Genomic DNA, 57,671 nt, shown 5'->3' on the forward strand with positions numbered 1-57,671 from the left:
AAAGTATCTTTGGTCCAAAGAATCTTGATCTGGACGTAAAATCGGAACATGGACGAGGTTGATCGGATTGTCGCGGCATGGCGCCACGAGCGCCCGGATCTCGACGTGTCACCGATGGAGATACTCTCCCGCGTCTCACGGCTGGCCCGCCAACTGGATTTGGCACGGAAGTCCAGCTTCAGCGACTACGGCATCGAGGGGTGGGCCTTCGACGTGCTCTCCGCCCTGCGCCGTTCCGGTGAGCCCTATCAGCTCTCCCCCTCAACTCTGCTGCAGGAGACATTGGTCACCAGCGGCACCATGACCAACCGCATCGATCGACTCGTCACCGCCGGCTGGGTCGAACGACTGCCAGACCCCGGAGATCGCCGAGGTGTGCTCGTGCGGCTGACGGCCGCTGGCCGCGCCACGGTCGACTCCGCTCTTGCCGACCTGCTGGTCAAGGAGCGCGAGATCCTCAGCGACCTGACTCCGGCAGGACGTCGCAAGCTCGCCTCACTGCTGCGGCAGCTCTCGACCGGATTCGACGCCGACGAGAGCTGAGCACCTGTCACAGGGTGCACTCGGGCAGACCCAGTCCGACGGAAGGAAGAGTTCAATGACGAACGAGAAGGAGATGTCATGACCGACGCGAACCTCACCGACTGGACCGGGGTCAAGCCACCTCGGCGGGAGACGATCCACGGTCGCTATGTCGACCTCGAGCCCCTCGACCCCCAGCTCCATGCGGATTCACTCTTCGCAGCAGCCTCGGCGGACGGATCGGATGAGCGTTTCCGGTACCTGCCGCAGATGCCGCAGACCGCACGCTCGGACTTCGACGAGTGGATTCGCACAGCGTCCGAATCGACCGATCCGCTGTTCTTCGCCGTGGTCGACCGCAGCTCCGGGCGGGCCGAGGGTCGACAGGCGCTGATGCGCATCGATGCGAACAACGGCGTCATCGAGATCGGCAACATCCTGTGGGGACCGGCCCTGTCACAGACTCGAGGAGCCACCGAGGCATTCTTCCTCTTCGCCGACCTTGCCTTCGCCAGCGGGTACAGGCGCTTCGAATGGAAGTGCGACAACGACAATGCGCCGTCGAGGAAGGCAGCGACGCGTTTCGGCTTCACCTTCGAAGGTCTGTTCCGACAGCACCTCGTCATCAAGGGCCGCAACCGCGACACCGCATGGTTCTCCATCATCGACACCGAATGGCCCAGTCTGCGCGCGGCCTATGTGCGGTGGCTCGATGAGGACAACTTCGACGAGGCCGGAGCGCAGAAGGTCAGCCTGAGCGATCTCATGCCGAACCGAGCACAGTAGACAGCAGACAACGCACGAGCTCGATGCAAGCCGAGCAGTCGGACCCCAGCAATCGGGCCCAGGCCAGCGCGTCCACCGGTGCGAGCGCGACCTCTCGGATTAGGCTGGAAGGCGAGACCGGGCCCTGGGTCCGGCACCGCCACGACGACCACCTCACGAGGAACCATGCGAATTCGCTCTCTTGCCCTCCTGACCACCGCCGCAGTGCTGGCCACGATGACAGCCTGCGTTCCCACCTCGGAGGAGACCCGCCCCGAACCGCGTCCCTCCGTCAGCGAGGAGGAGGTCATTCCGGTCGAGACCCCCGATGACGCTCCGAAGGTCTCCATCGTCGACTCCTCTCCCGGAGGTGCGAAGGACGCTGATCCCCTGTGGCAGGGCCTCGCCGAGGCGGCCGCGAACAAGTCCGAGGCCTACCTCAAGGTCTATGTCCACACCGGCAACCCCGACGTTCCCGATTCGGGTGAGGCCACCGTCACCGCCGACACTCCGGACAGTGTCAGTGTCACCGTCGATGCCGAGAACGTCGATACGAAGAAGTCACCGTTCCTGCTCGTTCAGGGGACCTTCACCGTTGAGGAGATCGGCGGGTCCGCGTACACCCTGAAGGCGAAGAACTCCGATGACATACCGGAGCTCGACCCGAAGGGCCCCGATGATGAGGCTCGGTGCACGGCCGAGGACGCTCAGGACCGAATCTCGCTGGCCGCTCAAGATCTGGCCGATGACCCCGATAAGCGTGAGGACTTCCGTCAGCAGTGGGGCGCCTCTCCCCAGGTCTGGTGGGGCATTCAGAAGACCGCAGCCAGCCTCAACCAAGAGGGTGGAGTCGCCGGTGACTTCCTCACCGAGGCCTGCGGGGAGTACCTTCAGCAGTAAGGCAGACACCTCAGAACTCGCACGAGAGAACCACACCCCATGAAGATCGCGATCGTTGGAGCCGGCATCGGCGGACTCTCAGCCGCCGTCGGCCTGCAGAAGGCCGGCGCACAGGTCACCGTGTTCGAAAGGGCCGCCGAGGTGCGCGCCGGGGGTTCAGGTCTGTCCGTCTTCGCCAATGGGCTCAGGGCCCTCCAATCCCTGGGCCTCGGCCCTCAGTTCGCAGCGATCACTGACAAGAAGGCAGAGTCCTTCGCTGCGGGCCAACGACGCCCCGACGGACGCTGGATCGCACGCCTTCCCACCGACAGCGTCGGAGAGCTGCGGATCGTCGACCGAGCCGACCTGCATCGGATACTGCTCGATGCCCTCGATGAGGGAACCGTGCGCACCAACGCCTTCGTCACCTCGGCGAGCATCGCTGGAACGGTGACGGTCGGACCCGGTCCCCAGGAAAACTTCGATCTCGTCATCGGTGCCGATGGTCTCAACAGCCAGGTGAGAGAGACCATCAAGTCCGGAATCGGACCTCGCTATTCGGGATATTCGAGTTGGCGTGGAATCACCGAACGCCCGGTCGACCTCGATGGAGCCGCTGGCGAGACCGTGGGTCGGGGCCTGCGCTTCGGCATCGCTCCACTCAAGGACGAGCGCGTGTACTGGTTCGCGGTGGCGAACATGCCCCAGCACGCGAGTTTCGCCGATGAGAAGGCGGCTGTGCGGGACCTGTTCTCCTCCTGGCACGCACCGATCGCTGAGCTCATAGCCACGACACCGAGTGACCGAATCCGGCGGACCGCGATTTCAGACCTCGCCGCTCCCCTGCCGACCTACCACCGGGGACGCGTCGTCCTCCTCGGCGATGCGGCCCATGCGATGACCCCGAATCTGGGTCAGGGCGGCGGTCAGGCCCTCGAGGATGCAGCGACACTGACCGCGTTGCTGGCACCGGTCATCGCGGACTCGTCGGGCCCAGTGTCCCCAGCGGACTCGGTGAGCTCAGCGGGTACGTCGACGTCAGCAGGAGGAGTCGACGTTCAGCTGCGGCGTTACGACCGGCTGCGCAAGAGGCGCAGTCAGTCGATTGCAGCGAAGTCTCGAATTCTCGGTGCCGTCTTCCAGATGCAGTCACCGTTCCTGTCCGGAATCCGAGATGCGATCTTCTCTGCTGCGCCTGCCAAGGTCACGGCGGCCCAAGCCGCCAGCGTACAGAAGTGGCACCCGCCGAGCGCCTGAGCTGGCGGCTGGCGGCTGGCGGCAGGCGGCTGGCGGCAGGCGGCTGGCGGCTGGCGGCTGGCAGAGCTTGTTCGCCCGATGTGTCACATCACGGGCGAGGCACGTCAGGGAATCCCGTCCATTGCAGCGGGGGCGGCAGATGCCCTCGTCGCCCGGATGCTCAACGCAACCATCGACTGGCAGATCAGGCCCACGGCCGATGAAGCCTTCGCGACCAACGATCATTCCGACGCCGGCTGGGACGCACAAGTCCTCGATGAGTTCGAGGCGCTAGTTGTCGAACTCGCGCCGCTGGCTCAGCGGCTGACGAACGTCCTGACACGATTCGAGGGAATGCGGCACCGAGGTCCGAGGCCTCAGCCTTCGAGTGCCCGGTTGTAGGCGTCGACGACCGAGGGCAGGAAATACCCCAGAAGCACAGCAAGCGCCGTGACCAGACAGGCCAGCCCGAGCCACAGGGTTCCGGCGATGACGCTGAAGGCGAAGACGATGACGAGCAGTTCGAAGGCGATCGCCGCCGGCCGGGCCCAACGATGCAGTTTCCATGATCCGCGCGCCGCAGCGGCCACGCCGGCAGCGAAGATGAGGAACATGACGGCCAGCCCCAGCAGCGAACCTGCAAGAGCACCTGCACTGAGAGCGGTGAGGATGAATGACAGGGCGGACCCCAGCAGGGCCAGCACCTGAATCCCGAGAACCACAACGACCAGCAGCATCGCTCGTGGGGTGGGAACACCGTGACCGTCAGGCTCGGCCGAACCACCCGACGGCGAGGAGCCGTCGGGTATGTTCGAACGCTTGTCCCGTGAACTCAAATATTCACCCGGGCGAACCCTGGAATGAGGATCTCGTCGAGCATGCGCTCGCGCACATCGAGTGGCAGGAACGCCGCGGTGACAGCGTTGACGGTCGCCCACTCGAGGTCGGTCTGAGTCCAGCCGGCCTCATCGACGAGCAGACGCATCTCACGCGTGACCGACGTCGCTGACATCAGGCGGTTGTCCGGGTTGATGGTGACGGCGAAGCCCAAGTCTTTGAGTCCGGTGATCGGATGGGAGGCGATGGAGCCGCCGATGTCGGTCTGCAGATTCGAACTGGGGCACAGCTCGAGCGGAATCTGCTGATCGAGAACCCAAGCAGCCAGGCTGCCCAGCTGACCTTCGCCCTCGACGATGTCCATGTCCTCGACGATGCGGGCACCGTGGCCGATGCGCTGGGCATGGCAGATGGTGAGAGCTTCGTGGATCGAGTCCTTGCCGGCAGCCTCACCGGCGTGGATCGTCACGGGCACATATGCCTGGTGGAGTGCGTTGAACGCGGACAGGTGCGCCGAGGGCGGGAAGCCGTTCTCAGGACCGGCGATGTCGAAGCCGACGACTCCGGATTCGGATCCCTTCTCGCGGTGCCTGATGGCCAGTTCTGCGATGGCCATGGAATTGTCCGCCTGGCGCATGGCTGTGATGATCTGACCGACGCGGATGAACTTGCCGTCCGAGGAGGCTTCGATGACTCCGGCTTCGAGTCCTTCCTGAACGGCTTCGACGACCTCGTCGAGTTCGAGTCCGCCTTCCAGGTGCTGCTCCGGAGCCCAGCGGGCCTCAGCGTAGAACACACCGTCGGCGACCTGGTCGAGGACCCATTCCTTGGCCACTCGCATCAGGCCCTCACGACTCTGCATCACGGCTGCCGTGTGAGAGAAGGTCTCGAGGTAGCGGACCAGATCACCGGAGCTCGCGGAATCGTGGTACCACTGGGCCAGCGCATCGGGTTCGGTGGCGGGCAGTTCGTGGCCGACAGAGGCAGCCAGTTCGATCAGCGTGGCGGGGCGCAGGCCACCGTCGAGGTGATCATGGAGGGAGACTTTGGGCAACTGCAGGATCGGGTCGTCTGCTGCGACACCAGCGGGATTATTCAACACCCGCACAGCTTATCGGATCAGCGTGGAAGAACTCTGAATGAATCGGTCGGCACCAGCGGTGTCACAATCGAGCAGTTCAGGACTTCCTTGGGTCGATGTCCCCGCTCTTGATCCGTTCCCGCAGATCGGCGATGCTGCGCCCTGCGTCGGACGTCTGGCTGAGGAAACCGTCCTCGGCGGCGATCCTCACGCCGCCGTTGTCGATCGTGCCCTTGTAGCGGCGGTCGGCAACAAGGAATCCACCCATCTCGGTGGGGTCCTCCTTCGAGGCTTCGGCCACCTCGTCGGGATTCTTGCTCTGCGGCCATTCGGCAAACATGCTCCGCAGTCCACGGCGGATGTTCGGCTCGATCGTCGCGATGATCGTGTCGCTGAAGGCCCCGGACGCTCCATACCAGATGACCTTCGGCAGAATCGGGTCTTCGCCCTTGTCTTCCGGCTTGGGCTCTTCGGTGGTCAGAGCCTGCTGCTTCTCGGTGGCCGCGGTGACCACTCCCATCGCTGCCGACGACCCGAAGGGGACGACGACGTCGACGTCCGAATCATGGGCTGCGTCGAAGAAGTCCTTCCCCGCATCGCTGGTGTCGGCCACGGTCCGATCATCGACCGCTTCCTCCCGGAAGGACTTCACGTGCTCGACGTCCTCATCGGCTTCGTCGTTGTAGAGGTCGACGCCGGCGTCGAAGGCGTCGAGTATCTTCTTCGCCTGCGGGAACCCTCGTGACACGACCGTGCCGACCTCACCCGATTCACTCGCCGTGGCCGCAATGTACCCGGCGATGAAGGCCGGCGGCACGAGGTCGAAGTCAATGCTGAGCACATTGTCCGGGAAGTCATCGTGACCACTGGCCACACCCAGGTAGAGGCCCTTGGAGTGGGCTCTGGCCTGGTCTGCCAGTTCGTCGGCGCCCCCGGGCCCGAGCACTGTCGTCAGCGCGCAGTCCTTATCGTTCATCCTCTTCAGAGCCGCCGAGGTGGCCGATGAGTTGGTCACCCGCTGGCTCGATGTCGCGGAGAACAGTCCCTGAGACCGTGCCAGCTCCGTCTCCGCCAGAGTGAGAGCCCCAGCAGAGTGGTCGTCGAATCCTGCCGGAGCCGAGATCATGCACCCGAGTGTGGCATCTTCGACTGGCTCGGGAGCCGTCATCGAGCATGCGCTCAGTGCCACCAGGCTCAATGCGCTGAAGCCGGCGCCCAGCGCCGTGCTCATGACCTTCACTCTCATGTCTCCAAGATTATCGGTTCCACCTGAGTCCCCGGTGGAGCCGGGGCACCTAACCACTTCGACGTTCACGTTTACGAGGAGCCGAAGACGCGGAAAATGCCAGCTGTCGAACGATGAATGATATTGGATTTTCAACAAGACCGCTTGTTAATGAAACCTCGCGGCGAGTAACGTGATTACTATCTGCCCAATGGAGCGAGAAAGGCACTAGCCAATGCTTCAGAAGCACGTACACGGCCTCGCAATCAAGCTGCTTATGGCGTTCATGGTCGCTATTGGTCTGCTTGCATCAATCGCCGCCGCACGGGAGACCGAAGCCGTAAGTCCAATGTGTGGTGGCCAGTGAGCGCTGAATCAACGAGCGAAGTCGTTCGACGACTTCAGAAGGATGCTGATCAACGGCGCGCGTGGGTCGCAGAGTGGGCGCGCGGGGTGGAAGCCGGAGTTGAGCAGGCAGACTTCGATCGACTGTGGAGAAGCGTCCTCTCGCTCTGTGATCCACGTAATATCGTGGCGTGCAACCGGGTGCGCGTGGATCCCAGGCGTTCGGTAGTGCTTGCGTTGGTGTTCGATCCGCACCGGACGCGCAGCGAGATCCAAGAGCTCGATCTGGCGCACCACGTCTGTGTCCGGCGGTCGAAGTGGAACCGAGCGACACTGGACGATGCACACAGCCTTATCGAAGACCTCGGGGATCATAATGTGAAGGAGATACGTGAGTCGATCACCCCTACCGGGGATCTCCGATTCGACATAAAACTGACCTCGCCGCCGATAAGACAGACGATGACGCGAATAGCAGAATATCCTGATGGCTTGTTCGTCATTGAACAGCCTCATGATTTCGCGGATTAGGGCGTGACTCCCTTGTTGGCGAAGCCATGTCAAGGAGCTATGCTCTAGTCCTTTTCCAGGACCTTCAGCGCGGTCGCAGTGAAGATGCGGGCGGCGATCTCGACGCTGTCCTCGTCGATGAGCAAGTCACCCTGGTGAATGTCGTATGTCGTTCCCCCAGGGGTGCGGGTGCCCATACGGACGAGCGCCCCGGGGCAATGCGTGAGATACCAAGCGAAGTCTTCACCGCCCATGGACTGCGGGGTCAGCTGGACGGAGTTCTCGCCGAGTTCACCGCGAACGGCGGACTCGATGAGCGCGACCTGGTCTTCGGTGTTGACCACCGGCGGGACACCTCGGCGGTGATCGAGGTCGACGGTGACCCCGTACGGGCCGGCGATGCGCTCGACCAGCTCAGGGAGCACCTCGGCGACCTGGTTCCAGCCGTCGACGTCGAGGCAACGCAGAGTTCCGCGCAGAATCCCCTCGCTGGGCACCACATTGGCCGCGTGACCGGCGCTGATCTCGCCCCATACGAGGGAGATCGCGTGGCGCGGATCGATGAGACGGCCCAGCGTCGAAGGCAGGTCAGTGGCGAGTTTGCCCAACGCGTAGACAAGGTCTTCGGTCAGATGGGGCCGTGAGGTGTGCCCGCCGTGGCCTGAGAGACGGATGATGACGGTATCGCCGGCCGCGGTGATGGCTCCGATGCGCGAACCGATCCGACCGACGTCGACATTGGGGTCGCAGTGGACGGCGTAGACCTCGGGCACATCGTCGAGGACACCCTGGGAGATGACGCGCAGCGCCCCGCCGGGGGTGACTTCCTCGCCGGGCTGGAAGATGAGTCGCACCCGTCCGCCGAGCCCGCCGGGTCTGGATTCGTGGAGTCGCTGCAGGGCGATGGCTGCGCCGACGAGTCCGGTCAGGTGCACGTCGTGACCGCAGGCGTGTGCCACACCGGTCACCGTCGAGGCGAAGTCCTCGTCGATGAGGTCATCGATGGGCAACGCGTCGATGTCAGCTCGAAGCCCTAGGGCGATCGGACCCTCGCCGACTTCGCAGACGACGCCTGTGCCCTCGAGTCGCCGAGGTGACAGACCGGCCGCTTCAAGACGTCGGATGATCTTGTCCGTGGTGTCGAACTCCTGGAAGGACAGTTCCGGGTGCGCATGGATGTCGCGGCGGAAATCGATGAGCTCTGCACCGATCTCAGCAATTGTCGAGCTGATCACGTCTGGTCCTTCTGGGAGCGCGACGCCGCCTGGGCGCGGTTCGGATATCTGAGACATTGACTGCAATGCTAAGCATTCAGCGTCACATTTGGGCGCACTGCGACCAATTTCGACATACTCCGCCTGCGACTCCGGCCTGGGAGACCGGATACAGCACTTGCCTACAGCAGATCGTCGAGACCGCGCTCACCGGCGGCCGAGACTGCCTTCTTCACATCCTGGGCGTGGGAGCGGGAGGTGATCAGCAGGACGTCCTCGGTGTCGACGACGACGAGATCGTCGAGGCCGACGATCGCGACCGTGCGCGGCTTCTTGGACTCGGAGAAGACGACCCCTGAGGCGTCGATCTCGAGGAGGTCGCAGTTCTGACCGATCGAGATGACTCCCGCGGGCTCACCGGGCACCGGCTGGCGCAGGCGTGCCACGGAGTCGAAGTCGCCGACGTCGTCCCAGCCGAAGTCGCCGGGGATGACGATGACACGGCCGGCCGCGGCAGCGGGCTCGGCGACGACGTAATCGATGGCGCGCTTCTCCAGCCCGGGCCACACCTCGGCGAGCACCTCGGCCTGAGCATCGGAGCCCCACGCTTGCGCAATCCGAGACAGCCCCGCAAACAGAGTCGGATCCTCAGTTTCGAGGACCTCGAGGAGGGCGGAGGCCTTGGCAATGAACATGCCGGCGTTCCAGCGGTAGCGGCCGGAGTTGACGTAGGCGCGGGCCGTGCTCGCAGCCGGCTTCTCGGCGAAGGCCATGGCTCGCCGCGCAGTCGGTGCGCCGTCGAGGCCAAGCAGGTCACCGGTCTCGATGTAGCCATAGGCGGTGGCGGGGTTGCGGGGCATGATGCCGACGGTGACGATGTCACCGGTCTCGGCGGCAGCGCAGGCCTGGTCGATGACCAGCCGGAACTCGTCGACGTTGGTGATTGAATGGTCTGCGGAGAACGAGCCGACGATCGCGTCCGGGTCCTCCTGTGCGATGAGCATGGTCGCGAGACCGATCGCGGCTGCCGAATCCTTCGGCGACGGCTCGGCGAGGATCTTGTGCACCGCGATCTCGGGAAGCTGCTCGGCGACCTGATCACGGTGGCTCTCCCCCGTCACGACCCACACGTTCTCGGGTCCGACGAGGGGTGCGACACGATCCCAAGTTGACTGGATCAGGCTCCGGCCCGTACCCAACACGTCATGGAGGAACTTCGGCGATGCCTTGCGGGAGAGCGGCCAGAGCCGGGTTCCGGATCCGCCGGCGGGGATGATGGCGTGGAAGTGTGTGTTCACACCATCAGTGTCTCAAAGTTCGGGCACTCTCTGACCGATGTTGTCCGCCGTGTCGGGGTGAGGAGAACCGTAACCGGACTGGCTCAAACCCGGAAAGGATTCCGACTCACCAGGTCAGCCCGGCGGCCAGAATCATTAGCACATACAGCCGTGATGTAATTGAATTTCAACGCATCCGAGAATGACCGCTGTGAGGGAACTGCCAGGAACTTAATGTGATCCACCACGCTCAGGCGCAGCTCGACTGGCAACCAGGCGGCGTTCGGCGTAGTTTCTTGATGTACACAGTCGATTAATCCAAGATGGAGGATGCTCCGTGGCCAAAGCGTCTACGGGCACTCTGTACCGAGGAAATGAAGGAATGTGGTCCTGGGTCGCGCATCGCGTCACAGGCGTCGGAATCTTCTTCTTTCTGTTGGTCCACGTGCTCGATACTGCACTCGTTCGCGTCTCACCCGAGGCATATAACGCCGTGATCGGAACCTACAAGACTCCGGTCATGGCATTCGGTGAGATCGCACTCGTCGCCGCGATCGCATTCCATGCGTTCAACGGTCTTCGCGTCATTCTCGTCGACTTCTCGAAGAGCGGACCGAAAAATCAGAAGAAACTGTTCTGGGGAGTCATCATCGTATGGCTCATCATTATGATCGCCTTCATCCCCCGCCAGCTGATGCACACGTTCGGAGGATGACATGAGCACAACATCGATCCCGGCTCCGCGCACCGGCTACTCGCGCCACAAATCAACACGTTCGAAGTTCGAGATGTTCGCATGGCTGTTCATGCGCATCTCCGGCGTCGTCCTCATCATCCTCATCTTCGGTCACCTCTTCGTGAACCTGTGGGCCGGAGAAGGCGTCCAGGCCATCGACTTCGGGTTCGTGGCCGGCAAATGGGCCAGCCCGTTCTGGCAGATCTGGGATCTGCTGATGCTGTGGCTGGCAATGCTGCACGGCACCAACGGCCTGCGCACCATCATCATGGACTATGCCGAGAAGCCCGGCACCCGCATGGCTCTGCAGATGATCCTCTACATCGCTTCGGTCATCGTCATCGTGCTCGGCACGCTCGTCATCTTCACATTCGATCCCTGCCCGGCCGGAGCCGACCCAGCATTGCTGGCGTCGTTCTGCTCGGCCGCATAGAAGGAGAAACATGCAGGTACATCAATACGACGTCATCATCGTCGGTGCCGGTGGCGCCGGGATGCGTGCAGCGATCGAATCGGGCCAGCGTGCCCGGACCGCAGTCCTGACCAAGCTCTACCCCACGCGTTCGCACACCGGTGCGGCCCAGGGCGGCATGTGCGCCGCATTGGCGAATGTGGAAGAGGACAACTGGGAGTGGCACACCTTCGACACGGTCAAGGGCGGTGACTACCTCGTCGACCAGGATGCCGCCGAGGTCATGGCCAAGGAAGCCATCGATGCCGTCCTCGATCTCGAGAAGATGGGGCTGCCCTTCAACAGGACCCCCGAAGGCAAGATCGATCAGCGTCGCTTCGGTGGTCACACCCGTGACCACGGCAAGTCCCCGGTCCGTCGCTCCTGCTACGCAGCCGACCGCACCGGTCACATGATCCTCCAGACTCTGTACCAGAACTGCGTCAAGCACGGCGTCGAGTTCTACAACGAGTTCTACGTCCTCGACCTGGCCATGACCGAGGTCGACGGAGTCCGCCGTCCGGCGGGCGTCGTCGCCTACGAACTGGCCACCGGCGAGATCCACCTGTTCCAGGCCAAGTCGGTCGTCTTCGCAACCGGCGGCGTGGGCAAGGTCTTCAAGACCACCTCAAATGCACACACTCTGACCGGTGACGGCATGGCCGTGGCCTACAACCGGGGCATCCCGCTCGAGGACATGGAGTTCTTCCAGTTCCACCCGACCGGTCTGGCCGGTCTGGGCATCCTGCTCTCCGAGGCGGCTCGCGGTGAGGGTGCGATCCTGCGCAACTCCGACGGTGAGCGCTTCATGGAACGCTACGCCCCGACGATCAAGGACCTCGCTCCTCGTGACATCGTGGCCCGTTCCATGGCCAATGAGGTGCGCGAAGGCCGCGGCTGCGGTCCGAACAAGGACTACGTCCTGCTCGACCTCACCCACCTCGAGCCCGCGCACATCGATGCGAAGCTGCCCGACATCACCGAGTTCGCCCGCACCTACCTCGGTGTGGAGCCCTACACGGAGCCGGTGCCGGTCTTCCCGACCGCGCACTACGCCATGGGCGGCATTCCGACCAATGTCGGCGCCGAGGTGCTCGCGGACAATGACAACGTCATCCCCGGCCTCTACGCCGCTGGTGAGGTTGCCTGCGTGTCCGTGCACGGTTCGAACCGCCTGGGCACGAACTCGCTGCTCGACATCAACGTCTTCGGCAAGCGCGCCGGCATCGCCGCCGCGGAATATGCGAAGACTGCTGACTTCGTCGAGCTGCCGGAAGGCGCTGAGGGCGATACCGTCGCACTTCTCGAGAAGATGCGGACCTCCGACGGCACCGAACGCATCGGCGCCATTCGCAAGGATCTGCAGGAGCTCATGGACGCCAACGTCCAGGTCTTCCGCACTGACGAGACTCTGCGCGAAGCGCTTGATGAGATCGCGAAACTGCGTGAACGTTATAACAACGTCGGCATTCAGGACCGCGGCAAGCGCTTCAACCTCGACCTCCTCGAGGCCGTCGAGCTGAACTTCCTGCTCGAACTCGCCGAGGTCATCTCCGTCGCCGCCATCCACCGTAAGGAATCACGCGGTGGGCACTTCCGAGAGGACTTCCCGGATCGTGACGACGAAGGATTCATGCATCACACGATGACGTACCTCGATCCTGATTCCGAGACCGACGGCATCAAGGGCATGCGTCTGGAGACGAAGCCCGTCATCGTCACCCGTTACCAGCCGATGGAGCGTAAGTACTGATGAGCACCGATACCTCAACTGAAACCCCGGAGCCGGCCTCGAAGATCGACCTGCCCGACCATGTGGCAGGCGACAGCGGTTCGATCCCGTCGTTCGACTGCACCTTCCAGATCGCACGCTTCGATCCCGAACAGGACGAAGAGGCGCACTGGGAGGAGTACAAGGTCACCATGTACGGCACCGACCGTGTCCTGGACGCCCTGCACAAGATCAAGTGGGAGGAGGACGGCTCGCTGTCCTTCCGCCGTTCCTGTGCCCACGGCGTGTGCGGCTCCGATGCCATGCGCATCAACGGCCGTAACCGTCTGGCCTGCAAGACCCTGCTGAAGGATCTTGACACGTCCAAGACGATCACCGTCGAGGCGATCAAGGGTCTGCCTCTGGAGAAGGACCTCATCGTCGACATGGAGCCCTTCTTCCAGTCCTACCGTGAGGTCATGCCGTTCCTCATCACGTCCGGTCACGAGCCGACGCGTGAGCGTCTGCAGTCGGCCGAGCAGCGTGAGGCATTCGATGACACCACCAAGTGCATTCTCTGCGCCGCATGCACCTCGTCGTGCCCCGTGTTCTGGACCGATGGCCAGTACTTCGGCCCAGCTGCCATCGTCAACGCGCACCGTTTCATCTTCGATTCGCGTGACGAAGGCGGAGACATGCGCCTGGAGATCCTCAACGACAAGGAAGGCGTGTGGCGCTGCCGCACCACCTTCAACTGCACCGAGGCCTGCCCTCGTGGCATCGAAATAACCAAGGCCATCGCCGAGGTGAAGCAGGCAGTCCTGCAGCGCGCATTCTGATCTGAACATCTGAATCGCCGAGGCGGTCGTGCACTTTTCGTGCACGGCCGCCTTTCGCGTCCACGCGGTTGCATCACCTGTGCTGTATCGCACCGGGTTTCCTGACAGCTCTCAATTCTCCACGGTCGTAGACTGGTGCGCATGCGTTCTCACCATCCTTCTTCTCTGACGCGTGCTGCGGCCCTCCCCCGTTCACTTCCCTCAGGACTTCGTCTCATCGTCAGCGCCGTACTCGCATTGCTGCTGATCGGGGCGCAGTTGGTCCTCTCCCCCGGCGCCTCGCACGGTTTGGGCCAACCGGGTGAGAAGCAGGAGAAGGTCTACGAATCGCCGGCCGACCTCGGCGATGGAGCGAAGCCGCCGCAGCCGGTGGGCACGTCGTGGCTGGTGGGAGACCTCGACACGGGAGAAGTTCAGGCGGCGCACGATATCGACAAGAAGCACGCACCTGCCTCGACGATCAAGCTCCTGACCGCTCTGGCTCTTGTCGACGTGCTCGACGATCCCAAACAGAAGGTCGAGGCAGAGTTCGAGGACATGGAGATCGACGGCACCAAGGTCGGTCTCATGCAGAAGAACGAATACACCGTCGATCTGCTCTTCCACGCGATGCTGATGTCGAGTGCCAATGATGCCGCGAACGCCCTCGGTCGGGCCGCCGGCGGCCAGGAAAAGGCCGTGGCACTCATGAACAAGAAGGCCGAAGAGCTGGGGATGACGAACACTCACGCAGCCAACACCTCAGGCCTCGACGACCCGAAACAGCACATGACGGCCTCAGACATGATGAAGCTGGCGTGGGCGGTGTGTGAGAACGACTACCTGATGGACGTCATCAGCACCGAGACGTACAAATTCCCGGGTGGCAAGAACCCGGATACCAAGGAGAAGTTCAAGGGCTACGAAATTCAGAACCACACGAAGATCGTCGGCCAGGTCGACGGCGGGTTGGGCCTGAAGAACGGATTCACCCGCCAAGCCAAGGGTGCCTATATCGCCGTTGCCGAACGCGACGGCCACCGTGTGGTTTCGACGATGCTCGGCATCGACAACAACTCCCGCCAAGCCGCGGTCGACCTGCTCGAATGGGACTTCGCCCAGAATGACCCGAAGTCTCTTCAGACAGTCCCTGTCGGCGAGTCGATGACGCCGAGTGCCGATGCGACTGCTTCGGAGAGCGGCAGTGATGCCGGCGGCGCCGACGCCGCTTCGGTCGGGACCGAGATGGACTCAGGCGATGGTGCAGAGGCGACTGAGTCCAAGGCCTCGGCGAAGATCCTCGGCGTCTCGGATGAAACGCTGCTCCCCGTCGGAATGCTGGTCGTCGCGGCTGCGCTTCTGATCACCGCGCTCATCATCTTGCTGAGTCTGCGTCGGGGCAAGACCTTCCGCTGATCAACCGCTGTTTTGACTTATCGTTTCCTATGCGGTTAAACTGATGTCTTGCGTTCGGAGTCGTCCGGCTTCATTGAACCATCTGATCCGCTGAGCACGATGACACGTCGCTCATGAGCGAGTAATCAGATCCAGGTTCGACATTGCAAATGATTCGCCACGGACACTGTCTCACTTCGAATCGCAGATCCCCCACCGTGAAGGATCAACCCACACCACGGTGACATTTCAGCAGGCCAGCATCCGATTCGCTCCGGTACTCGGCCAGCACCTCGGCGACTGCCCCGTCGCCACCACGAAAACAATGAGAACGATATGCGTTGATGCATGCCGTTCGACGAAGTAGCTAAGAAAGGAGGGAACGATGACTCAGTTCCCACAGTGGGTCCAGCGTGCCATTGAGCATGCAGGACTGATTGATCCTAAGATCAGCACCCGCAACGGCAAAGTCACGATCAGTGACATGACCGGCCGCGTCGTGCTGTTCACCGGTTCATCGCTGCGTGAGATCACGCCGCTGGCGGCCTGAACACCGCCGTCTGTCAGGTTTTCCTTCGCACTGCTGGGTTTTAAGCAGAGCGAGAACCACGACAGTCTGAGCTCTGCCCGACATTTCGCAGGTTTCATCTGCAGGAATGTCGGGCATTTTCATTCCCCGCCGACTGCTCCTCACCCATGCCGGTCACGTACCATATATGCCTTGTAGGGTGATAACTCCATGCACTCTGTCCGAAAGGACGCCCATTGCAGCAGAACTCGCGACACCAGCTATCGCTTCTGGCCAGACGCCCCGACGTCGTCACCGACATTCTGCAGGTCGTCAAGACTGTGATCGCGGCCACCGGCGCTTGGTGGCTGTCTGATAATGTCCTGAACTCCCAGATGCCGTTCCTGGCTCCGTGGGCGGCGCTGCTGACAGTCCATGCCACAGTCCACCGCTCGCTGTCTCGCGGAGCGCAGTCGACGATCGCCTCAACCCTCGGTGTTGCCTTGTCCTTCGTCATCGGCAACTACCTGGGGGTGAGCGTCTGGACTTTTGCTCTCGCGCTCCTGGTCGGCCTCGCTGCTGCGCGGCTGCCGTGGATCCGCGATGAAGGTATTGCGATTGCAACAACTGGAATCTTCGTCCTCGGCAGCGGCTTCGACAGTCAGCAACCCTTTCTCGGCGAGCGGATCTTGGAGCTCTGCATAGGCGTCGCCGTCGGCATCGTCGTCAACCTTCTGGTGATTCCGCCTCTGCGGGATCAGCAGGCAGCACGGTACGTCGACAGCATCAACCGGCGCATGGGTGACATGTTGGTCGACATGGCAGATGAACTGGATGACGGCTGGGAGACCGCCGAAGCCGATGGTTGGTTCAAGGAGACCGAATCGATGAGCCACGAGTTGAACTCGGCATGGCAGTCGGTCAGATTCGCGCGTGAGAGCCAAAAGGCGAATCCACGTGATCGCCTTCGCCGCAAGCGCATTCCATCGGGCGAAGCTCAGGACTCCCAAACGTCTTCTGAAGATGCCAGCTACGAGAACATCCTGCAGCGCGTGGATGAAGGCATCTCCCATTTGCGCCATCTGACGCGAACTCTGCGCGAAGGGTCTTATGAGAACGGCCAATGGGACACGCGGTTCCGTGAGCAATGGACCTCCGTCGTCCGGGATGCGGGACGGGCGATCGCCGACCCCGACGCGGAGGTCGAACCGATCTACCAGCGGCTCGAAGAGCTGTCTGTGAGAATGGCTGAGGACAAAGGGCTCCCGGAGCGTTCTTGGCCCCTCTATGGGTCGCTGATCGCAAGCATGCAGCATATCGCTGTCATCGTCGACGACGTCGCCTCGGCACGATCGGCTCGCGAATCTGGCTGACGCCCTTGAGCTGACCGCTTCGAGGAGCCACACATGTCGGGCGAGCATGCCGACAAGAGGATCGATAGTTTCACCTGGATCGCACGGGGAAGCTCGCGTGGCGAAAACTGGATCTACCTTCTGGCTACTCGTTGCTCTAGTCTCTCACCCCATCAGTGTGATCCTCATTGCGACTGACCGACGCACTGTTGCCGTAACAGCGGATGTCCTGCCGTCGACTCGGTGAAAGTCGTCCAGAACATGCTCGGACACAATCAAGAGGACGTCTCCTTGAATCTGCACGCCGACTTGTTGGACACATAGGTCGACGATGTAGGTTGGCGAGTCGACGAAGCCCGAAGTTGGCTGTGCCTAGAATCGGAGACAGAAACATCCGGTAAGTGAATACACGAAAGCGGCCTACCCAAGGATATTGACTCGGGTAGGCCGTTGACCTTGTGTTTCAGAAGTCCCAGTCGTCGTCTTCCGTGTTCTCGGCCTTGCCGATGACATAGGAGGAGCCGGACCCGGAGAAGAAGTCGTGGTTCGTTCTTGCTTCCTGGTCAGGGGGCCGACCGTTGAATTCTAGGCGGAGTTTGCGGGTTTCCACCTGGGTCTACTGGGGATGATCGTGGGCAAGATTTGGGCAAATTCTGGGCACTCGCTTCCCTTCCCACCGCACATCGTCCGGATGCAACCACATCGCGACAGTCTTCTGTTGCTCGCCAAGGGAGTACTCACGGCCACAGCCGCATGGTTCACCGCCAACGACCCCCTGGGAGAACCCTCGCCAACTGTACTTCCCCGCAACGACGCTTGAGAGTAGTGTGAATTCATGTTGAACGACTCCCACGACTCCATGGAGAGAAATCGGGACGACCCTATTCCCGAAGGATTGAAGCTCGGAGCTCGTTTCACCGGCTACCTACTGGTCATCGTCGCGGGGATCACCGTTGCGGGATTCCTGGCATTGCAAATGGCAGAAATCGTCATCCCCTTTCTGGCGGGACTGATACTTTCGGCCCTCCTGGTCCCATTGTCGTCGTTCCTGCAGCGGCATCGGTGGCCAAAATGGCTGGCCGTGGTCACCGTCTGGGTCGTCGTCCTCGGCCTGCTGGCCGGACTCGTCCTCCTCATCACCTTCCAGATCAGAAGCGAGATCCCTGCGATCCAGAAACAGGTGGCGACGTCTCTGGACGCGACGAAGCAGTTCCTGGCGACGCAGCCGCTCGGGCTGACCGAAGCCAAGCTCAACGACCTCGTCACCTCCTCGGGGCAGTGGTTGCAAGACAATGCTGCCGGACTCGGCTCAGGTGCCGCCGAAGTCGGCACTACAGCGGCTCACATCGTCGAAGGCGTCATCATCGTCTTGTTCGTGACGCTATTCGCATTGATCGACGGGAAAGGAATCTGGACCTGGGCAGTACAGATATGGCCCCGGAAGTCCCATCAGCGAATCATTGCAGCTGGAGACGCCGGCTGGAAGACCCTGTCGAGCTTCATTCGAATCCAACTCGTCGTCGCCGCCACCGATGCGGTCGGAATCGGCCTCGGTGCGCTGATTCTAGGAGTGCCGCTGGCCGTACCGATCGCGACCGTTGTGTTTTTAGGAGCGTTCGTCCCGTTTGTCGGAGCGATCATCGGCGGAGCGTTCGCGGTAGGTCTCTCACTCCTGTTTAACGGATGGATCCACGCCGTCATCATGCTTGGCATCGTGATCCTCGTTCAACAAATCGAAAGCCACGTTCTTCAGCCCTGGTTGACCGGCTCACGAGTCAAAATTCACCCCTTAGCAGTGATCCTGGGCGTCACCGCGGGGGCTGCCCTTGCGGGCATTGCTGGGGCATTCTTCGCTGTTCCTGTCATCGCTACTCTCAATTCAATGTTCAGAGCCGCGAAGAATCCGCTTACCGATCAGTCAGCGGCGAGTGCCCATCACACGGTCAGCGATGCTGAAATGACCAACGACAGCGCAGGGAACGATCTCGAGCCGAACGAAGACCGGTGAAGTCTGAGCCGATAACTCCGGGTTCACTTCCCTTCCACCACACGTCATCCGGGTGCAACCACACCCCGAGCGTCGAGCATCAGCGGTCCTTGAGCTCAACGAAGATCGCACCGTCGAAGCCCTGTCGGGTCGCCACGCCGTCGACGCCCTCCACGCCGTCACGCTCCCACTCGATGCGGGCACGCACTGGCATGGGTGGTCGGTCCTGGTACGAGCCGCGGGCGCCGGCAGTGTTGCGGATCTGCTGCCAGTAACGCCAGGTGGCTGTGCCGTAGTCCTCGGTCATGGGTCGATCATGCACTTAGGTGCGGACATTAGAATCCAATGTCTCCCAATGTCATCCATATGGGGGCGCTGGCCGTGTGCTTCTGCTCGTAGTGAGGCGGCATATCGGTGCCAGAAGACGTGTTCCATGTCCTCCACCTATGCACCTCCATCCAGCCTCCGTTATGGAACGGGCTGGCGTAGAAGAACATGATCTGTGCATCATCCACATTCCAGTCTTCCAGCCTACCGAGCGGAACGGAGACGGAAGACTTCGCCCCACATTGCCGCCTCGGTGGGTGTCAACGAATCGACGTTGGGCAAGTGGTTCAGGGAATGGGGTGTGCGGCCGGCGGCCGGTAAGCACGGTCGGTCGTTGGCGCCGAACCGTTGGAAGCGGTGGACGCGGGAAGATGCTGTGGTCGCGTAGACGCGCACGGACCTGCCAATCGCTGAGCTTGCTGCGATGCTCGGACGCTCATACACTGCCGTGGCCGGGTTCGTCCGCAGCTACCGGCAACGATCGAGCGACCCATACGGAATCAAGTAGGAACGACTCCAGGCGACAGCTTCCACTTTGGCGGTACACTCCAATCCCGACGCCGATCAGCATTGAAGGCTAAGTCTCATGGCTATTCCACGTGATCTGGTCAAACTAACTATTGCTCTCACTGTCGCAGTGGCGGTGGCGGCTGGAATCACCACCATTGTCACTTGGTTCCGATCGCATAGGATCGAGGAATCGAACGGGCACCACCTTGGGACCACACGGTTGGCCCCTCCAACGTCGCCGAGTAGTCCTCACGACGTGCTGAAAAGCACAGGGGCACCCGGTATAGTTGGTAACCTATTTAACTGCAGGGGCGAATCATGGAACTGATTCAGAACAACCGAGAAGAATGCACTCTCCGCAACGATGACGGCGCTGTCGCATATCACGTTGAAATCAGCGGAGACGTGAACAGAGACATCAACGTGCCCGAGGTTGAACCAAGCCAAGAGGTACAGTTCGAGCTCGCCCCACCCTCCCGACGGCGCACGGGACAGTTGCGAGTTACCTGGGAGACTCACCTGGGTGAGAAGCAAGTGCTCACTCAGCATCTTCACTGAGCACACAGCACGGCCTCGACACCACTGTGATGGTGGGTCAGAAAATAGTGCAAGGCACTACAAGCAACGATCCAGGTAGAGCTCAAATCTCGTACTTACGTGCGATGTGAGTCTGTAAAACAAGATCTATTGTTGTTTTCGCCACGTAACCTCACGAAAGGTATCAGCGATGAACAGCAAATGATTCAAGCTCAACGGCACTACCCGAAAAATGACCGCCATCGCACTTTCAGCAGCACTCCTCGCAGGATCCACTGCCGTCGTGACAACGGCAGACCCTGCTACCGCGGCCTGCAAAGGCAGCAACGCTCGCAAGGCAGTGGGGGCCGGCGGGGGTGGAATGAACCCCGTTGACAAATACGAGGTCAAAATGGACTCATGCGCGGCCAGCAAGCTTGTCGACGGATTCGACGATGCTACTAGCGCCTCGGGTCTCATCGACGTCTTGGGAGCGAAGTGGTGGCCGGTGTCATTTTCCACGGCGCCTATCATCGCCTGGGCATGGAAGAACAAGACCGCAGTGAGGACCTGTGAAAAGTCCGGGAAGGGAATCAAGTTCACTGAGTCGAACGGTATGATCACGAACTGCAAGTCACAATGATCCCCTAGCTCAGTGTTCGAGCGCGTTCCAGACCATCGACAGCCAGAGGTGGACGACTAAAATGAGTCCACAACGTAAGGCATCGATAGTCCGATGGATCCTTGTGGGAATAGGCGCGCTGATAGTCTGCGCGCTAATCTTCGCCCGGTCGCAAGGCGTGATCAGCTTTGGAGCTCAGGTAATCAGCACTTTGATTTTGATTGCTGCCATCACAGCTGCTGGCATTTGGGTTGGATGCGCAGGACGCACACAGAATCATTCCAGATCCAATAGCTAAGATCTTTGAACACGAAACAGCCTCGGCCTCACATCGCGGTGGGCCGGGGCCTTCGTGTTTCCGAGGTCAGTGCCGGGGCTCGTACCCCCCGGGCGGAGCCGTGTCGTCGAGTTCACATCTACCCGGAGTTCGGCGCCCTCGCCGTCATTCGCGTACAACGGTCCCAAGTCCGCCATTGGGTGTCTGCGCTGTCGGAGAAGCGGAAGGCTCGCACCGTCCGACGGACGCACTATGTCCTGCAGGCGGTCCTGCAAATCGCAGTTGACGATTACCGGATCTCCCGTAATCCAGCCAGCGGGATCTAGAACCTTCCCACACTGTCGCACCGGAAGAACGTATACCTCACCTATGAGCAGGTCGAGAAGGTGGCGCGAGCGGCCGATGAGCATCACTTGAAGCAAACACAGCGTGGCCGGTATAGTTTCGTCGTCTATATCGCCGCCTACATGGGATTACGGTGGAGTGAGATCGCTACCCTGCGCCCGGACGATGTTGACCTCAAAGCTCGCCGTGTGAGGATCCGCACCGAGGAGTCGAAAAACGGCCGTGAGCGGTCTGTGGGATATCCGCGGTTCATGCATGATCGGTTCCGGGCGCTTACTTTGAAAGCAGACCCGGACGGACTGTTGATGCCGGATCTTGCTGAGCCGAAAAATCAGGAGTCGTGGTTCCTCACGGTGCGGCGGAAAGCGGGGCTCAATGAGGGTTTTGTGTTCCACGACCTGCGGCCTCGTTCGCCGTGTCCGCCGGCGCCTCGGTGAAGCTGGTTCAGAACATGCTCGGGCACTCGTCGGCGGCCATGACGTTGGATGTGTATTCGGATCTGTTCGACACGGACGTGGATGCTGTTGCCGAAAGGATTGATGCAGCTCGCAGTGCGCGGCTCGCGTGAAGCCTTCACCATAGATAGAGTGGCCGTGAGAACGAAGTGCAAATTCGTTCTCACGCCCGGATGGGGATCCTGCAGACGGATCAGTACTTACTTCTTCTTGGGCTTATGAACGACGGTCGTCCGCGGATTGCGGGCGGCCGTCGACATCTTCACAAAGCGTCCAGTGATAGCACTGCGCGCATGTCCTTTCTTAGCCAATCACAATTCACCTCCCCTCGAGCTGAAATGTGGGCAAAAGTTGGGCAGACCGTTCTCGCCCAGCCCAAGTCTTCGCATACAGTGCGAGCCTGCCTACCTCTCAAACCGAGGCGAGCAGGCCCGTCACCAGCAGTTTCAGAAGTCCCAGTCGTCGTCTTCCGTGTTCTCGGCCTTGCCGATGACGTAGGAGGATCCGGATCCGGAGAAGAAGTCGTGATTCTCGTCGCTGTTGGGCGAGAGAGCCGCGAGGATCGCGGGGTTGACCTCGGTGACCTCCTTCGGGAACATCGCTTCGTACCCGAGGTTCATCAGGGCCTTGTTGGCGTTGTAGTGGAGGAACATCTTGCAGTCCTCAGCCAGACCCACCGAGTCGTAGAGGTCATGAGTGTAAGCGACCTCGTTCTCGTAGAGCTCGAACATGAGGTTCATTGTGTAGTCCTTGAGCTCCTGCTTGCGCTCTTCAGACTGTGACTCCAGGCCCTTCTGGTACTTGTAGCCGATGTAGTAGCCGTGAACAGCCTCGTCGCGGATGATGAGGCGGATGAGGTCCGCGGTGTTCGTCAGCTTCGCATGTGCAGACCAGTACATGGGCAGGTAGAAGCCCGAGTAGAAGAGGAAAGATTCCAGCAGTGTTGAGGCAACCTTGCGCTTGAGCGGGTCATCGCCTCGGTAGTAGCTGAGGATGATGTCAGCCTTGGACTGCAGGTAGGTGTTCTCCCGCGACCAACGGAACGCCTCGTCGATCTCCTTCGTCGAGCACAGGGTCGAGAAGATCGAAGAATATGACTTCGCATGCACGCTCTCCATGAACGCGATGTTCGTCATCACTGCTTCCTCATGCGGTGTGACCGCATCGGGAATCAAGGAGATCGCACCCACGGTGCCCTGAATGGTATCGAGCAGTGTCAGACCGGTGAAGACGCGCATCGTCAGCGTCTTCTCCTCCTCCGTGAGTGTCGCCCACGAGGGGATGTCGTTGCTCAGCGGCACCTTCTCAGGCAGCCAGAAGTTTCCGGTGAGGCGATCCCAGACGTCATCATCGACGGGATCGATGACACGGTTCCAGTTGATGGCGTCGACATGCGACGCCAAAGTCAGGTTCTCCAACGTTTCCATCTCTCTTCCAAGTTGCAGGTACGTCGTGCGTACGTGTGGTCTGCTCAGCAGACTGAGAATGCTTTCTGCCCGGTTTCGCGAGTTGTGCGAACTTCAGGTCCGCACAACTCGCGGAATCTGGGTCATGGGTTCAGCGGGCCGGTTCACACCGACCCGCTGAACTCATCGGTCACAGCATGCAGGATACGCAGCCATCGACCTCGGTGCCCTCCAGCGCGAGCTGGCGCAACCGGATGTAGTAGATGGTCTTGATGCCCTTGCGCCACGCGTAGATCTGCGCCTTGTTGATGTCACGAGTCGTCGCGGTGTCCATGAAGAACAAGGTCAGCGACAGCCCCTGGTCCACGTGCTTCGTGGCCTCGGCGTAGGTGTCGATGATCTTCTCATAGCCGATCTCGTAGGCATCCTGGTAGTACTTGAGGTTGTTATTGTCCATGAAGGGCGCCGGGTAGTACACACGCCCGATCTTGCCCTCCTTGCGAATCTCGACCTTCGAGGCCACAGGGTGGATCGACGACGTCGAGTTGTTGATGTAGGAGATCGATCCGGTAGGTGGAACGGCCTGCAGGTTCTGGTTGTAGATGCCGTGCTCGGCAACTGCGGCCTTGAGCTCACGCCAATCATCCTGAGTAGGGATATGCACGCCGGCTTCGGTGAACATCTCGGCCACACGCTGGGTGCGTGGTTCCCACGCTTCCTCGGTGTACTTGTCGAAGTATTCACCGGTTGCGTACTTCGACCTCTCAAATCCGGCGAAGGCGGCTTTACGTTCCTTCGCGATCTCCATCGACGCCCGCACACAGTGGTAGGCGACGGTGTAGAAATACATGTTCGTGAAGTCGAGGCCCTCATCCGAACCGTAGTAGATGTGCTCCCGGGCAAGGTAGCCGTGAAGGTTCATCTGACCGAGTCCGATGGCATGCGACATGTCATTGCCGCGAGCGATCGAAGGAACCGACTGGATGTCAGAGGTCTCAGCGACAGCGGTCAGTCCGCGGATCGCGGTCTCGATTGTCCGCCCGAAGTTCTGGGAATCCATCGTCAGTGCGATGTTGAGGGAACCGAGGTTGCAGGAGATGTCCTTGCCGACGACGTCGTATCCGAGATCGGAGTCGTACTTGCTGGGCTCGGAGACCTGAAGGATCTCCGAACACAGGTTCGACATGATGATCTTGCCGTCGATCGGGTTCGCCTTGTTCACCGTGTCTTCGAACATGACATAGGGGTAACCGGACTCGAACTGGATCTCTGCCAAGGTCTGGAAGAACTCGCGTGCGTTGATCTTGTTCTTCTTGATGGCTGCGTTGTCGACCATCTCCTCGTACTTCTCTGTCACGTTGACGTCAGAGAAGGGCATGCCGTAGACGCGCTCGACATCGTAGGGGCTGAAGAGGTACATGTCCTCGTTGCGCTTGGCCAATTCAAACGTGATGTCCGGAATGACCACGCCCAATGACAGAGTCTTGATCCGGATCTTCTCATCGGCGTTCTCGCGCTTGGTGTCGAGGAACTTGTAGATGTCGGGGTGGTGAGCGTGCAGGTACACAGCTCCGGCGCCCTGTCGTGCACCCAGCTGGTTGGCGTAGGAGAAGGAGTCTTCGAGCAGCTTCATGACGGGGATGACACCCGAGGACTGGTTCTCGATCTTCTTGATCGGTGCACCGGACTCGCGGATATTGGTCAGGGCAAAGGCCACGCCGCCGCCGCGCTTCGACAGCTGCAGTGCGGAGTTGATGGAGCGGCCGATGGACTCCATATTGTCTTCGATGCGCAGCAGGAAGCAGGAGACGAGCTCGCCGCGCTGCTTCTTGCCCGCGTTGAGGAAAGTCGGGGTGGCCGGCTGGAAGCGGCCGTGGATGATCTCGTCAACGAGCTGCTTAGCCAGAATCTCGTCGCCGCGAGCGAGGAACAGTGCGACCATGACGACGCGATCTTCGAAGCGTTCGAGGTAGCGCTTTCCGTCGAAGGTCTTCAGCGTGTAGGAGGTGTAGAACTTGAAAGCACCGAGGAAGGTCTGGAACCGGAACTTAGCCGAATAGGCGTGCTTCGAAAGCTCCTCGATGAAGTTGAAGGAGTACTGATCGAGGACTTCGGGCTCGTAGTATTCCTTCTCGACGAGGTAGTCGAGCTTCTCCTTGAGGTCGTGGAAGAAGACGGTGTTGTTGTTGACATGCTGCAGGAAGTACTGCCTGGCAGCCTGTTTGTCACGCTCGAACTGGATGCGACCGTCCTGGTCATACAGATTCAGCATGGCGTTGAGCGCATGGTAGTCAAGATCCGTCTCTTCGCGGATGATGTCTTCTACATTGCGGTCTTCAGCGAGCTCACGCACAGTTTGTCCAATCCTAAATTCACTGCTTCGACGTCCTCTGGGGTTCCGAGGAGTTCGACACGGTACAGCACGGGTACATTGCATTTCGCGGCCACTTTGCGTGCCGCGCGACAGTATTCTTCGCCGAAGTTCGTATTTCCGGCGCCGATGACGCCGACGAGGTGGCGGCGATTCGATTCGATGTTGAGGAACTTGATCACTTGCTTGGGGACGGCGCCTCTGTTGGGCCCGGCTCCGTAGGTGGGAGTCACAAGGACGAACGGTTCGTCGATCGCCAGCGTCTCATCTTTTGTCAGCAGGGGAAGTCGGCGTGAGGGGTGCCGCAGCTTGCTGACGAATCGGTCGGTGTACTCAGAGCTGCTCGAGTAGTAGACCAGGAGCATGTCAGGCTACAACGGAAACCGAGGTCTGCTCTCCGGCCAGAGTGGCGATCTTGTCCGGACGGAAACCTGACCAGTGGTCGTTATCAGTGACAACGACGGGAGCCTGCATGTAGCCCATGGCCTTGACGACGTCCAAGGCATTCTCATCGACACTGAGATCGACCGATTTGTACTTCAGCCCTTTGGCATCGAGCGCACGGTACGTGGCGTTGCACTGGACGCAAGCTGGCTTGGTGTACACGGTGATCATCGCGACTCCTCATTTCTGCACTTCGGCTTAGACTTCACGTTATTTCCACCGGGTTCATGACCTTGACAATGACGAATATCACGCAGATCATGCCCGAGTGTGACCACTAGATGTTGTGTTCGTGGTCGACTCTACCCCTATATCCAGTGTTACACCAGTGTTCTTTTGACCATCCACAACCTGTGTTCAAACCGTCCACAGTCATCCACAAGTCACGAATGACACCGATGTAGTTCGATCACCTGCGAGGACACTGGCCGATGGGGCCAAAAAGTCATATTCAGACACCTCGCCCGGGACCGTTTTCCACACCTGTCCACAGATAAAATTTTCCCCTGTGGGTACTTCCTCGGCGTGTCACATTCGATTCCCTCTCCGAACGCCCGGCGTCCCATTTCGCGGCCGTTTCCACCCGTTTGAACGGGCGTTCCCATCCCAATTCCACGGTCGCTCCGACCTCCTTCCCACGGTCAGCCCCGCTTCTTTCGCGCCGTCCTTCACACTTGCGTGTCGGTCTTCAAATGGTATGTGTCGGTACTGACACGAAAGAGTCCAGTCCGGTGTCAGGGTCAACCCATATGCTTGTTCTGTCAGCCAGTTGAGATTCGAGAGGCACCACCATGACGGCAACGGCACCCGCCAACACTCAAGAGATCGCACACGCTCAATCGATCCTGGGCGGTCTGGAATCCTATCTGGACCATTTCGTCGTCGGACAGCAGCGCCTGCGTGAGAGTCTGCTCATCGGTCTCCTCTCCAGCGGCCACCTTCTCCTGGAGAGTGTTCCCGGGCTTGCCAAGACAACTGCGGCGGCGGCGCTGGCCAATGCCGTGGATGGAAAGTTCTCCCGCATCCAGTGCACGCCCGACCTGCTGCCTGCAGACATCATCGGCTCGCAGATCTACAACGCCCACGAAGGCTCTTTCAATACAGTCCTGGGCCCTGTGCACGCCAACATCGTCCTCCTCGATGAGATCAACCGCTCGTCGGCGAAGACGCAGAGCGCCATGCTCGAGGCGATGCAGGAGAAGCAGACGACGATCGGCGGCCAGCGGTTCGAACTTCCCCGTCCTTTCCTGGTCATGGCCACACAGAACCCGATCGAACAGGAGGGCACCTACCAGCTGCCCGAAGCTCAACTCGATCGGTTCATGATCAAAGACCTCCTGACCCACCCGAACCCCAATGAGGAGATGGAGATTCTGTCGCGACTCGATTCGGGTGTCTTCGATCGCGACTCTGTCCCGAAGCCGTCCTGCAACCTCGAAGATGTGGAGACGCTGCAGCAATATGCACGCACCATTTACGTCGACCCGTCGATCACCCGATACCTTGTCGAACTCGTCCATGCGACGAGGAACACCACGAAGTATCTGGGTCGCCTGGCTCCCTTCATCGAATATGGCGCCAGCCCCCGCGCCTCGATCGCCTTCACCAACGCGGGACGGGCTCTGGCGATGATCCGTGGCCGCAACTACGTCATCCCCGAAGACATCAAGGATCTGGCCCACCGAATCCTCGCTCACCGCATCCAACTCAACTTCGAAGCCGCAGCGGAGAACATCACGAGCGCACAGGTCGTCGATGCCCTCCTCATGGCCGTCCCCACTCCCTGATCGGGTGCATCGATGACTGCTCTGCTCAATCGGATCAAAGCGCGGATGACCATCCACGCGCACCGTCGAACCCGCAGGCTCCTCGACGGGGACTATTCCTCTGTCTTCCACGGGTACAGCCTCGACTTCGACGACCTGCGCGACTACATTCCCGGCGACGAGATCCGCGACATCGACTGGAAGGCCACGGCCCGACACTCGAACCCACTGGTCAAACGCTATGTCGCCCACCGCAGGCACATTCTCGCGCTCGTCGTCGACTCGTCCCGGAACTTCGACGCCGTGACTTCGGCCGGAGTCGACAAGCGACAGCTCGCGATCCTCATGGCCGGCATGACCGGATACCTCGCCGTCCGCCATGGTGATGACGTGATGCTCATCCACGGCAGCGCACAGCGCACCACCGCGTCCCCCCGAAAGGGCAGCGAAGCCCATTTGGAGAACCTTCTGCAGCAGATCCTCGCCGAGGCGGGCACCGACGGAGACGGTTCGATCGATGAGCAGCTGCAGTGGATCGCCTCGCACATCAACCACCGGATGCTTGTGGTCGTCATCTCCGACCAGGCTCCGCTCGGCGCGAAGGAGGAAGCCACAATCAAACGTCTGCGTGCCCAGCACGAGATCCTGTGGATCACGATCACCGACGCGGACCTTGCACAGCTGCCGACCGCCTCGGCGCCGTTCGACATCTCCCGCCCTGATGTCGGTCTGCCCACCTCCGTGATGGCCAACCCGAACGTACGCAATGAATTCCTCGCTGCGGAAGCAAGCCGCAAGCAGCACCGAATCGACCTGCTCTCGAAGCTCGGAATCTCACACACCGAAATCGCCCATCCGGACCAAGCCCTGGGCAACCTCCACACTCTTCTGCTGAGGCACCGCCGTGGGCCCCGCTGAGCTCGTCGGCCCCCTACAGATCTCGGTCTGGTGGTATGTCGCCGCCGCCGTGGTTCTGCTGGCCGCCGTCCTCAACCTGTTCGCTCCTCTGCTGCGCGCGGCGGCGGGATCAGGGATAAAGTCCCGACCGCGGATTCCCATTCCTGTCCGCAGCACCTACATGTCTCGGATCGCCGCGGTCGAGTCGAAACTGGATGCGGGCGAAGCCGATGTCCGCGATTCGGCTCGGGAACTGGCGAAGATCGTGCGCGAGTTCGCCCATCACGCATGGGGCGTCAAGGCCGAACACCTCACTTACAGAGATGCGGCTGTGGCCGGTCTCGACGACCTCGCGGAGTCCTTGTCCGGCCTCTACGAAGCAGAGTTCGCCGAGGACGATGCCAATGATCTGGCACCCCAGATCGCCGGCGCCAGAAAGCTGGTGACCCGATGGTCCTGATGTTCTGGTGGCTGGCCCTCATCCTCCTCGTGCTTGCTGCGGCAGCAGTCTTCTTCTTCCGCAGACCCAAGGCCACCGCGTCGTCACTGGCCGTGGCGCACAGCGGTCGTATGACATGCCTGCCCAGCTTCCGCAAAGCCATGCGGACCCGTCTGATGACAACCGTTGCCTTCCTCGCCGTCATCGCCCTCACCGGTCTCTCCACCCTCGCAGGGATCTCTCGCCCCGCTTGGGTCGAGACCGTCAACCCGGAGAAGAAGCTGCGAGATGTCATGCTCTGCCTCGACGTGTCGGGTTCGATGCTCGGCTATGACGCCGACCTCCTTGAGGCCTACCAGGAGCTCGTCGACCGATTCGACGGTGAACGCATCGGAATGACCGTGTTCAACTCGACCGCTGTCTCCGCCTTCCCGCTCACCGATGACTACGACATGGTCCAGAACTATCTCGAGGAAGCCGAGGAGGGCTTCCGCACCTGGGGCTCTGAAGGCACCGATTACTCCTGGTCGACCTCGCCTCCCAACATCGGCGGTTCCTCCCTCATCGGAGACGGGCTCGTCTCCTGCGTGGACAATTTCGACCGTCAGGACGAAGATCGGTCTCGTTCGATCATCTTCGCCACCGACAACATGCTTGCCGGTGACCCTCTGTTCGACCTCGACGAAGCCACCGACATCGCTGTGGACTCCGAGGTCAGGGTCTACAGCCTCTCTCCCCCGTCGGTGCTCACGAACCCGCAGACCAAGGAACTGGAGTCGGTCTCCGATCGCACCGGCGGCAAACAGTTCGACATGGGTTCGGCCTCGACGATCGATCGGATCGTCGCAGAGATCCAGAGTCAGGAGGCCGAGAACACTCCGGGCCGTTCCTACACCGTCGTCCATGACATGCCCGCAGTTCCCCTCGGAATCGCGGTCTTCGGCCTCGCTGGTGTCTTCGTTCTGGCTTGGAGGACGAAATCATGATCTTCGATCCCGTCTTCACCTGGTTCGGATGGGGCTTCCTCGTCCTCGCCCTGCTGACCGTGTGCATCATCCCCGCAGTGCGCGGGGATGGACCTCGCTGGAAATGGTTCGCACGCATGGGCATCGTCGCCGTGCTCGCCCTCGCCCTGGCCCGACCGGGCATTCCCATCAAATCCTCGACCGAGGAATACGAGGCAGCCGCCGACGTCTACTTCCTCGTCGATACGACGACCTCGATGGCCGCCGAGGACTATGACGGTGACAAGACCCGACTGGAAGGGGTGAAGAAGGACATGTTGGAGCTGGCAGAGCAGTTCCCCGGCACCAGGATGAGCATCATCTCCTTCGCCTCGACCGCATCCACGGTCATGCCCCTGACGACCGACCATTCGGCGTTCGCCTCGGCCGTGGACGTCCTCAGTCCGGAGATGTCAGTGAACTCGAACGGATCCTCCATCACCGAGGCGGGTGCTGAGCTGGACAAGCGGATGAAGTCCAATCAGGAAGATCGTCCGGACAACAAGAGCCTCGTCTTCTACTTCGGCGACGGCGAGCAGACCGCCGAGTCCCCCGTCGACTCGTGGTCATCCTTCTCCTCCCGCATCGACAGCGGCGCGGTGTTCGGATACGGAACGTCTCAGGGCGGAAAGATGAAGGAGTCCCAGCCCTTCGGCTACGGTGCGGATCAAGGCGGGAGCCCCGGACTCGGTGATCCTGGTGACAACGGCGGGGCCGGAGATGGTGACGGGTCCGCAGGAACGGACGGCGAGTACATCCTCGACGGACAGGGCAATCCTGGGATCTCAACGATCGACGAGACGAACCTCAGACAGATCGCAGACGACCTCGGTGTGAAGTACCACCACCGTGACGGCGGAGCCTCGATGTCGAGCGTGTACACAGCACCGAAGTACGACCAGACGCTGGTCAAGAAGGATGGGCGGGTCACCGTCGACGAATACTTCTGGGTCCCCCTGCTTCTCGTGTTCGCATGGATCGCGGTCGAAATGGTCTTCGGCGTCCGCGAGCTGCTGCGGCTGCGCACGATTGCGCCCAAACCACGAGGAGCGCGGTCATGAACCGGATCACTCGCGGTTGGTCGACGATGCGCAGGCTCTCTCGCGTCAACCTCATCATCGGATCCGTCCTCCTCCTCGTGTTCGGCTATGTGGCTGTGACCCTCTACTTCGGCGCAGCATCTCAGGTTCGCTACGCGTCGAATGATTTCCCTGGAGCGAAGAAGGCCTCGACTGCGTTCCTCACACTCAGCCCGATCCAACGCCATATCGGCTACTACAACCGCGGCACCGCAGAGGCAGCCGTCGGCGATTTCGAACCGGCGCAGGCAGACCTCGAATCCGCCCTAGAGATCACCCCTGCCCGCGACGAATGTGCCGTGAGGATCAACCTGTCCTACGTGTATGAGAAGCTCGCCGACGAGGTCGCGGACCAAGATCCAGGACAGTCGGACGAACTCTACGACCAGTCGCTGCAGACCTTGGAAGATGCTCCGAAGGAATGCCAGCCCAAGAAGAGCGAAGAGAAGCAGAAGAGCGACGAAGCGAAGAAACGCGTCGAGGACAAGAAAGACGGAGAGAAGTCGAAGCAGGAAGGCACCGAGAGCGACGACTCCGAGGGCTCCGAGGGCGAGGATCCGAAGAACGGCGACTCCGGAGACGACTCGAAGAAGAAGGACGAGGATCAGAACTCCGGCGAAGGCGAGGAGAAATCCGACGACTCGGAAAGCAAGTCCGAAGAGGAGGAGAAGCGCGACAAGCTGAAGGAGCGCGGCGAGGATTCGGAACGTCAGCAGCGCCAGCAGGGGCCTGGCGGAGACGGGGGCCGGTCCGCCCCGGACAAACCGTGGTGAGGCACCTGTGAAATCATGAGTCCATGAACTCTCCGGACACCTCTGCTGGCAGCACTTCGACCCCGCGGCTGCGGGCCTCGCTGAAGACATTCCCGCCGTACGTTCCGGGGAAGGCGCCCAAGCGAATCGATGGTGTCTCCTCATTCAAGCTGTCCTCGAACGAAAACTACCTCGAGCCGCTGCCGGCGGTCACCGACGCCATGGTCGCTCACGCGAAGAACCCCGCTCTTTACCCCGATGACGGAGCACTGGCGCTGCGCACCGAGCTGGCCGAGCGCCTCGGTGTGAGCATCGATGAACTCGTCGTGACCACTGGCGCCAGCGAACTGCTCGTGGCACTGACCCAGATCACTTCGGATGCCACCACGGAGGCGATCTATCCCTGGCCGTCATTCGAAATGTATCCCCAGACGACAGGGCTGGCCGGGTCGAAACGGATAGAGGTGCCGGTACGCGACGATGGTCGACACGATCTGGACGCCATGGCGGCGGCGATCACCGATCGAACCAGTCTCATCATTCTCTGCTCCCCGAACAATCCGACGGGACCAGCACTTCGCGACGATGAGGTCCGCCGGTTCCTCACACAGGTTCCAGACCATGTGCTTGTCGCCCTCGACGAGGCCTATTGGGAGTTCGCCACCGCTGAGGGCGTCGTCAATGGCGTCGACCTAGTCGCCGATCATCCCAATGTCGTCCTGGTCAGGACCTTCTCCAAGGCTCATGCCTTGGCAGGCCTGCGCGTCGGATACGCCCTCGCCCACACAGCCGTGATCCAAGGGCTGCTGAAAGCCGTCATCCCCTTCGGTGTCACCGATATCAGCCAGGCGGCCGCACTGGAATCACTGCGCCACAGCGAGGAAGTCGACGTCCGAGCCAAGGAGATCGCTGCCGTTCGCGACGACTTCGCCCACGCGCTGCGCGACCAGGGGTGGGACGTGCCTGAGGCGCAGGGGAACTTCGTGTGGCTGCCCCTTGGCCAACTGTCGGCAGCCTTTGAAGATGCCTGCGTCGAGCAGGCCGTTGCGGTGCGCAACCTCGGCGACGGGGTGCGTATCAGCATCGGCGAACGAGAAGGGCTCGACCGTGTCCTCGCGGTCGCCGCAGCCTTCTACTCCGAGCACTTCGGCTGAGCACATCGAGCTGGCCGGGCCGGCCCGGGGCACCTCTCAGAGCTCTGCAAGCTCAAGGGCCAAGGCCACGGCTTGGACCGATTCCGCCCGGTTCAGGTCGCGGCCCAACAGCGTCTCGATCTTCGCCATCCGTGCACGCACTGTGTGGCGGTGGATGCCGAGTTCAGCGGCGATCGCATCCCGCACTCCTCCTGCTGCGATGAAGGCTCGCAGCGTCAGCAGCAGGTCCTGTTCGTCGCGTGAAGCGAGGAGCGTGCCCAGCACTCGGTCGACGAATCTCTGCGCCGCTGACTCATCGATCGACGACAGCAGTGCCCGCACATCCGAGGTCGCGCTTTCGTGCTGTGTTCGCCACACGGTCCAGGTGTGGTGGACCTGGGTCAGTGGGATCATCTTCGCAAACAGCCTGTCGAGTCCGGTGACCTCCGCAACCTGATCGACCGTACTCTCATGATCCGTTGCCAGTTCGGCCGTATCGAGGCGGCCCGGGTCCGCACTCTGAGTACCGGGTTCGATGACCCCGAGCATCGAACCGGCGCGGACCAGGAGTGTTCCATCACCCAGATCACCCAGCAGCGTCTCTCGGACCCCGCCACGCACATTGCCGAAGACCGTGAACTTCACTCGCGAGACCGGAGCCAGGCCAGTCTCACGCACCCACTCGGCCCGAGCCTCTCCCGCCGTCAAGGGAGTCGTGAAGAGCTCTGAATCCGATCGCCGAGGCGGGACCTCTGTGATGCTCAGACTCAGCAGTGCCGCTGCAGTGGACAGCAGCAGGCCACGGGTGCGCGGATTGCCGGTCACCTCGGCGGGGGCGAGGATCCATCCTCGAACCTGCTCGTCTCCGACCGGAACGGCTTCGACGATTCCCAGCTCAGTACGCAGAAGACGTGGGGCCATCGAGGGTTTGAGAGCTTCGGCAATCAGGTCATGACGCACAAGGTTCTCGGCATCGGTGCCGGTCAGTCCCCTGCCTGTGGGTGAGACGAACCGAACGTCCGTGCCCAAAGTGCTGGCCAGATCGGCGACAAGCGCGGCGGGCCCCTGGTGCGCGAGGTCGGTGGCGAACCGCCGCCCCGCACTGCTGGCCCGGGTGAGCTCTCGATTCGTCTCCTCCTCACGCATTCTCGTGAAGGCATCGACGACTGCGACGAAAGGAACAGGTTCGGGGACCCCGAACAGTGGAAGCTCCTGAGCTTCTGCGTGCTCGATCAGTGCCGGCGGAAGCGCCTGCCACGGCAAAGCGGAACCCAGGCCGATGCCGAGTGCAAGGACACCCACACGCTTGAGGCGCCCGACATAGTCACCCACGCCCTCGCCGCCGAGGTCCTGGCCGACGCCGATCGTGAGCAGGACCTCTCCCCCAGCTAACCATTCGTCGACCGCGGGCAGCTCCGAGGAGTGCACGATCGTGACGTCGGCCGAGCCGGCGCTCGGCGAATCGACGACGACGTCGAGCGCGAGTTCCTGACGTGCCCAGAGCTGACCCAATGTGACCATGGGATCCATACTATCCGCAATGGATATCCACTTTTACAAAAACTCCATGATGGATATTCGCGTTGTGTGAGCCACGTCCTAGGCTGATGGCAATCACGCACCACCGAGAGCATTCACGATTTCAAAGGAGAGCCGATGTCGACTCAGCCCATTGGACCAGCCGATTACAGCAAGACACCACGTTTCGCGGGGCCACCGACCTTCGGCCTGCTCCCGCGCATCGACGAGGTCGAAGCACAGCGACCGGGTGAGAAGATCGACGTCAAGATCCTCGGAGTCCCCTTCGACGCCGGCGTCAGCTACCGTCCGGGCGCACGATTCGGCCCCGCCCACATCCGCCAGTCCTCCAAGCTGCTGCGCCCCTACAACCAGGCAACGAACGTCCACGCGTTCACCTGGCAGCAGGTCGCCGACTGTGGTGACCTGGGCGTCAACCCCTTCGACATCGAGGAGGCCATCACTGAAGTCGAACGGACAGCCGATGAGATGCGCGCTGATGGGGCCAAGCTGCTCACACTCGGCGGCGACCACACGCTGGCCCTGCCGAACCTGCGTTCCCTGCACAAGACGCACGGCAAGATCGCGGTCCTTCACTTCGACGCCCACCTCGACACCTGGGACACCTACTTCGGTGCCCCGTACACGCACGGCACCCCGTTCCGCCGCGCCAGCGAAGAAGGTCTGCTCGACCTCGAGTCCTGCATGCATGTCGGCATCCGCGGACCGCTCTACGGCGAAAAGGACCTGGAAGACGATGCTGTGCTCGGATTCCAGATCATCCGCAGCGACGACTACCAGTTCACGTCCGTCCAGGAAGTCGTGGCTCGGATGCGCAGACGACTCGGCGATGCACCCGTCTACCTGTCCGTCGACATCGACGTCCTCGACCCTGCTGCCGCCCCCGGCACAGGCACCCCCGAGGCCGGCGGCATGACGAGCCGCGAACTGCTCAACTCGATTCGCGGACTGCAGGGGCTCAATGTCGTCGGAGCCGAGATCGTCGAAGTGGCGCCCGCCTATGACCATGCCGAGATCACCGGACTCGCCGCCGCCCATGTCGGCTACGAAATGCTCTCCCTGTGGGCTGCCGAGACCAATGGTCTCACCGGTCCTTCGGGCCCCAGCGGCGAAGCCCTCGGAGTCTGACGATGGCAGATGACAAGGACACCATGCCCGTCGAGGAGTTCCGCAACGGCGGCCGGGCCGTCATCGCGACCCTGGCCGCGCACGGCGTCGACACGATCTTCGGAATTCCCGGCACACACAACCTCGAGTTCTACCGACACCTGAGCGAATTCGGCATCCGTGCCATCACACCACGCCACGAACAGGGTGCCGGCTACGGTGCCGACGGATACTTCCTCGTCTCCGGCAAACCCGGAGTCGTCATCACCACCTCGGGTCCAGGGCTGACGAATGTCATCACGGCCGCGGCGACCGCCTATGCGGAGTCGCGCCCGATGCTCATCCTCTCCCCCGGTGTTCCGACCGGGCTCGAGCGCGCCGATGTCGGAATGCTCCATGAGACAAAGGACTCCTCCGGGGCGCTGAACCGCCTGCTGGTCTCCTCTCAGCGCACCCGCACGGCCGAGGGTGCTGCGCAGGTCGTCGCCGAAGCGTTCGCCATGTTCTCCTCATCACGCCCGGGCCCCGTGCACATCGAGGTTCCCCTCGACGTGCTCGAGGGCGTCTGGAACGGCAGTGTGCCGACGCAGATCCCTGGCCGCCGTCCGGGTCTGGACCCGCGAGTCATCTCCCGTGCCGCCGAGGCGGTGGCCGGTGCCACTCGTCCGCTCATCGTCGCCGGTGGCGGGGCCCGCAAGGCGAGCGCCGAGGTCAGGGCCTTCGCGGAGGAACTCGATGCCCCTGTGGCCACAACCGCCAATGGCAAGGGCATCGTCTCCGAGGAGCACCCGCTGTCCTTGGGCTCCAACGTTCGCTTCCCCAGTGTTCAAGCCGAGTCCGCGGCAGCCGATGTGCTCATCGTCCTCGGCTCCGAACTCGCCGACTCCGACCTCTGGGGCGGGCTCATCGGCGCCCAGACTTCGGCCGGCATCCGCGACGAGGCCTCCTCACAGGTCGTCATCCGCTGCGATATCGACCCCGACCAGCTGGGCAAGAACCTCGGCGGAGACATCCTCGCCTGCGCCGATGCGGGGGAATTCCTCACCGCGCTGATGACCGAGCTGAACCAGAACGCGCGCACGACCACCTCGGCGAGCGAAATCACCTCCACCGGAAGCGGAGCCGAACGCGTTCAGGAGATCCGAGCCTCCTGGGGTTCGGACTTCGACTTCGAGTCCATCGGCGCTCGTGTCACTCGCCTCGTCGAACAGGGCGCGGGGCCTTCTGTGGTCGTCGCCGGGGACTCGTCCCAGGTCACCTACGACGGGTCGGTGCACGCGCTGACGGCCAGCACACCCGATCAGCTGCTCTACATGCCCGGTTTTGCGACCTTGGGCTACGGAATTCCTGCGGCCATCGGGGCAAAGCTGGCCGACGATGCGCGCCCCGTGGCCTGCATCCTCGGCGACGGAGCCGCCATGTTCTCCATCCAGGAGCTGATGACGGCGGGCGAACTGGGGTTGGGGATTCCCTTCGTCATCGTCGACAACGGCGGGTACGCCGAAATCGAGGCTCAGATGGTCGACCGGACGATCGAGCCGTTCGCGGTCAGACTTGCCCGTCCCGACTTCGCTGCCCTGGGCCAGTCCATGGGTGGGTCAGGGGTGACGATCGCTGAGTCCGAAATCGATGAGCTGCTCCCGGCCGCCGTCGCCGAGGCGATGGAACGGACCGTTCCCACCACCATTCACATCACACTCGGGTGCTGAAGCACCCTTTGAGCCGACTGCTCATGCAGCCAAATAAGAAAGGGTCGACGTGGACTCTCTAGTCGTCATCATCTATCTCGCCGCCATGGTGGGGTTCGGAATCTGGGGCCGGTACAAGGCGAAGAATCAGGACGATTTCCTCGTCGCGGGCCGCCGCCTGGGAGGGTGGCTGTACACGGGTACGATGTCCGCGGTCGTCCTCGGCGGTGCCTCGACTATCGGCGGCGTCGGCCTCGGCTACACCTCGGGGCTGTCGGGGATGTGGCTGGTCTTCAGCATCGGCCTGGGCATCATCGCACTCTCGCTGTTCTTCGCCCCGCGGATTCAGAAGTTGGAGATCTACACGGTCTCACAGATGCTGGAGCTGCGCTACGGAAAAGGCTCCCGCCTGGTGTCGGGCGCGATCATGACCGCCTACGGGCTGATGATCTCCACGACGTCGACGGTCGCCTATGCGACGATCTTCCACGCGCTCTTCGACATCAATAAGTTCTGGTCTGTGCTCATCGGTGGTGGAATCGTCATCCTCTACTCGATGCTCGGCGGAATGTGGTCGATCACGCTGACCGACTTCGTGCAGTTCTTCATCCAGACCATCGGCATCTTCCTCATCATGCTGCCGATCGTGCTGAGCAAATCCGGTGGCATCGGAGAGCTGTTCTCATCGCTCCCGGCCGAGCAGACCAGCCCGGTGGGCATCGGCTGGCAGGCAATTCTCGGCTACATCCTCATCTACACTCTGGGCCTCCTCATCGGTCAGGACATCTGGCAGCGGGTGTTCACAGCGCGCAGCCCGGGCGTGGCCAGGTGGGGCGGGCTGTCGGCAGGCATCTACTGCCTGCTCTACGCCGTGGCCGGTGCGCTCATCGGCATGGCCGCCACGAAGATCGTTCCCGGGATCGAAGTCCAAGACGATGTGTTCGTCGCCGTCGTCGATGCTGCGATGTCGCCCCTGCTGGGCGGATTCGTCCTCGCCGCGGCACTGGCGGCAATGATGTCAACGGCCTCCGGCTCGCTCATGGCTGCTGCGACGGTGTGCCGCCAGGACATCGTCGAGCCCCTGCTTGCTCGCAAGGACATCGTTCCGGTGACTGCTGAATCAGCCGGTGACGCCGATCCGGTGCACGGCGACGATTCTCCTCTCAGCTCCGGCGGGGCGACGAAGTCGACGCTGGTGAAATCGCTGGTCCGCGAGACCGGAGACGAGATCCGTGATTCTCGCATCTACCTCATCGGACTCGGCGTAGTCACCCTCATCCTCGCGATGATCATGCCCAGTGTCGTCGAGGCACTGACGGTCGCCTACAACCTGCTGGTGGCCGGACTCTTCATCCCCATCCTCGGTGGGCTGATCTTCAAACGCGGAAACATCATCGGCGTCATGGCGGGCATGATCCTGGGTTCACTCACCACGATCGTCATCATGATCACAATGGGCATCTACTCGAACGAGGCCATCTACCTGGGTCTCATCGCCTCACTGCTCGGCTACGTCATCGGCTCCCTGGTATCGAAGCCGACACCACCAGAGGTCATGGCCGCATGGAAGGAACGCCTGAACAGATAGCAGGCACCCAGCCACCAGCAGTCCCACAGCTGGCTGCGCTGCGGACCCGCCATCGAAAAACGCACGCTGCGTCGAATCTCTCATGCGCGCGTGCGTTTTTCGACGCTCGTCCCGTTTCGCGGTCCAGCTGGGTCCATGCCGTCCAGGCGAACTTTGCCGACCGGCCTGCCGTGATCTATATTCGAATGGTCAGGCCGGTGCCAACGTCGAATCCGGTTGCTGCCGAACAGCCGGCGCTCGAAAAAGGAGCGCGAAGCCGCGGAATTCGCGTGTGAGACATATATGGATCGTTCTTTTCCATATCTCTCATCCGCGAAAGGCCCCTGATGGCTCACACTTCGGCACACGTCGCCCACACTCTGGCCCACCACATCGATGAAGTCTTCGGACTCATGGGCAACGGCAACGCCTACTTCCTCGATGCTCTGCTGACCTCCACCTCGGCGACCTACACTGCCGTTCGACACGAAGCCGGCGCCGTCGTCGCCGCCGATGCGCACTTCCGCACCTCCGGCAGAATCGCCGCGGCCACCACAACCTACGGCGCCGGGTTCACGAACACCCTCACTGCGCTGGCCGAAGCCGCGCAGGCCAAGGTTCCCCTCGTCCTTGTCGTCGGTGACGAACCCACGTCCGGACCCCGCCCGTGGGATGTCGACCAGATCGCTATGGCCTCGGCGGTGGGTGTGCGCACCTATACCGTCGGTCGCGTCGATGCGGCCGCCGCGACTGTCACCGCAATCGAGCACGCACTGACGTACCAAGTGCCCGTTGTCCTCGCGATCCCCTACGACGTCGCAACCCTCGACATCGGTGAGATTCCCTCGGTTCCAGGACCCGGACGACCTACTCCCCTGGCGCCCTCGTCCGAATTCTCACAGACCTCGCTCGATCGTCTGACGGCTGCCCTCGCCGAGGCGGAACGACCGATCCTGCTGGCCGGCCGAGGTGCGTGGTTGGCAGGTGCAGAGGCCGAGCTCGGCGCCCTGGCAGATGCCACAGGGGCGTTGACTACGACGACTGCCCTTGGCCGCAATGTCTTCCCAGATGCCGATTATGACCTCGGCGTGGCCGGAGGCTTCGGCGCCCCTGAGGCCATGGAGCGAATCCGTGAGGCGGACCTCGCCGTCGTCTTCGGGGCTTCGCTCAATCAGTTCACGATGCGCTTCGGCGAGCTGTTCCACCCGTCGACTGCGGTCTGGCAGATCGACACCGATGATCGGGCCACGAATGCCCGGGTCGGCGGTTTCATCCGCGGCGATGTGAAGCTTACTGCGGGCGAGCTGGTCACACGACTGGAGGCCTCGGGTGCGGTAGCTAGCGGGTGGCGCAAGACCGTGGATACGGCCGCTGACCGGGCCTACGAAATGGGTACGGAATTCGCCGAGGATGGTCGCCTGGACCCACGTGCTGCGGCAGCACGCCTCGGTGAGCTGCTGCCCGAGGACCGAGTTGTCGTCTCCGATGGAGGTCACTTCATCGCGTGGGCGAACATGTTCTGGGAGCCCAGTGCACCCGACCGTCTGGCGATGGTCGGCACGGCGTTCCAGTCGATCGGCCTCGGCTGGCACAGCGTGGCAGGAGCAGCACGCGCCAATCAGGATTCGACCATCGTTCTCACCACAGGCGACGGGGGCGGCGCCATGGCCCTGTCAGACCTCGACACCGCAGTCCGTTCAGCCGGAGGCCGCGGCATGGCCGTCGTCTTCAACGATGCCGCTTATGGCGCAGAGGTGAATCTGTACGGACTCAAGGGCCTGAATAGGGCACCGATGCTCATCGATGAGATCGACTTCGCGGCGCTGGGCAGCGCCGCAGGAGGGCACGGTGTTGCCGTCCACTCGCTGGCCGACCTCGACATCGTCAACGAATGGAAGGCAACTCCGGTCGACGAACGGAAGTTCCTGGTGCTCGACCTGCGGATCTCGGGTGCTGTCATTGCGCCGTATCAGGAGGAAGTCATCCGTGTGAACTCGTAGAGATCAATGCTGACGTATCCAGGCTCTGGCCACTCAGACATCTGAATTGCCGGGGTCGTTCAGTCCTGATCATTCGTGTTCTGAACGTCGAGGAGAGACGACTCCCTGGAACAAGGGTGCCGGGAACCAACAGAAAAAGCCCTGGGTTCACGAGGAACCCAGGGCTTTGAAGTGGAGATGGCGGGAATCGAACCCGCGTCCGTCGGCAGATTGTCAGGACTTCTCCGGGCGCAGTTCGTGAAGTAGTTTCTTAGGTTCTGGCCCTCACACGAACATGTGGACCAACGAACGGAGTTGAGTAAAAGTCCCTCAGATACCCTCAACGAATATCTGAAGCAGTGGCTCCCTAAGCGACGCCAGGACCTAGAGCGGAAGCAACTCTAGACTGACGGATTCGCAGCTCGGCCTAATCAGGCAGCGAGGGCGAAATCGGTGCGGTTATTAGACTTAGCACCTATTGTTTGCAGAGGACATTAACGAGATGACTCTACATTCTCGGCCCGCTTCTCCCGTCGCAGTGTCCGACGTCGAAACCGATCATCCCCATATTCTTTTACCAAATCTGCCCAGCGCATCCACCTGCACAAACAGGCTCATGCGCCGACCAGAATAACCAGCATACTCCCACAACACCACACGACCCAATTGCATTCCCGCGGACGGGAAATCAGTCAGATCTTTGGTGTCAGTGGAGCAGATTCAGAGGAACTGCTTGGACTTGATCGCCCGCTCTGCCTCACGCTTGTCCTGCGCTTCACGCAGGGCCTGACGCTTGTCCCATTCACGCTTGCCCTTGGCCAACGCGATCTCGACCTTGACGCGCGAACCGTCGAAGTACAGCTCCAGCGGAACGAGGGTGCGCCCCGACTCCTTGACCTTCTGCGACAGCCGGAGAATCTCCTCGCGGTGCAGCAGCAGCTTCCGGCGTCGGCGAGCCGTGTGGTTCGTCCATGTCCCCTGTGCGTATTCGGGAATGTAGACACCCTCAAGCCACGCTTCGTTCTGGAAGATCAGCGCGAACCCGTCGGTCAGCGACGCCCTGCCCTCTCGCAGTGACTTCACTTCGGTTCCGCTCAGCACGAGACCGGCCTCCCACGTATCTTCGATGAGATAGTCGTGGCGCGCCTTGCGGTTCCTCGCGATGACTTTCTTGCCAGTTTCCTTCGGCATGACCGGCCTCCTTCCTATGTCTCGGATCAGTGTGTCCGACCGCGGCTATCAGTCTCGGAAGACTGCTCAACCGCGTAGACACGCAGACCAACAACTCTAGCTCAATGATATCGCGGACGAAAGGCCACGCTGACGCCTACCGAAGGCCCACCTCGGCGAGGCCGCGCTCAATCGGCTGCAGTCAGGAGATATAGGGCATCGGATCGACGTATCCGCCGTTCTTCATGACCTCGAAGTGCAGGTGGCAGCCGGTGGATGCGCCGGTCGTACCCGAATCCGAGATGACCTGGCCCTTCTTCACCTTCTGCCCATCGTGGACCTTGAGGTCCGTGTTGTGGTTGTACGTCGAGGCGATCGAGTCGCCCTTGATCTTTCCGTGGGAGATGACGACGCGGTTGCCGTAGCCGCCAGTCCATCCCGAGGTCACGACGATGCCGTCGCCGGCGGCCCGGATCGGGGTGCCGCAGGGGACGCCGAAGTCGGTTCCCGAGTGCAGCTTCTTGGCACCGGTGATCGGGTGGATGCGGTAGCCGAAGGGCGAGGTGATGGGATAGCCCTCAGCCGGATTGGCCAGCTCGCCGTCTCCATAGACGAACTTGCCCTTCTTCTCCTGCTCCTTCTCCCACTCGCGAACCTTCTTCGCCAGCCGGTCCTGCTCGTCTTGTTCCTTCTTCAGCTGTTCCTCGGTCGTGGCTTTGTTGTCAGAGATCGTCTTCTCCGCATCGTCCTTCGCGGAGATGATGTCGTTGAGGCTGTCGGACTTCTTCTTCGCATCGATCTGTGCGGCCTCTTTGGCCAGCACCGCCTCAGCGGCTTCGTCCTTGAGGTCCGAGATCTCATCGGTGACACCCGAGAGGCGCTCTTCGTTGTTCTTATTGACCGCTCGCTGCTCGGAGAGGTTGTCGATCGTGCGCTGCTGTGACCGGACGGCGGAGTCCACGCGCCCGATTCCACCGTCGGCGCTTGTCCCCTCGGCCATCTGCAGCAGCATCGCCAGGTCAGAGGTGATGCCCGAGTTCTGATACGCCTGACGCCCGATGCGCGCGGCCGAGGTCTTGTGCTTGTCGATCTCCTCCGCGCCGTCCTTGATCGAGGTCTTGAGATCCGACTGTGCATTCTCCGCCGAGGTGAGTCGCGCGGCCATGGCGTCATCCTTCTCGATGGCCTCACTCAGAGCATCGTCGGCCTTCTTCGACGCGGCCTCAGCGTCGGGCAGCTTCTCTTCCGCCGCGTCGCGTTCGGCGATGACTCGGGCCAGGTCCTCGTCGAGTCCCTCGAACTCCTGTTGGAGCTCCTTGACCCGGTCATCGACTTTGCTCTTGTCATCGCGGGGATTAGCCCCCGCCGAGCTCACGGGCAGGATGACAGCCAGCACCGCTGCCGTCACCGCTAAGCCGAGTCTGCGTTTCATGTCAGACCTTCGTGTACTTATTCAAAGTGATCAGGGATGATGCACCGGCCATGATCACACCGATGGCGATGAGGATCGGGGCAACGATGAGGACGTTGACTCCGGAGATCAGACTGAAGCCCGTCGCCTGCCCTTCCAACCAGCCGCTGACGCCGAAGTGGACGAGGAGCCCCAGCGCACCGGCGGACATGGTCGCACCGATCGCCGAGGCGATGACGCCTTCGAGCAGGAACGGGAGTTGGATGAAGGTGTTCGACGCACCCACCAGGCGCATGATTCCGGTCTCGCGTCTCCTTGAGAACGCGGAGAGTCGGATGGTCGTGGCGATGAGCAGCATGGCGCACAGCAGCATGATTCCGGCAATCGCGACAGCGACGACGGTGGCGATATTGAGGACGCTGAACAGGCGGTCGAGGAGCTGGTTCTGGTCAACGACCTCCTCGACGCCCTGGGTCGAGGAGAACGATTCTTTGATGATGTCGTACTTCTCGGCGTCCTGGAGCTTGACCCTGAACGACTCGTTCATCTCGTCTTCGGGAACGGTGCCTTCGAGGCTGGTGCCCTTGAACTGGTCCTGGAAGTGCTCGAAGGCCTCACCCTTGTCTTCGAAGTAGACCTCGTCGACGTAGGGGGCAAGCTCTGAGCTGTTCAGCTGGTCTTCGATGTTCTTCTTCTGCGTATCGGTGGCTTCGCCTTCGACGCAGTTGGTGGCTTCGGAGTCGGGTGGGCACAGGAAGACGGAGACCTGGACGCGGTCGTACCAGTAGTCCTTCATCTGCCCCACCTGCATCTGCAGCAGGATCGCGGCGCCGACGAAGAGCAGGGACACAAAGGTCACGAGCACCACGGACAGGACCATGGAGACGTTCTTGCGCAGCCCTGACCAGACCTCGGAGAGGATGAATCCGGCCCTCATGAGGCGACTCCGTACGTGCCCTCTTCGACGTCGCGGACGATTGTCCCCTCGGAGAGTTCGATGACTCGTTTTCGCATCCGGTTGACGATCTCTCCGTCGTGAGTGGCCATGAGCACTGTGGTTCCGTTGCGGTTGATCTTCTCAAGCACCGACATGATGTCGGCGCTGGTGGTCGGGTCGAGGTTGCCTGTGGGCTCATCGGCGAGCAGGATACCCGGCTTGTTGACGACGGCACGGGCAATGGCCACGCGCTGCTGCTCACCACCGGAGAGTTCGTTGGGGTAGCGCTTCTCTTTGCCGGCCAGTCCGACGGTCTCGAGGACGTCGGGGACCAGGGTCGACATGGACGCCCGGGATTTGCCGATGACCTGGAGGGCGAAGGCGACGTTGGCGAAGACGGTCTTGTTCGGCAGCAGACGGAAGTCCTGGAAGACTGTGCCGATCCCCCGCCGCAGGTAGGGCACCTTCCAGCTGGGCATCTTCACGACCGATTTTCCGGCGATGTGGATGCGCCCGGTGCTGGGGACCTCTTCGCGCAGGATGAGGCGAATGACCGTGGACTTACCCGAGCCCGAAGCTCCGACGAGGAACACAAACTCTCCACGCTCGGCCTCGAACGAGATGTCGTCGAGTGCTCTGCGGGAGCGTGCGTCGTAGGACTTCGAAACTGAGTCGAATTTGATCAAGAGGGTCTTCAATCATGTCGCGGATGGCTCGGCCGCTTCCACTGTACGTAACAGCTCCGTCATGTTCCGGGAGGCTTAAGGGCGTGTGTTGCGCATTGGAGGAAGTTCACAGCCGCCGAGGCGGTCGCCGGCCCCGCTGGAGGCTGAGCTTTCGTCGGCCCCGCTGGAGGCGGAGCTTTCGACGGCAGCTTTCGACGGCAGTTGAGTGTGGGCTTACGTTCGAATTCCTCGAGAAAAACGAACGCAAGCCCACACTCAACCCTGTATTCAACGCTGTCAGTCACGCAATCGTCACTGAAATCCGCATGCCGCGGCTGAATTCCGCCTGTTGTGGCTGAGGGTCAGCCTGCTGTGGCCAGAAGTCAGGAGGCCTCTTCGGCCATCTCCTGCTCCTTGCGCCAGCGGATTCCGGCTTCGATGAGGCCGTCGAGGTCACCGTCGAAGACGTTCGAGGGGTTGTTGACTTCGTAGCCTGTGCGCAGGTCCTTGACCATCTGGTACGGGTGGGTGACGTAGGAGCGCATCTGGTCACCCCAGCTGGCCTTGATGTCACCGGCCAGTTCCTTCTTCTGCGCTGCTTCTTCCTTGCGCTTAAGGTCAAGGAGGCGTGACTGCAGCACGCGCATCGCGGCTTCGCGGTTCTGGATCTGGGACTTCTCATTCTGCATGCTCACGACAACACCGGTGGGCTCGTGCGTGATGCGCACGGCCGAGTCGGTCGTGTTCACGGACTGACCGCCGGGACCCGATGACCGATAGACGTCGATGCGCAGGTCGTTCTCATCGATTTCGACGTGGTCGGTGGATTCGATGAGGGGCACAACCTCGACAGCGGCGAAGGAGGTCTGGCGACGTCCCTGGTTGTCGAAGGGACTGATGCGCACAAGACGGTGGGTGCCTGCCTCAACGGACAAGGTTCCATAAGCGTAGGGAGCATTGACCTGGATGGTTGCGGACTTGATGCCCGCGCCCTCAGCGTAGGAGGTGTCGAGCTGCTGCACGTTGTACCCGCGGTTCTCGCCCCAGCGGATGTACATCCGGATGAGCATCTGCGCCCAGTCGGTGGCGTCGTCGCCGCCGGCGCCGGAGCGCACGGTCACGACGGCCGAACGCTCGTCGTATTCGTGGTTGAGCAGCGTCGAGATCTCGAGCTCGGCCAACTGGTCGTGAAGCTTCTTGAGGTCACGCTCGGCTTCGACCTTCGAGTCCTCATCGCCCTCGTCCTCGGACATCTCGATGAGCAGCTCGGCATCGTCGATGCGTTCACCGAACTTCTCGAGCTTCTCCAGGGTTCCCTGCTTGTGCGAGAGCGTGGCCGAGATCTTCTGCGCCGAGTCCGGATCGTCCCAGAAAGACGGCGCCGATGCCTGCTCCGTCATCTCGGCGACCTCGGAGCGAAGGTTGTCCAGATCAGACACGTCCAGGATCGCCTTGTAGGTCTGACGGAGGTTGGCGATTTCAGCAGAATAATCAATGGCCATAATGAGTCAAGCCTAGTGCATCGCGGCCCTCAGGCTTGAATCCTCGCCCCTGACCCCAGCGACGACCGGCGCCAATGTCGCACCACCTCGGCGCGGGATCGGGTGGGCACCGGCACAATTTAGCGCCACCGGCAGGAGATCAAGTCATCCCGCCGGTGACGCGGTCCGTAGTGCGCGAGGCTTGAGCGGAAAGCCACTGCAACAGTGATGAGAATCTATACCCGATTGCGGGAATGTGCAATGCGAATGCAGTGGCGAGTCGACCCGGAATCTTCGTGCTGAAACTACAGGTATGACATTTTCCCATCATGAAGAGAGTTATCCACAGATTCGAGGAATCACTGGATTCTTGATTCGACTACATATAGGTTAAAAACAAATCCAGCTGTTGGAAATATGATTCGTATTCTGGACGCCAGGGGTTCAATGTGGAAGCCACCGAGGTCATCAAGAGCGAAGTTCATAAGAGGATCAGAGACCTCGATGTGGACCCTCGCGCCGATATGCAACGCTCACGAGAGGTCATTCGCACCGTCATCTCTGAGTACGACGAACGCAGCCTGGTCGCGGATCTTCCGCCCTTGGAAGACAAGGAAGCCACGTTTCGCTCCATCGACAACCAGCTTTCGGGCTTCGGTGCGCTGCAGGACTATTTCGATGATCCCCGGGTCGAAGAGATCTGGGTCAACTCCCCCAGCGAAGTCTTCATCGCCATCGACGGGCTCCATCAGCTGACGACGACGAAACTGACCGCAGGTGAACTCGACGATCTCATCGAGAGAATGCTGCGCACCTCGGGTCGCAGGGTCGACTTATCACAGCCATTCGTCGATGCCATGCTTCCCGACGGCTCCCGACTCCATGTCGTCCTGCCCGATATCACCCGTTCCTTTCCTGCGGTCAACATTCGCAAATTCATTCAGCGCCCGCGGAACCTCGCCGGCCTCGTCGCCCAGGGATCCCTGACCCCGGCGGCCGCCAGATTCCTTGATGCGGCAGTAGCCAGCGGTGCGAATATCTTAGTCTCCGGGGCAACTCAGGCTGGCAAGACCACCATGCTCAATGCTCTGGCCGGTTCCATTCCCGCCCGAGAGCGCATCATCTCCTGTGAAGAGGTCTTCGAACTCAACCTGCCCAGCCGCGACTGGGTTCCGATGCAGTGTCGCCAACCGTCTCTTGAGGGTACCGGCGAGGTCACCCTACGCTCTCTGGTCAAGGAGGCTCTGCGCATGCGACCGACCCGCATGATCGTCGGGGAGGTCCGTGAGGCCGAGAGCCTCGACCTGCTCGTGGCCTTGAATTCGGGGCTGCCCGGCATGGGAACGATCCACGCGAACTCTGCCCGCGCCGCGATCACGAAGATCTGCACTCTGCCGCTTCTGGCCGGGGCCAACATCTCCTCGTCTTTTGTCGTCCCCACCGTGGCGGTGAGCATCGACGTGGTCGTCCACCTGCGACGTGATGCGAATGGGACCCGTCTCGTCAGTGAGATCTGCGCCGTCCCCGGTGGCGTCGAAGGCGACGTCGTCGAACTCGACACGATCTTCCATTCGCCGCAGGGACAGCTGGTTCGCGGACAGGGGTTCGGCCACCTCGGCGAACGGTTCTCCGCCATCGGCAAGGATCTCCATTCCATTCTGGAAGCCGCATGAGCTATTCCCAGTTCAGTCTTCTCATCGGCGCGTGCTTCGGCGCCGGTCTCTTCCTGCTGTGGATGTCGCTGTGGCAGAGACAGTCGAAGAGACGGGTGCAGCGACGATGGGTACGCGAACTCGACGATATGCTCACCGGGGCCGGCTTCCCACGGCTGCACCCGGGCCACATCATCCTCATCTCCGTGTCCGTCTTCATCGTCGTTGTCGTCGTCGCCACCGTCCTCACCGGCTCATGGGCCATCGCCTCGTGCTTCGGTCTCTTCGCCTCATGGTTGCCGCACAGACTGCTCCAACATCGTGCTCGGAGCAAACAGGTGATGCGCCGCGAACTGTGGCCCGAGACCCTCGACCATCTCAATTCCGGTGTGCGCGCCGGCCTGTCGCTGCCCGAGGCTCTGAGTTCGCTGGCCCACCGGGGGCCCGAACCCCTGCGACCGCTGTTCGAGGTCTTCGCCGAGGAATATCGAGCCAGCGGTTCATTCGCCATCGCACTCGAACGCTTCCGCCAGGTCAGCGCCGACCCTGTGGCGGACCGGATCGTCGTCGCGCTCAGCGTGACCAGGCAGGTCGGCGGAAGTGACCTCGGCACGATGCTGCGAGCACTCGCCCAATTCGTCCGCGACGATGCACGCACCCGCAATGAACTCTCCGCCCGGCAGCAGTGGACCGTCAACGGTGCCCGTCTGGCGGTGGCCGCTCCCTGGGTGGTGCTCGCGTTCCTGTCGACCCGGCCAGAGACAGCGGCTGCCTACAACTCCCAGACCGGTCTGCTTCTCCTCGCCTCCGGATTCGTCGTCTCGCTGCTGGCATATCAGGCGATGAAGCGGATCGGCAGGCTCCCGCAAGAGCCCCGTGTCATCGAAGGATCGTCCCTGTCCTCCTCGTCGTTCCGCCGTTCGGCCGAGGGCAGTGAGGTGCTGTGAGCGCGCTGACCGATCCGCTCACGATCCTTGCCCTCGGGGCTTTCAACGGGCTCGCACTCTGTGTCTTCGTCCTCTCCCTGCCGCCTCTGCGCCGACCAACGCTGTCATCTCGCATCGCACCGTATCTGCGAGACCAGGAATCACTGGTCGACATCTACGCTCCGCCGACTCCCCGCAAGGAGGGGCTGCTGGGACTGCTCAAGTCCGCCACGTTCGGCGCCACCATGTGGGTGACATCCCGGATCACCACCGACGCAACATTGAACCTGCGGATCAACCGCCTCGGCGGGGGTGCGTCTCTGGAACGCTTCCGAATCAATCAGGTTCTGAGCATTCTGGCAGGAATGATCGCCGCCGGATGCGTGGCCGGACTGCTCTCGGCACAACGCGGCTTCTCCCCCGTTGTCACCGTCGTTCTCATCATCAGCGGGGGCATCGCCGGACACATCGCCAACGACTGGCGCCTGAGCCAAGCCATCGCCCGTCACGAGTCGCGTGTCCTCGCAGAGTTCCCCACCGTCGCCGAACTCCTTGCACTGTCCATCACCGCTGGTGAGGGAATCGTCGAAGCACTCGAACGAGTGTGCCGCACCTGTTCGGGAGACCTGATCGATGAGCTGCGCACAGCCCTGGCGACGACGAGAACCGGGACACCACTCGTCGATGCGCTCGACTCGATGGCCACCAGGATCGCCATCCCCGAGATCGTTCAGTTCGTCGACGGTCTGGCCGTGTCGATGACCCGCGGAACCCCGCTGGCGGAGGTCCTCCGTGCCCAAGCTGCCGATGTGCGGGAACAGTCACGCCGCCGTCTGCTCGAGCTGTCGGGAAAGAAGGAGATCGGAATGTTGGTGCCGGTCGTCGTATTTGTACTCCCGGTGACCGTCATCTTCGCTGTCTTTCCCTCACTCACCGTCCTCGACCTGAGCCCATGACCTGAGTCCATGACCTGAGCAGACGCGCTCTCAGCCCGGTCCCGTCACCGTCTGATCGCCTCACCATCTGATCACCCCGCAAACCGATTGCACCGCAGAAGGAGACACCATGTTCCACCACCTGATGAACCGATTCGCTGTGTTCGTCGTCGGCCTCTCAACTGATGACCCAGCCCGCCGAGGTGAGCGCCGAGGCGACCGACCCGACCGCGGTGACGTTCCCGGCTGGGTCCTCATCACGCTGATGACGGCAGGTTTGGTCGTCGCCTTGTGGGCATTGGCCGGCGAAGCCTTCACCTCGATGTTCCAGGACGCGATGAACAAGGTCAGGGGCGCCGGGTGAGTCACCAGGAGCGCGAAGCTCGGGCTGATTCCGGTTCCGCGATCGCCGAGTTCGCCCTCATCGGTTCGCTCCTGGCCCTTGTGCTGGCCGGGACCCTGCAGATCGGTCTGGTCATCCACGTCCGCAACACCGTCATCGATTCGGCCATCGCCGGTGCCCGCCAAGCCAGCCTCGCTGATCAGTCAATGGCAGACGGCAAACGCCTGGCTTCCGAGCTCATCACCGTGTCCGTGGGCGAGCGCTACGCTCAGTCGATCACCGTCACAACGGTGAAGCGCGGGGAGGTCGACGTCGTCGAGGTCCGAGTGGCGACGCCGTTGCCCGTCCTCGGCCTGTGGGGCCCCGCCGAGGTGTGGGATCTGAGCGGACGGTCCATCGCTGAGGACGTCGACAGTGACTGAGACTGACGAGCAGATGCCGGAGGAGCACCCCGATGCGGGAACCGCCGTCATCGAATTCATCTTCGCCTCGATCGTGCTGCTCATCCCCGTCGTCTATCTCATGCTCGCGATCTCCCAGCTACAGGCCGCCAGCTATGCCACCACGTCGACGGCGATCTCGGCCTCCCGGATCGCCGCCCGCGATGCCGACCCCTCCGAACGCAGGGCCCACCAGGTTGCCGACATGCATTTCACCGATTTCGGACTCACCGGTGTCCCCATCACCATCGACTACTCATGCTCTGGACCCTGTGGACAGGCAGGTTCCCTCATCACCGCACGGGTCGAGACGAAGGTGTCTCTGCCCGGGTTCCCGCTCATCTTCGGCACCAATCATTCCCCGCACATCACTCTTCGTGCCACTCACACGGATGTCGTCGCCACCGCGGGTGAGGCCTGAGATGGCGCAAAAGCAGCACCGGGGCCACGCCGATGAAGGGTCGATCACTCCATTGGCGATCGGCTTCGTCGTCATCGCCCTGCTGCTGGCCTTCCTCATCGCAGCGCTGACGGATCTCCACATGACCAGACGGGAATTGCAGAGCGTGGCGGATTCTGCGGCGCTGGCCGCCTCCGACTCGTTCGAACCGGCTCCCGGCAGTGAGCCCGGCCTCGTGTTCTCACCCCCTGCGGCGAAACGGGCCGCCAGTCGCTATGTCGCCGCGGTGCCGACCCCGCAGGGGCTGCACAATGTGGAGCTCAGCGCCGATGCGGACGGGCAGCATTCGGTCGTGATCCGTCTGCATGCCGACTACACGCCCGCGCTGCTGTCACGTTTCGTCCCCGACCTCATCGAGCTGCAGGCCACCGCATACGCTCGTGGTTCGCTGCGCATTTCGTGAGGCTCCAATCCAACGACTCCGACGTGTTCTCCTGTTGATGTCTCCCCCACTTCTGCTCGAATAGCCTGTGGACACAGGCTTCTTGTCCACAGGGGCGTGAGAACTCCTTGCCCGGTGCGGCACAGCTCGTGATCCTGAGAGCATGAACACGCTCGGCCTCATTCATCGCATCGACGCAAACGCGAACATTCGCACCGATGTGATCGAGGCAGACTCTGAGCTGCCAGTCCTTGAGGTATTTCGCACCGTCTTCGGTCCTGTCCTGACCTCGGCCGACCTCGTCGCAGGCAACCGACTGCCGAGGGACTCCGGAACACGAGAGAACCCGGAGACCATGGTGAGATCCATGGCTTGGGGGCGGTGGCAGTCGCTGAACCCTGTCACAGTTCTCGGAGTGTTCCCTCTCTGTCGCGGATCCGGATCTGCTTCCGTCTCAGTGCTCGCGGGGCCCGATTCGGGGTTCACGATCGGCATCGACCCCCGCTCCCCTCTGCTCAGCCGCATCAGCCATCCCGACTGTCTGACCATCGTCGACCCCTGCATGTCCCGCCAGCCGGCGCGACTGGAGCTGGGTCCTGCCAGAGAGCAGCCGTTCTCGTCGTTGGGCACCACGATCTTCGCACCAACCTCCCCTGCCAGAACCCAGGCCAGTGAAGCCCGCTCACGACCTCCCCTTCCTCGAGCCTCCACCAGCACCGGGCGCGAGCCCACACACGTGGCGCCCGCGGCCATCGACGACCCTCGCCCCGCGAAACCTCCCCAATGGTGGGCGTTCCTCATCCCCATCGCCATCGGCGGAGTACTCGCGCTCGTCACCGAAATGTGGTGGTTCCTCCTCTTCAGCGTCTCCGCACCCATCTCCGGATACGTCGCCTATGTCATGGAGAAACGTCGGTACGTCCGCGATTGCGCCCGATGTGTCATCGACCGACGAGCAGCGGTCGAGACAGCACGGCAGAGGTTGGACACTGTGGTCGCCGAACACAGACTCTGGCTGCAGACCAGTTCGGGTCTGTGCCTCGGCTTCGGATCTGCTCGCAGCCCCATCACGATTGCCGATGAACTCCGCGAGGGCACCAACCATTTCGATGGAGCGGTCATCATCGACGATGTGCCGCTTCGCATCGACCCGCGCACAACCTCGGTGACTGTCACAGGCGATCACGAACAGCTGCGTCGCATGGCCCTGTCCTGGTTGGCCGACTCCAGCTACGACTGGCGCCCCTCTCCTGAACTGCTACGACTGCCGGAACTGCAGGGAAGCCGCTTCGACCACAATGACCAAAGCGAGTCGACGATCGGCGTGCGGTTATCCGACCAGAATCCGACGACGCTGCAGCTGCACGCACCTGCGCCCACCGCATCGATCTCGCTGTCCCTGGGCAGTCTGGCCCAGGCACGCACCGACGACTCATCGGCAGCAGACGGCCCAGTGCCGGGCAGAACGCTCATCGCCGCACTCATGCCACCCGGCCGGTACCTCACCCTCGACCAACGGCAGGTGAGCAGAACCGGGGCCGAGAGGCTGCCGAACCACGGCCTCGGCGACCTCTACGATGACGGGCGACAAGCCATTCGCCACCGCTGGGCACGAACTCCTCCCGGGCCGGTGACGATCGGACGCGGAGACGACGGGGACGTCACCCTCGACCTCTTCAACGACGGTCCCCACGCCCTCGTGGCGGGCACGACCGGCAGCGGGAAATCCATTCTGCTCCAGACCTGGCTGCTTGCAATGGCCCTGGAACACCCACCTCGGCGGCTGACGTTCGTCCTCATCGATTTCAAGGGTGGGGCGACATTTGCCCCGTTGGAGGATCTGCCGCACACGGACAGCGTCCTCGATGATTTCGATTCGGCAGCGGCCTTCCGCGCATTGGTCTCCGTCCGGGCCGAGATCACCCGACGCGAACGGCTCTTGGCCGATCACGGATGCTCCGATGTCCTCGAACTCTACGATCCCCCGCCGAGGCTGGTTGTCGTCATCGACGAATTCCACGCACTCATGGCGACCCATCCGAAGGCAGCTGATCTGCTGGAGCACCTGACAGCGCTGGGCCGGTCCTTGGGAGTGCATCTGATCCTCGCCACGCAGCGCCCGCTCGGCGTCGTCACCGGACAGATGAAAGCCAATATCAACATCAGGGTGTGCCTGCGCGTGCGCGAGGACGCCGATTCCTTCGACGTCATCGGAGTCAACGATGCCGCACATCTGCCGCCGGACAGACCGGGAGCGGCGTGCCTCGACTCGGGTTCGTCGGTCGTCGAGTTCCGGGTCGCGGTCCCCACCTCCACTTCTGCCTCCGCCGAGGTGCGTCATCGGCCTCGTCTCCGACCGTGGGAGCCCGGCCGAGGTCTTCCCACCCAACACAGCGTCAACGGAATCCGTGTCGGCAATCTCCAACAGGCCCATCGTGAGGCCGGCGACCGATCGCAGCTCTCGCCTCATCAACTTCGTCCTGTGGTTCTCCCACCACTGCCCGATCCTGAGAATGTCCCTGTGCTGCTCTCATCGTGGGCTGGTGAGGGTGGCTCAGAAGAGAATGTTCCGGGGGTGATGGGCACGACGGTGACCGGGATCGTGGACATTCCTAGCCACCAGAAGCAGAGCACCTGGTCATATTCTCCTGCTGTCGATGGCTCGACCATCATCGTCGGCACCGATCCTGATGTCATCACGTCAGTCATGCGACAAATGGCGTCCAGTGCCGCTGCGACTCACCGCATCGTGGCGCTGGGACGCATTGCAGCGTCTATGGGTTGGGCCGAAGTCACCTGCGGAATGGACACCGGATGGCGGTTCCACACGATCCTCGACCATCTGCACCGTACTCCTGCAGGAGGAGACGGTCCCACCGGCGCAGACCTGCCGGCCACGATCATTGTCTGCAGCAACTGGAATGAGTTCATCGACTCCATGGACCACCAGATGGCCGCCGAGACGGAACGGCTGCTCAAACACGGATCTGGGTTGGGGTTGACGTTCCTGTTGGCCGGATGCCGTACGTCTACGAGCACAAGCGCGGCCTTCACATCACAGGTGATCTTCCCGCCCGGTGCAGGAGGTGATGGACTCAGCGTCGGACTGTCTCGGCAGCGGTTCGTCGGAACATGGCCCGAATACAGGGCAGTGCTCGTCGGCCCCAGTGCGCAGGAAGCCAGCGGTGACGGCGCCGATGTGCAGCTGGTGCCGCACCGGCAGAATATCGCCCGGGCGGACGACGCCGATGACGGGCGCGAAAGCTTCGGACCACGCTGGCGCGGACTCACGGCGGCACCAGGACACGTGGCGGCACCGGGACTCACGGAGGCGCCGGGACACGTGGCCGCGCGACTGGATCCGGCGAGCACGGGGATCCCGCTGGGAGTCGACCCCTTCGGGACGCTCGTCGTGTGGAATCCGGTCCGTGACGGAGAGGTTCTCAGTGTCAGAGGATCACCGCAGTCTGGCAAGAGTGCGACCGCAGACATGCTGCAGCAGACATGCTCCGCTGCAGCAACAGCCAGCAGTCAGGCGCTCACGGTCCATGACGACGCGCATCTGGAGACGAAACCGGACGCCTTCGATCTCCTCGACGGTGGCCTGCATGTCGTGACGATGCCGGTGCGCTTCGCTCCCGGCTACGGTTCCCCTCTGGCTAAGGTGCAGGGCCTGGGGCCGATGCTGATCCTCGGGGCCCACAGTAGGCAGGACCTCAGCAATCTGGGTCTGCTCAGGCTGCCGCCACTCGACGGGGATCCGGGGACAGCGTGGCTCGTCACCGAGCAGCGAACTCAGGCAGTGAGGCTCTTCTCAGCGGAGAGAACCGCTGATCTCACGGTGGAGTTCGCCTGACCGATCGCGATTCGAGCTGACGGTCAGTCAGCACTCTCGTTGTGCCCGCCTGCGAATAGCGGCTCGGTGTGATCGATGAGCTGGTAGGGTCGGCGGCCCTCACCCCGGACGAAGGCGAAATAGCACAGCCACAGCGCCCCGACCCAGAGAACACCCACCCACAGTGCCGGACGGGAATCGGGCACGATTCCGACCATGACGATGACGAAGAGGATGAATGCCACCGTGACCCAGGACCCCACGGGCCACAGCGGCATCGGGAACTCACTGCGCAGTCGGTTCTCCTGGACCAGCACCCGTTTCATCCGAAGATGAGCCGCGAGGATGACCAGCCACACCAATACCGTCGCAAACGTCGCCAATGCGCCGAGCAGGAACAGGGCCTGGTCGGGGTAGAGGTAGTTGAGGAGCACGCCGACGAGCAGGGCCACGATCATCGTGATCACTGTCATCACCGGCACTCCGTTGCGGGTGGTGTGGGCGAAGGAACGCGGTGCCTGCCCCTGTTCCGCCAGACCGTGGAGCATCCGACCGGCACCGAAGATATCGGCATTGATGGCCGAGAGCGCCGCCGTGATGAGCACAACCTGGAGAATGGCGGCTGCCGCGTTGAAGCCGACGGAGTCGAAGATCGCGACGAAGGGGCTGATCTCCGAGGTGACCTGGTTCCAGGGCAGGATGCACATGATCACGCCGAGGGTGAGCACATAGAAGAGCAGGATGCGCACCGGCACCGAGTTGATGGCGGCCGGCAGCACCTTCTTCGGGTTCTGCGCCTCGCCGGCGGTGACTCCGATGATCTCGATGCCGCCGAAGGCGAACATCACGATCGTGAATGATGAGAGGAGACCCCAGAGTCCGTGCGGGAACACACCCCCGTGGTCGAACAGTGCACGCGGACCCATCTGATTGTGGTCGGCGATGCCGAAACCGAAGATGATGATGGCCACGCCGGCCGCGATGAGGGCGATGATCGCGACGATTTTGATCAGCGCGAACCAGAACTCCAGCTCACCGAAGACCTTGACGCCGATCATGTTAATGGCGGCAATGAAGAGCACGACGGCCAGCACCCAGGTCCAGCGCGGAACTCCAGGGAACCAGAAGCCCATGTACACGCCGATGGCGGTGGCGTCGAAGACTGCGACAAGGATCATCTCGAAGACGAAGGTCCAGCCGACGAGAAAACCGGCGAATGGGTGCAGATAGTGCGATGCGAACTGGCCGAAGGATCCCGAGACGGGGTGGCGGACCAGCATTTCGCCCAGCGCACGCATCACCATGAAGACGGCGGCACCGCCGATGATGTAGGCCACCAGCACGGGCGGACCTGCGGCCTGGATCGACTCCGAGGACCCCATGAACAGCCCCGTGCCGATGGCCGAACCCAAAGCCATGAAGCGGATGTGCCGGGCGGTCAATCCCCTGCGCAGACCCACGTTCTCTGTGAGATTGTCACGGGTGATCGACTCTCTGCTCCCACTGTCAGCCGAAGACACAGGTGTCCTACCTTCTCTCAGATTCTCCCGGCAGCAGTCTCGACTCAACGAGGGTCGGCAGGAGGACCCGTGAGTGTTTCGTAGCGGTAGAGTTCGCTCGCCTGGCCGGCTTCGACGAGTCGGTCGGCCAATGCGGAGACCACCGGCATGCCACTTGTGACTTCGAGGACGACGTCGGCATCGACAGAGAGTCGGGCGAGGAGAAGCTCGGCGTCAGCGATCGCTGCCCTGAACAGCTCGCTCGTGGTGTCGGCGGCTTCCTCGCGGGTTTCGAACATCGACCCGATGATGAGTTCAGTGGGGGCCTCTTCGTCATCGCCTGGTGCCGGCATGGCATCCGTGATCTCGACACCAGTCTGGTCGGCTTCGCGAGCGTAGGAGACGGCGAAGGCGCTGAGTCCAGAGTCGTCGGACGAGCCGGCTTCACCGTTGAGCAGTGCGG

General features: G+C 62.0%; 54 protein-coding genes and 1 other RNA gene (1 of these 55 running past the window's edge). 35 read left to right on the plus strand and 20 right to left on the minus strand.

What is annotated here, in order from left to right; genetic code table 11:
- Window positions 1–48: 48 nt before the first annotated feature.
- From HX613_RS14230 to HX613_RS14250, 5 genes are all read left to right on the plus strand, one after another.
- Window positions 49–543, plus strand: a complete 495-nt coding sequence (locus HX613_RS14230; RefSeq protein WP_235345915.1) for a MarR family winged helix-turn-helix transcriptional regulator — start codon at window positions 49–51, stop codon at window positions 541–543.
- Between the two features lie 78 nt (window positions 544–621).
- The gene (locus tag HX613_RS14235; protein ID WP_235345916.1) at window positions 622–1,308 is read left to right on the plus strand and encodes a GNAT family N-acetyltransferase; all 687 of its coding nucleotides are present in this window, start codon (window positions 622–624) and stop codon (window positions 1,306–1,308) included.
- Window positions 1,309–1,473: 165 nt separating this feature from the next.
- Window positions 1,474–2,187: a hypothetical protein gene (locus HX613_RS14240; protein ID WP_235345917.1), complete on the plus strand. Its 714-nt coding sequence runs from the start codon at window positions 1,474–1,476 to the stop codon at window positions 2,185–2,187.
- 39 nt (window positions 2,188–2,226) lie between these two features.
- Entirely contained in the window at window positions 2,227–3,423 is a 1,197-nt protein-coding gene (locus HX613_RS14245; protein WP_235345918.1) for an FAD-dependent monooxygenase, read from the plus strand.
- Window positions 3,424–3,501: 78 nt separating this feature from the next.
- Window positions 3,502–3,804, plus strand: coding sequence for a hypothetical protein (locus HX613_RS14250; protein ID WP_235345919.1), 303 nt, complete (start codon window positions 3,502–3,504; stop codon window positions 3,802–3,804).
- Here HX613_RS14250 and HX613_RS14255 read toward each other — a convergent pair.
- From HX613_RS14255 to HX613_RS14265, 3 genes are all read right to left on the minus strand, one after another.
- A complete protein-coding gene (locus tag HX613_RS14255; RefSeq protein ID WP_235345920.1) occupies window positions 3,780–4,238 on the minus strand; it encodes a hypothetical protein in 459 nt (152 codons plus the stop codon). The genes HX613_RS14250 and HX613_RS14255 overlap by 25 nt on opposite strands.
- On the minus strand, window positions 4,235–5,341 hold the full coding sequence (locus tag HX613_RS14260) for an adenosine deaminase (protein ID WP_235345921.1): 1,107 nt from the start codon (window positions 5,339–5,341) through the stop codon (window positions 4,235–4,237). The genes HX613_RS14255 and HX613_RS14260 overlap by 4 nt, the downstream gene beginning before the upstream one ends.
- 76 nt (window positions 5,342–5,417) lie before the next feature.
- On the minus strand, window positions 5,418–6,566 hold the full coding sequence (locus tag HX613_RS14265) for a BMP family ABC transporter substrate-binding protein (protein WP_235345922.1): 1,149 nt from the start codon (window positions 6,564–6,566) through the stop codon (window positions 5,418–5,420).
- A gap of 342 nt (window positions 6,567–6,908) precedes the next feature.
- Here HX613_RS14265 and HX613_RS14270 point away from each other — a divergent pair, with 342 nt between their 5' ends.
- A complete protein-coding gene (locus HX613_RS14270) occupies window positions 6,909–7,421 on the plus strand; it encodes a hypothetical protein (protein ID WP_235345923.1) in 513 nt (170 codons plus the stop codon).
- A gap of 44 nt (window positions 7,422–7,465) precedes the next feature.
- Here HX613_RS14270 and HX613_RS14275 read toward each other — a convergent pair whose 3' ends face one another.
- On the minus strand, window positions 7,466–8,635 hold the full coding sequence (locus HX613_RS14275; RefSeq protein WP_235345924.1) for an amidohydrolase: 1,170 nt from the start codon (window positions 8,633–8,635) through the stop codon (window positions 7,466–7,468).
- 161 nt (window positions 8,636–8,796) lie between these two features.
- Window positions 8,797–9,912 carry a mannose-1-phosphate guanylyltransferase gene (locus HX613_RS14280; protein WP_235345925.1) on the minus strand — a complete coding sequence of 372 codons (1,116 nt, stop codon included), beginning with the start codon at window positions 9,910–9,912 and terminating at the stop codon, window positions 8,797–8,799.
- A 316-nt stretch (window positions 9,913–10,228) separates the two neighbouring features.
- Between HX613_RS14280 and sdhC the strand changes: the two genes are divergently transcribed.
- The 7 genes from sdhC to HX613_RS14315 all read left to right on the plus strand — a co-directional run bounded on the left by sdhC (window position 10,229) and on the right by HX613_RS14315 (window position 16,883).
- Window positions 10,229–10,606, plus strand: coding sequence for a succinate dehydrogenase, cytochrome b556 subunit (gene sdhC, locus HX613_RS14285; RefSeq protein ID WP_235345926.1), 378 nt, complete (start codon window positions 10,229–10,231; stop codon window positions 10,604–10,606).
- A gap of 1 nt (window position 10,607) precedes the next feature.
- Entirely contained in the window at window positions 10,608–11,060 is a 453-nt protein-coding gene (locus HX613_RS14290) for a succinate dehydrogenase hydrophobic membrane anchor subunit (RefSeq protein ID WP_235345927.1), read from the plus strand.
- Between the two features lie 10 nt (window positions 11,061–11,070).
- Window positions 11,071–12,831 (plus strand): succinate dehydrogenase flavoprotein subunit, encoded by a 1,761-nt coding sequence (gene sdhA, locus HX613_RS14295; protein ID WP_143924169.1) that lies wholly within the window; start codon window positions 11,071–11,073, stop codon window positions 12,829–12,831.
- Window positions 12,831–13,628, plus strand: coding sequence for a succinate dehydrogenase iron-sulfur subunit (locus tag HX613_RS14300; protein WP_096157341.1), 798 nt, complete (start codon window positions 12,831–12,833; stop codon window positions 13,626–13,628). Before sdhA ends, HX613_RS14300 begins: the two co-directional genes overlap by 1 nt.
- A gap of 141 nt (window positions 13,629–13,769) precedes the next feature.
- Window positions 13,770–15,023 carry a D-alanyl-D-alanine carboxypeptidase family protein gene (locus HX613_RS14305; RefSeq protein ID WP_235345928.1) on the plus strand — a complete coding sequence of 418 codons (1,254 nt, stop codon included), beginning with the start codon at window positions 13,770–13,772 and terminating at the stop codon, window positions 15,021–15,023.
- Between the two features lie 364 nt (window positions 15,024–15,387).
- Window positions 15,388–15,552: a hypothetical protein gene (locus tag HX613_RS14310; RefSeq protein ID WP_198396930.1), complete on the plus strand. Its 165-nt coding sequence runs from the start codon at window positions 15,388–15,390 to the stop codon at window positions 15,550–15,552.
- A 215-nt stretch (window positions 15,553–15,767) separates the two neighbouring features.
- Complete coding sequence (locus tag HX613_RS14315) at window positions 15,768–16,883, plus strand: FUSC family protein (RefSeq protein ID WP_235345929.1); 1,116 nt, start codon at window positions 15,768–15,770, stop codon at window positions 16,881–16,883.
- A gap of 442 nt (window positions 16,884–17,325) precedes the next feature.
- Here the strand turns inward: HX613_RS14315 and HX613_RS14320 are convergent, their stop codons facing one another.
- A complete protein-coding gene (locus HX613_RS14320; RefSeq protein WP_235346013.1) occupies window positions 17,326–17,472 on the minus strand; it encodes a hypothetical protein in 147 nt (48 codons plus the stop codon).
- A gap of 225 nt (window positions 17,473–17,697) precedes the next feature.
- Between HX613_RS14320 and HX613_RS14325 the strand changes: the two genes are divergently transcribed.
- A complete protein-coding gene (locus tag HX613_RS14325; protein WP_235345930.1) occupies window positions 17,698–18,870 on the plus strand; it encodes an AI-2E family transporter in 1,173 nt (390 codons plus the stop codon).
- Between the two features lie 79 nt (window positions 18,871–18,949).
- On the opposite strand, the gene HX613_RS14330 is transcribed toward HX613_RS14325, so the two are convergent.
- On the minus strand, window positions 18,950–19,156 hold the full coding sequence (locus HX613_RS14330) for a hypothetical protein (RefSeq protein WP_235345931.1): 207 nt from the start codon (window positions 19,154–19,156) through the stop codon (window positions 18,950–18,952).
- 1,350 nt (window positions 19,157–20,506) lie between these two features.
- On the opposite strand from HX613_RS14330, the gene HX613_RS14335 reads away from it, so the two are divergent.
- Together HX613_RS14335 and HX613_RS14340 are read left to right on the plus strand one after the other, a co-directional pair.
- Window positions 20,507–20,845, plus strand: a complete 339-nt coding sequence (locus tag HX613_RS14335; protein WP_235345932.1) for a hypothetical protein — start codon at window positions 20,507–20,509, stop codon at window positions 20,843–20,845.
- A 669-nt stretch (window positions 20,846–21,514) separates the two neighbouring features.
- Window positions 21,515–21,883 (plus strand): tyrosine-type recombinase/integrase, encoded by a 369-nt coding sequence (locus HX613_RS14340; RefSeq protein ID WP_235345933.1) that lies wholly within the window; start codon window positions 21,515–21,517, stop codon window positions 21,881–21,883.
- A gap of 464 nt (window positions 21,884–22,347) precedes the next feature.
- Here the strand turns inward: HX613_RS14340 and nrdF are convergent, their stop codons facing one another.
- The 4 genes from nrdF to nrdH form a co-directional block, all read right to left on the minus strand.
- Window positions 22,348–23,328, minus strand: coding sequence for a class 1b ribonucleoside-diphosphate reductase subunit beta (gene nrdF / locus HX613_RS14345; protein WP_198396928.1), 981 nt, complete (start codon window positions 23,326–23,328; stop codon window positions 22,348–22,350).
- Between the two features lie 169 nt (window positions 23,329–23,497).
- Entirely contained in the window at window positions 23,498–25,624 is a 2,127-nt protein-coding gene (nrdE, locus tag HX613_RS14350) for a class 1b ribonucleoside-diphosphate reductase subunit alpha (protein ID WP_235346011.1), read from the minus strand.
- 5 nt (window positions 25,625–25,629) lie between these two features.
- Window positions 25,630–26,043: a class Ib ribonucleoside-diphosphate reductase assembly flavoprotein NrdI gene (gene nrdI, locus HX613_RS14355; protein ID WP_143923443.1), complete on the minus strand. Its 414-nt coding sequence runs from the start codon at window positions 26,041–26,043 to the stop codon at window positions 25,630–25,632.
- Window position 26,044: 1 nt separating this feature from the next.
- Window positions 26,045–26,293 (minus strand): glutaredoxin-like protein NrdH, encoded by a 249-nt coding sequence (gene nrdH / locus HX613_RS14360; protein WP_092106910.1) that lies wholly within the window; start codon window positions 26,291–26,293, stop codon window positions 26,045–26,047.
- Between the two features lie 620 nt (window positions 26,294–26,913).
- Here nrdH and HX613_RS14365 point away from each other — a divergent pair.
- From HX613_RS14365 to HX613_RS14395, 7 genes are read left to right on the plus strand one after another with little or no spacing between them, the layout of a single operon-like run.
- Complete coding sequence (locus tag HX613_RS14365) at window positions 26,914–27,909, plus strand: AAA family ATPase (RefSeq protein ID WP_235345934.1); 996 nt, start codon at window positions 26,914–26,916, stop codon at window positions 27,907–27,909.
- A 12-nt stretch (window positions 27,910–27,921) separates the two neighbouring features.
- Complete coding sequence (locus tag HX613_RS14370; protein ID WP_235345935.1) at window positions 27,922–28,806, plus strand: DUF58 domain-containing protein; 885 nt, start codon at window positions 27,922–27,924, stop codon at window positions 28,804–28,806.
- Entirely contained in the window at window positions 28,793–29,245 is a 453-nt protein-coding gene (locus HX613_RS14375; RefSeq protein WP_235345936.1) for a hypothetical protein, read from the plus strand. The genes HX613_RS14370 and HX613_RS14375 overlap by 14 nt, the downstream gene beginning before the upstream one ends.
- On the plus strand, window positions 29,236–30,210 hold the full coding sequence (locus HX613_RS14380; RefSeq protein ID WP_235345937.1) for a vWA domain-containing protein: 975 nt from the start codon (window positions 29,236–29,238) through the stop codon (window positions 30,208–30,210). Before HX613_RS14375 ends, HX613_RS14380 begins: the two co-directional genes overlap by 10 nt.
- Window positions 30,207–31,289, plus strand: a complete 1,083-nt coding sequence (locus HX613_RS14385) for a vWA domain-containing protein (RefSeq protein WP_235345938.1) — start codon at window positions 30,207–30,209, stop codon at window positions 31,287–31,289. The genes HX613_RS14380 and HX613_RS14385 overlap by 4 nt, the downstream gene beginning before the upstream one ends.
- Window positions 31,286–32,080 (plus strand): tetratricopeptide repeat protein, encoded by a 795-nt coding sequence (locus tag HX613_RS14390; protein ID WP_235345939.1) that lies wholly within the window; start codon window positions 31,286–31,288, stop codon window positions 32,078–32,080. Before HX613_RS14385 ends, HX613_RS14390 begins: the two co-directional genes overlap by 4 nt.
- A 23-nt stretch (window positions 32,081–32,103) precedes the next feature.
- Window positions 32,104–33,213 carry a histidinol-phosphate transaminase gene (locus HX613_RS14395; protein ID WP_235345940.1) on the plus strand — a complete coding sequence of 370 codons (1,110 nt, stop codon included), beginning with the start codon at window positions 32,104–32,106 and terminating at the stop codon, window positions 33,211–33,213.
- Between the two features lie 36 nt (window positions 33,214–33,249).
- Here HX613_RS14395 and HX613_RS14400 read toward each other — a convergent pair whose 3' ends face one another.
- Complete coding sequence (locus HX613_RS14400; RefSeq protein ID WP_235345941.1) at window positions 33,250–34,713, minus strand: PucR family transcriptional regulator; 1,464 nt, start codon at window positions 34,711–34,713, stop codon at window positions 33,250–33,252.
- Window positions 34,714–34,848: 135 nt separating this feature from the next.
- On the opposite strand from HX613_RS14400, the gene speB reads away from it, so the two are divergent.
- The 4 genes from speB (at window position 34,849) to HX613_RS14420 (ending at window position 41,093) form a co-directional block, all read left to right on the plus strand.
- The gene (gene speB, locus HX613_RS14405; protein WP_235345942.1) at window positions 34,849–35,859 is read left to right on the plus strand and encodes an agmatinase; all 1,011 of its coding nucleotides are present in this window, start codon (window positions 34,849–34,851) and stop codon (window positions 35,857–35,859) included.
- A 2-nt stretch (window positions 35,860–35,861) separates the two neighbouring features.
- On the plus strand, window positions 35,862–37,547 hold the full coding sequence (locus tag HX613_RS14410) for a thiamine pyrophosphate-binding protein (RefSeq protein WP_235345943.1): 1,686 nt from the start codon (window positions 35,862–35,864) through the stop codon (window positions 37,545–37,547).
- Between the two features lie 49 nt (window positions 37,548–37,596).
- The gene (locus HX613_RS14415; RefSeq protein ID WP_235345944.1) at window positions 37,597–39,114 is read left to right on the plus strand and encodes a sodium:solute symporter; all 1,518 of its coding nucleotides are present in this window, start codon (window positions 37,597–37,599) and stop codon (window positions 39,112–39,114) included.
- A gap of 326 nt (window positions 39,115–39,440) precedes the next feature.
- Window positions 39,441–41,093 carry a thiamine pyrophosphate-binding protein gene (locus tag HX613_RS14420; RefSeq protein ID WP_235345945.1) on the plus strand — a complete coding sequence of 551 codons (1,653 nt, stop codon included), beginning with the start codon at window positions 39,441–39,443 and terminating at the stop codon, window positions 41,091–41,093.
- Window positions 41,094–41,262: 169 nt separating this feature from the next.
- Here the strand turns inward: HX613_RS14420 and ssrA are convergent.
- The 6 genes from ssrA to prfB form a co-directional block, all read right to left on the minus strand.
- Window positions 41,263–41,638: a transfer-messenger RNA gene (ssrA, locus tag HX613_RS14425) on the minus strand.
- 154 nt (window positions 41,639–41,792) lie between these two features.
- Complete coding sequence (smpB, locus tag HX613_RS14430; RefSeq protein WP_101573034.1) at window positions 41,793–42,263, minus strand: SsrA-binding protein SmpB; 471 nt, start codon at window positions 42,261–42,263, stop codon at window positions 41,793–41,795.
- Window positions 42,264–42,444: 181 nt separating this feature from the next.
- Window positions 42,445–43,674 carry a M23 family metallopeptidase gene (locus tag HX613_RS14435; protein WP_235345946.1) on the minus strand — a complete coding sequence of 410 codons (1,230 nt, stop codon included), beginning with the start codon at window positions 43,672–43,674 and terminating at the stop codon, window positions 42,445–42,447.
- Between the two features lies 1 nt (window position 43,675).
- Window positions 43,676–44,590, minus strand: coding sequence for a permease-like cell division protein FtsX (ftsX, locus tag HX613_RS14440; protein WP_235345947.1), 915 nt, complete (start codon window positions 44,588–44,590; stop codon window positions 43,676–43,678).
- The gene (gene ftsE / locus HX613_RS14445; RefSeq protein ID WP_143923458.1) at window positions 44,587–45,276 is read right to left on the minus strand and encodes a cell division ATP-binding protein FtsE; all 690 of its coding nucleotides are present in this window, start codon (window positions 45,274–45,276) and stop codon (window positions 44,587–44,589) included. The genes ftsX and ftsE overlap by 4 nt, the downstream gene beginning before the upstream one ends.
- Before the next feature lie 362 nt (window positions 45,277–45,638).
- Entirely contained in the window at window positions 45,639–46,757 is a 1,119-nt protein-coding gene (gene prfB / locus HX613_RS14450; protein ID WP_143923462.1) for a peptide chain release factor 2, read from the minus strand.
- A 428-nt stretch (window positions 46,758–47,185) separates the two neighbouring features.
- Here prfB and HX613_RS14455 point away from each other — a divergent pair, with 428 nt between their 5' ends.
- From HX613_RS14455 to HX613_RS14490, 8 genes are all read left to right on the plus strand, one after another.
- Window positions 47,186–48,409 (plus strand): CpaF family protein, encoded by a 1,224-nt coding sequence (locus HX613_RS14455; RefSeq protein WP_235345948.1) that lies wholly within the window; start codon window positions 47,186–47,188, stop codon window positions 48,407–48,409.
- A complete protein-coding gene (locus HX613_RS14460) occupies window positions 48,406–49,335 on the plus strand; it encodes a type II secretion system F family protein (RefSeq protein ID WP_235345949.1) in 930 nt (309 codons plus the stop codon). The genes HX613_RS14455 and HX613_RS14460 overlap by 4 nt, the downstream gene beginning before the upstream one ends.
- The gene (locus HX613_RS14465; protein WP_235345950.1) at window positions 49,332–50,270 is read left to right on the plus strand and encodes a type II secretion system F family protein; all 939 of its coding nucleotides are present in this window, start codon (window positions 49,332–49,334) and stop codon (window positions 50,268–50,270) included. The genes HX613_RS14460 and HX613_RS14465 overlap by 4 nt, the downstream gene beginning before the upstream one ends.
- Before the next feature lie 109 nt (window positions 50,271–50,379).
- Window positions 50,380–50,613, plus strand: a complete 234-nt coding sequence (locus HX613_RS14470) for a hypothetical protein (RefSeq protein ID WP_235345951.1) — start codon at window positions 50,380–50,382, stop codon at window positions 50,611–50,613.
- On the plus strand, window positions 50,610–51,014 hold the full coding sequence (locus HX613_RS14475; protein WP_235345952.1) for a TadE/TadG family type IV pilus assembly protein: 405 nt from the start codon (window positions 50,610–50,612) through the stop codon (window positions 51,012–51,014). Before HX613_RS14470 ends, HX613_RS14475 begins: the two co-directional genes overlap by 4 nt.
- Window positions 51,007–51,453: a hypothetical protein gene (locus tag HX613_RS14480; RefSeq protein WP_235345953.1), complete on the plus strand. Its 447-nt coding sequence runs from the start codon at window positions 51,007–51,009 to the stop codon at window positions 51,451–51,453. Before HX613_RS14475 ends, HX613_RS14480 begins: the two co-directional genes overlap by 8 nt.
- Before the next feature lies 1 nt (window position 51,454).
- Window positions 51,455–51,895, plus strand: a complete 441-nt coding sequence (locus tag HX613_RS14485) for a pilus assembly protein TadG-related protein (protein ID WP_235345954.1) — start codon at window positions 51,455–51,457, stop codon at window positions 51,893–51,895.
- A gap of 142 nt (window positions 51,896–52,037) precedes the next feature.
- Window positions 52,038–55,730, plus strand: coding sequence for an FtsK/SpoIIIE domain-containing protein (locus tag HX613_RS14490; protein ID WP_235345955.1), 3,693 nt, complete (start codon window positions 52,038–52,040; stop codon window positions 55,728–55,730).
- A 23-nt stretch (window positions 55,731–55,753) separates the two neighbouring features.
- Here the strand turns inward: HX613_RS14490 and HX613_RS14495 are convergent, their stop codons facing one another.
- Entirely contained in the window at window positions 55,754–57,196 is a 1,443-nt protein-coding gene (locus tag HX613_RS14495) for an amino acid permease (protein ID WP_442862607.1), read from the minus strand.
- A 77-nt stretch (window positions 57,197–57,273) separates the two neighbouring features.
- On the minus strand, window positions 57,274–57,671 hold the end of the coding sequence (locus HX613_RS14500) for a GNAT family N-acetyltransferase (protein ID WP_235345956.1). Its footprint extends 604 nt past the window's final position; the window shows 398 of its 1,002 coding nt (coding positions 605–1,002); the start codon falls outside the window, past its right edge; its stop codon occupies window positions 57,274–57,276.

Origin of the sequence: Brevibacterium sp. UCMA 11754 (assembly GCF_021532275.1) — a bacterium.
Classification (GTDB): Bacteria; Actinomycetota; Actinomycetes; order Actinomycetales; family Brevibacteriaceae; genus Brevibacterium.

Coding starts and splice junctions, on each gene's coding strand:
- HX613_RS14230 (WP_235345915.1), top strand. CDS start 49: ATGGACGAGGTTGATCGGATTGTCGCGGCATGGCGCCACGAGCGCCCG.
- HX613_RS14235 (WP_235345916.1), top strand. CDS start 622: ATGACCGACGCGAACCTCACCGACTGGACCGGGGTCAAGCCACCTCGG.
- HX613_RS14240 (WP_235345917.1), top strand. CDS start 1,474: ATGCGAATTCGCTCTCTTGCCCTCCTGACCACCGCCGCAGTGCTGGCC.
- HX613_RS14245 (WP_235345918.1), top strand. CDS start 2,227: ATGAAGATCGCGATCGTTGGAGCCGGCATCGGCGGACTCTCAGCCGCC.
- HX613_RS14250 (WP_235345919.1), top strand. CDS start 3,502: ATGTGTCACATCACGGGCGAGGCACGTCAGGGAATCCCGTCCATTGCA.
- HX613_RS14265 (WP_235345922.1), bottom strand. CDS start 6,566: ATGAGAGTGAAGGTCATGAGCACGGCGCTGGGCGCCGGCTTCAGCGCA.
- HX613_RS14290 (WP_235345927.1), top strand. CDS start 10,608: ATGAGCACAACATCGATCCCGGCTCCGCGCACCGGCTACTCGCGCCAC.
- sdhA (WP_143924169.1), top strand. CDS start 11,071: ATGCAGGTACATCAATACGACGTCATCATCGTCGGTGCCGGTGGCGCC.
- HX613_RS14300 (WP_096157341.1), top strand. CDS start 12,831: ATGAGCACCGATACCTCAACTGAAACCCCGGAGCCGGCCTCGAAGATC.
- HX613_RS14305 (WP_235345928.1), top strand. CDS start 13,770: ATGCGTTCTCACCATCCTTCTTCTCTGACGCGTGCTGCGGCCCTCCCC.
- HX613_RS14310 (WP_198396930.1), top strand. CDS start 15,388: ATGACTCAGTTCCCACAGTGGGTCCAGCGTGCCATTGAGCATGCAGGA.
- HX613_RS14325 (WP_235345930.1), top strand. CDS start 17,698: ATGTTGAACGACTCCCACGACTCCATGGAGAGAAATCGGGACGACCCT.
- HX613_RS14330 (WP_235345931.1), bottom strand. CDS start 19,156: ATGACCGAGGACTACGGCACAGCCACCTGGCGTTACTGGCAGCAGATC.
- nrdF (WP_198396928.1), bottom strand. CDS start 23,328: ATGGAAACGTTGGAGAACCTGACTTTGGCGTCGCATGTCGACGCCATC.
- nrdI (WP_143923443.1), bottom strand. CDS start 26,043: ATGCTCCTGGTCTACTACTCGAGCAGCTCTGAGTACACCGACCGATTC.
- nrdH (WP_092106910.1), bottom strand. CDS start 26,293: ATGATCACCGTGTACACCAAGCCAGCTTGCGTCCAGTGCAACGCCACG.
- HX613_RS14365 (WP_235345934.1), top strand. CDS start 26,914: ATGACGGCAACGGCACCCGCCAACACTCAAGAGATCGCACACGCTCAA.
- HX613_RS14370 (WP_235345935.1), top strand. CDS start 27,922: ATGACTGCTCTGCTCAATCGGATCAAAGCGCGGATGACCATCCACGCG.
- HX613_RS14380 (WP_235345937.1), top strand. CDS start 29,236: ATGGTCCTGATGTTCTGGTGGCTGGCCCTCATCCTCCTCGTGCTTGCT.
- HX613_RS14385 (WP_235345938.1), top strand. CDS start 30,207: ATGATCTTCGATCCCGTCTTCACCTGGTTCGGATGGGGCTTCCTCGTC.
- HX613_RS14390 (WP_235345939.1), top strand. CDS start 31,286: ATGAACCGGATCACTCGCGGTTGGTCGACGATGCGCAGGCTCTCTCGC.
- HX613_RS14395 (WP_235345940.1), top strand. CDS start 32,104: ATGAACTCTCCGGACACCTCTGCTGGCAGCACTTCGACCCCGCGGCTG.
- HX613_RS14400 (WP_235345941.1), bottom strand. CDS start 34,713: ATGGTCACATTGGGTCAGCTCTGGGCACGTCAGGAACTCGCGCTCGAC.
- speB (WP_235345942.1), top strand. CDS start 34,849: ATGTCGACTCAGCCCATTGGACCAGCCGATTACAGCAAGACACCACGT.
- HX613_RS14410 (WP_235345943.1), top strand. CDS start 35,862: ATGGCAGATGACAAGGACACCATGCCCGTCGAGGAGTTCCGCAACGGC.
- HX613_RS14420 (WP_235345945.1), top strand. CDS start 39,441: ATGGCTCACACTTCGGCACACGTCGCCCACACTCTGGCCCACCACATC.
- smpB (WP_101573034.1), bottom strand. CDS start 42,263: ATGCCGAAGGAAACTGGCAAGAAAGTCATCGCGAGGAACCGCAAGGCG.
- HX613_RS14435 (WP_235345946.1), bottom strand. CDS start 43,674: ATGAAACGCAGACTCGGCTTAGCGGTGACGGCAGCGGTGCTGGCTGTC.
- ftsX (WP_235345947.1), bottom strand. CDS start 44,590: ATGAGGGCCGGATTCATCCTCTCCGAGGTCTGGTCAGGGCTGCGCAAG.
- prfB (WP_143923462.1), bottom strand. CDS start 46,757: ATGGCCATTGATTATTCTGCTGAAATCGCCAACCTCCGTCAGACCTAC.
- HX613_RS14460 (WP_235345949.1), top strand. CDS start 48,406: ATGAGCTATTCCCAGTTCAGTCTTCTCATCGGCGCGTGCTTCGGCGCC.
- HX613_RS14470 (WP_235345951.1), top strand. CDS start 50,380: ATGTTCCACCACCTGATGAACCGATTCGCTGTGTTCGTCGTCGGCCTC.
- HX613_RS14485 (WP_235345954.1), top strand. CDS start 51,455: ATGGCGCAAAAGCAGCACCGGGGCCACGCCGATGAAGGGTCGATCACT.
- HX613_RS14490 (WP_235345955.1), top strand. CDS start 52,038: ATGAACACGCTCGGCCTCATTCATCGCATCGACGCAAACGCGAACATT.